At 49.7% G+C, this 57,671-nt stretch carries 43 protein-coding genes (2 of these 43 cut by a window edge); 30 read left to right on the plus strand and 13 right to left on the minus strand.

Annotated elements, in window-relative coordinates:
• A protein-coding gene (locus Q1A54_RS19345) for a 3-oxoacyl-ACP synthase III family protein (RefSeq protein ID WP_299991477.1) crosses the window boundary here: on the plus strand, window positions 1–254 show its 3' end. It extends 820 nt beyond the left edge of the window; the window shows 254 of its 1,074 coding nt (coding positions 821–1,074); its start codon lies beyond the left edge, outside the window; it ends in the stop codon at window positions 252–254.
• Window positions 255–477: 223 nt separating this feature from the next.
• Complete coding sequence (locus Q1A54_RS19350; RefSeq protein ID WP_299991480.1) at window positions 478–729, plus strand: hypothetical protein; 252 nt, start codon at window positions 478–480, stop codon at window positions 727–729.
• Window positions 730–854: 125 nt separating this feature from the next.
• Here the strand turns inward: Q1A54_RS19350 and Q1A54_RS19355 are convergent, their stop codons facing one another.
• The 8 genes from Q1A54_RS19355 to Q1A54_RS19390 all read right to left on the minus strand — a co-directional run bounded on the left by Q1A54_RS19355 (window position 855) and on the right by Q1A54_RS19390 (window position 12,253).
• Complete coding sequence (locus Q1A54_RS19355; protein ID WP_299991482.1) at window positions 855–2,237, minus strand: DUF3526 domain-containing protein; 1,383 nt, start codon at window positions 2,235–2,237, stop codon at window positions 855–857.
• Window positions 2,238–2,240: 3 nt separating this feature from the next.
• Complete coding sequence (locus tag Q1A54_RS19360; RefSeq protein WP_299991485.1) at window positions 2,241–3,665, minus strand: DUF3526 domain-containing protein; 1,425 nt, start codon at window positions 3,663–3,665, stop codon at window positions 2,241–2,243.
• A complete protein-coding gene (locus Q1A54_RS19365; protein ID WP_366915847.1) occupies window positions 3,662–4,378 on the minus strand; it encodes an ABC transporter ATP-binding protein in 717 nt (238 codons plus the stop codon). Before Q1A54_RS19365 ends, Q1A54_RS19360 begins: the two co-directional genes overlap by 4 nt.
• 103 nt (window positions 4,379–4,481) lie before the next feature.
• Window positions 4,482–6,914, minus strand: a complete 2,433-nt coding sequence (locus Q1A54_RS19370; RefSeq protein ID WP_299991487.1) for a TonB-dependent receptor — start codon at window positions 6,912–6,914, stop codon at window positions 4,482–4,484.
• A gap of 76 nt (window positions 6,915–6,990) precedes the next feature.
• Window positions 6,991–7,911 carry a succinylglutamate desuccinylase/aspartoacylase family protein gene (locus Q1A54_RS19375; RefSeq protein WP_299991490.1) on the minus strand — a complete coding sequence of 307 codons (921 nt, stop codon included), beginning with the start codon at window positions 7,909–7,911 and terminating at the stop codon, window positions 6,991–6,993.
• A 559-nt stretch (window positions 7,912–8,470) separates the two neighbouring features.
• The gene (locus Q1A54_RS19380) at window positions 8,471–8,749 is read right to left on the minus strand and encodes a hypothetical protein (protein ID WP_299991492.1); all 279 of its coding nucleotides are present in this window, start codon (window positions 8,747–8,749) and stop codon (window positions 8,471–8,473) included.
• Window positions 8,750–8,935: 186 nt separating this feature from the next.
• Entirely contained in the window at window positions 8,936–9,664 is a 729-nt protein-coding gene (locus tag Q1A54_RS19385) for a Mut7-C RNAse domain-containing protein (RefSeq protein WP_299991494.1), read from the minus strand.
• A 120-nt stretch (window positions 9,665–9,784) separates the two neighbouring features.
• Complete coding sequence (locus tag Q1A54_RS19390) at window positions 9,785–12,253, minus strand: outer membrane beta-barrel family protein (protein ID WP_299991497.1); 2,469 nt, start codon at window positions 12,251–12,253, stop codon at window positions 9,785–9,787.
• Window positions 12,254–12,597: 344 nt separating this feature from the next.
• On the opposite strand from Q1A54_RS19390, the gene Q1A54_RS19395 reads away from it, so the two are divergent.
• The 3 genes from Q1A54_RS19395 to Q1A54_RS19405 all read left to right on the plus strand — a co-directional run bounded on the left by Q1A54_RS19395 (window position 12,598) and on the right by Q1A54_RS19405 (window position 19,040).
• On the plus strand, window positions 12,598–13,908 hold the full coding sequence (locus Q1A54_RS19395; protein WP_299991500.1) for an NCS2 family permease: 1,311 nt from the start codon (window positions 12,598–12,600) through the stop codon (window positions 13,906–13,908).
• A gap of 240 nt (window positions 13,909–14,148) precedes the next feature.
• Complete coding sequence (locus Q1A54_RS19400; protein WP_299991502.1) at window positions 14,149–17,427, plus strand: S41 family peptidase; 3,279 nt, start codon at window positions 14,149–14,151, stop codon at window positions 17,425–17,427.
• Window positions 17,428–17,978: 551 nt separating this feature from the next.
• The gene (locus tag Q1A54_RS19405; protein ID WP_299991505.1) at window positions 17,979–19,040 is read left to right on the plus strand and encodes an ArsO family NAD(P)H-dependent flavin-containing monooxygenase; all 1,062 of its coding nucleotides are present in this window, start codon (window positions 17,979–17,981) and stop codon (window positions 19,038–19,040) included.
• A gap of 76 nt (window positions 19,041–19,116) precedes the next feature.
• Here the strand turns inward: Q1A54_RS19405 and Q1A54_RS19410 are convergent, their stop codons facing one another.
• Window positions 19,117–19,881, minus strand: coding sequence for an oxygenase MpaB family protein (locus Q1A54_RS19410; protein WP_299991507.1), 765 nt, complete (start codon window positions 19,879–19,881; stop codon window positions 19,117–19,119).
• Between the two features lie 252 nt (window positions 19,882–20,133).
• On the opposite strand from Q1A54_RS19410, the gene Q1A54_RS19415 reads away from it, so the two are divergent.
• The 11 genes from Q1A54_RS19415 to Q1A54_RS19465 all read left to right on the plus strand — a co-directional run bounded on the left by Q1A54_RS19415 (window position 20,134) and on the right by Q1A54_RS19465 (window position 30,616).
• Entirely contained in the window at window positions 20,134–20,994 is an 861-nt protein-coding gene (locus Q1A54_RS19415) for a bestrophin family ion channel (RefSeq protein ID WP_299991510.1), read from the plus strand.
• Between the two features lie 391 nt (window positions 20,995–21,385).
• Window positions 21,386–21,889, plus strand: coding sequence for a CsgE family curli-type amyloid fiber assembly protein (locus tag Q1A54_RS19420; RefSeq protein WP_299991512.1), 504 nt, complete (start codon window positions 21,386–21,388; stop codon window positions 21,887–21,889).
• Window positions 21,890–21,922: 33 nt separating this feature from the next.
• The gene (locus tag Q1A54_RS19425) at window positions 21,923–22,357 is read left to right on the plus strand and encodes a curli production assembly/transport component CsgF (RefSeq protein ID WP_299991514.1); all 435 of its coding nucleotides are present in this window, start codon (window positions 21,923–21,925) and stop codon (window positions 22,355–22,357) included.
• Window positions 22,358–22,534: 177 nt separating this feature from the next.
• The gene (locus tag Q1A54_RS19430) at window positions 22,535–23,833 is read left to right on the plus strand and encodes a CsgG/HfaB family protein (protein ID WP_299991517.1); all 1,299 of its coding nucleotides are present in this window, start codon (window positions 22,535–22,537) and stop codon (window positions 23,831–23,833) included.
• A gap of 370 nt (window positions 23,834–24,203) precedes the next feature.
• Window positions 24,204–25,034 (plus strand): hypothetical protein, encoded by an 831-nt coding sequence (locus Q1A54_RS19435; protein WP_299991519.1) that lies wholly within the window; start codon window positions 24,204–24,206, stop codon window positions 25,032–25,034.
• A 129-nt stretch (window positions 25,035–25,163) separates the two neighbouring features.
• Entirely contained in the window at window positions 25,164–26,519 is a 1,356-nt protein-coding gene (locus tag Q1A54_RS19440) for a hypothetical protein (protein ID WP_299991522.1), read from the plus strand.
• Window positions 26,520–26,643: 124 nt separating this feature from the next.
• A complete protein-coding gene (locus Q1A54_RS19445; RefSeq protein WP_299991524.1) occupies window positions 26,644–27,705 on the plus strand; it encodes a hypothetical protein in 1,062 nt (353 codons plus the stop codon).
• A 75-nt stretch (window positions 27,706–27,780) separates the two neighbouring features.
• On the plus strand, window positions 27,781–28,302 hold the full coding sequence (locus Q1A54_RS19450; protein ID WP_299991527.1) for a hypothetical protein: 522 nt from the start codon (window positions 27,781–27,783) through the stop codon (window positions 28,300–28,302).
• A gap of 17 nt (window positions 28,303–28,319) precedes the next feature.
• The gene (gene csgH / locus Q1A54_RS19455) at window positions 28,320–28,700 is read left to right on the plus strand and encodes a curli-like amyloid fiber formation chaperone CsgH (RefSeq protein ID WP_299991529.1); all 381 of its coding nucleotides are present in this window, start codon (window positions 28,320–28,322) and stop codon (window positions 28,698–28,700) included.
• A gap of 231 nt (window positions 28,701–28,931) precedes the next feature.
• Window positions 28,932–30,386 carry a carboxypeptidase-like regulatory domain-containing protein gene (locus tag Q1A54_RS19460; protein ID WP_299991531.1) on the plus strand — a complete coding sequence of 485 codons (1,455 nt, stop codon included), beginning with the start codon at window positions 28,932–28,934 and terminating at the stop codon, window positions 30,384–30,386.
• Entirely contained in the window at window positions 30,377–30,616 is a 240-nt protein-coding gene (locus Q1A54_RS19465) for a DUF3820 family protein (RefSeq protein WP_299991533.1), read from the plus strand. The genes Q1A54_RS19460 and Q1A54_RS19465 overlap by 10 nt, the downstream gene beginning before the upstream one ends.
• Window positions 30,617–30,623: 7 nt before the next feature.
• On the opposite strand, the gene Q1A54_RS19470 is transcribed toward Q1A54_RS19465, so the two are convergent.
• On the minus strand, window positions 30,624–31,085 hold the full coding sequence (locus tag Q1A54_RS19470) for a DUF4268 domain-containing protein (RefSeq protein WP_299991535.1): 462 nt from the start codon (window positions 31,083–31,085) through the stop codon (window positions 30,624–30,626).
• A 172-nt stretch (window positions 31,086–31,257) separates the two neighbouring features.
• Entirely contained in the window at window positions 31,258–32,142 is an 885-nt protein-coding gene (locus tag Q1A54_RS19475; protein WP_299991537.1) for a hypothetical protein, read from the minus strand.
• 154 nt (window positions 32,143–32,296) lie between these two features.
• Here Q1A54_RS19475 and Q1A54_RS19480 point away from each other — a divergent pair, with 154 nt between their 5' ends.
• From Q1A54_RS19480 to Q1A54_RS19490, 3 genes are all read left to right on the plus strand, one after another.
• Window positions 32,297–32,746 (plus strand): GNAT family N-acetyltransferase, encoded by a 450-nt coding sequence (locus Q1A54_RS19480; protein ID WP_299991539.1) that lies wholly within the window; start codon window positions 32,297–32,299, stop codon window positions 32,744–32,746.
• Window positions 32,747–32,751: 5 nt separating this feature from the next.
• On the plus strand, window positions 32,752–33,393 hold the full coding sequence (locus Q1A54_RS19485; RefSeq protein ID WP_299991541.1) for an intradiol ring-cleavage dioxygenase: 642 nt from the start codon (window positions 32,752–32,754) through the stop codon (window positions 33,391–33,393).
• A gap of 134 nt (window positions 33,394–33,527) precedes the next feature.
• Window positions 33,528–34,982, plus strand: a complete 1,455-nt coding sequence (locus tag Q1A54_RS19490) for a M48 family metalloprotease (RefSeq protein ID WP_299991542.1) — start codon at window positions 33,528–33,530, stop codon at window positions 34,980–34,982.
• A gap of 99 nt (window positions 34,983–35,081) precedes the next feature.
• Here Q1A54_RS19490 and Q1A54_RS19495 read toward each other — a convergent pair whose 3' ends face one another.
• Window positions 35,082–37,901 (minus strand): alpha-amylase family glycosyl hydrolase, encoded by a 2,820-nt coding sequence (locus tag Q1A54_RS19495; protein ID WP_299991544.1) that lies wholly within the window; start codon window positions 37,899–37,901, stop codon window positions 35,082–35,084.
• Between the two features lie 216 nt (window positions 37,902–38,117).
• On the opposite strand from Q1A54_RS19495, the gene Q1A54_RS19500 reads away from it, so the two are divergent.
• The 11 genes from Q1A54_RS19500 to Q1A54_RS19550 all read left to right on the plus strand — a co-directional run bounded on the left by Q1A54_RS19500 (window position 38,118) and on the right by Q1A54_RS19550 (window position 56,942).
• Window positions 38,118–38,681: a sigma-70 family RNA polymerase sigma factor gene (locus Q1A54_RS19500; protein WP_299991546.1), complete on the plus strand. Its 564-nt coding sequence runs from the start codon at window positions 38,118–38,120 to the stop codon at window positions 38,679–38,681.
• 142 nt (window positions 38,682–38,823) lie between these two features.
• Window positions 38,824–39,858, plus strand: a complete 1,035-nt coding sequence (locus tag Q1A54_RS19505; protein WP_299991549.1) for a FecR family protein — start codon at window positions 38,824–38,826, stop codon at window positions 39,856–39,858.
• 15 nt (window positions 39,859–39,873) lie between these two features.
• The gene (locus Q1A54_RS19510) at window positions 39,874–43,179 is read left to right on the plus strand and encodes a TonB-dependent receptor (protein ID WP_299991551.1); all 3,306 of its coding nucleotides are present in this window, start codon (window positions 39,874–39,876) and stop codon (window positions 43,177–43,179) included.
• Between the two features lie 11 nt (window positions 43,180–43,190).
• Window positions 43,191–44,816: a RagB/SusD family nutrient uptake outer membrane protein gene (locus tag Q1A54_RS19515; protein ID WP_299991554.1), complete on the plus strand. Its 1,626-nt coding sequence runs from the start codon at window positions 43,191–43,193 to the stop codon at window positions 44,814–44,816.
• A 75-nt stretch (window positions 44,817–44,891) separates the two neighbouring features.
• Window positions 44,892–45,932, plus strand: coding sequence for a SusE domain-containing protein (locus tag Q1A54_RS19520; RefSeq protein WP_299991557.1), 1,041 nt, complete (start codon window positions 44,892–44,894; stop codon window positions 45,930–45,932).
• A 147-nt stretch (window positions 45,933–46,079) separates the two neighbouring features.
• Window positions 46,080–48,548, plus strand: a complete 2,469-nt coding sequence (locus Q1A54_RS19525) for a TIM-barrel domain-containing protein (protein WP_299991559.1) — start codon at window positions 46,080–46,082, stop codon at window positions 48,546–48,548.
• A 64-nt stretch (window positions 48,549–48,612) separates the two neighbouring features.
• Complete coding sequence (locus tag Q1A54_RS19530; protein ID WP_299991561.1) at window positions 48,613–50,187, plus strand: alpha-amylase family glycosyl hydrolase; 1,575 nt, start codon at window positions 48,613–48,615, stop codon at window positions 50,185–50,187.
• A gap of 21 nt (window positions 50,188–50,208) precedes the next feature.
• On the plus strand, window positions 50,209–51,384 hold the full coding sequence (locus Q1A54_RS19535) for an aldose epimerase family protein (protein ID WP_299991563.1): 1,176 nt from the start codon (window positions 50,209–50,211) through the stop codon (window positions 51,382–51,384).
• 555 nt (window positions 51,385–51,939) lie between these two features.
• Window positions 51,940–54,672: a glycogen debranching protein gene (locus tag Q1A54_RS19540; RefSeq protein ID WP_299991565.1), complete on the plus strand. Its 2,733-nt coding sequence runs from the start codon at window positions 51,940–51,942 to the stop codon at window positions 54,670–54,672.
• A gap of 96 nt (window positions 54,673–54,768) precedes the next feature.
• The gene (locus Q1A54_RS19545) at window positions 54,769–55,674 is read left to right on the plus strand and encodes a LysR family transcriptional regulator (RefSeq protein WP_196120257.1); all 906 of its coding nucleotides are present in this window, start codon (window positions 54,769–54,771) and stop codon (window positions 55,672–55,674) included.
• A 62-nt stretch (window positions 55,675–55,736) separates the two neighbouring features.
• Complete coding sequence (locus Q1A54_RS19550) at window positions 55,737–56,942, plus strand: threonine synthase (RefSeq protein ID WP_299991567.1); 1,206 nt, start codon at window positions 55,737–55,739, stop codon at window positions 56,940–56,942.
• Window positions 56,943–56,950: 8 nt separating this feature from the next.
• Here Q1A54_RS19550 and Q1A54_RS19555 read toward each other — a convergent pair whose 3' ends face one another.
• Window positions 56,951–57,671, minus strand: partial view of a DUF1206 domain-containing protein gene (locus Q1A54_RS19555; protein ID WP_299991569.1) — the 3' portion only. 86 nt of this gene lie beyond the right edge of the window; only the last 721 of its 807 coding nucleotides appear in the window; its start codon lies off the right edge, out of view; the stop codon is at window positions 56,951–56,953.

Here is a 57,671-nt window from a genome sequence, read left to right on the forward strand (position 1 = left end):
AGGCCAACGAGAAAATGGACGAAGGCATGATCCAGGCGCTCTACAAACTGTACGGCCGCCGTGACATTCCGGAAGACATTATGCCGATGAGCATCCACTACCTCGGCAACAGTTCTGTAGCCACAGTGCCCACGCTTTACGACATCGTAAGCAGGGGTCAGGACGAGAAGCATCAGCTAAACAAAGGTGACATTATCCTGTTTGCTTCAGTAGGGGCTGGCATGAACATCAATGCAATTTGCTACAGGGTATAGCTACTATATAAGAACTTAAATCTGAGCCCTGCTATCCTTAGCGGGGCTTTTTGTTTCGGGGTGTTAGGTGTTCATTCTCAGTTAAAACACGCCCGATCAACTTGTTTTTTTGTAAATTGCATTGCCTTAGTTTAAGTCAAAATAAGGTATACCTGATCCGACTACGAATTGCTACTGCAGCTCTAGCAGTGCGGTACGTAACTTATTTATAATACCGAGTGAGATGAAGAATTTACTGCCTTTATTGAAGCCCAGATTAAGTAATTACTTTTTCATAAAGAACTTAAAACCCACGCTGCGATTTGTGGCCCTGGTGGCCACGCCACTTTGCCTGGTCAACAGTTTTATCGCCACCCAGGAAAGCATCAACTTCTATGCAGATTGGGCCTCTCGTTTCACGTACGGTTTCCTGATCACTTATCCGCAGGCAGTGGTGTATGTGAGCCTGATCAAGTGGTTTGACAGAAAAAGGTAGAGCCTGCTAAACGCATTTGAAATCCGCTAATTCAATTAAACTACCAAACCCATAAAAACAAATCCCCGCTGCAAAACAGTGGGGATTTCATGTTTAACTAATAGTGCATAATGAAAAAGCTTTGATTATTTGACGCTCACCTTTATCCTTCTAAACAACAGCATACCTACCGCAAAAACCAGCAGCACACTCAGCGCGAGCTTATACAGCCCTGCATGCACCGTCGCAAAATCAGGTGAACTGGTAAAGCTGTGCCGTGGCTCGTTCGCATAATCGGCATTTGTGAAATTGACCTGGTTGAACAGAAAAGGGTAGTAAAACTCCCGGAGCGAATCGTGGTACTGGGTGGCGCTTTGTAAGAAGCTCACGTAGGATGGTAAATCAGACCCAGCCATGGCATTAAAGATGGTCTGCACGTTAACCGGTACCGACCACACATTCAATTGTTCCACCAGCTGATGGCGCGCCTGTAATCCTTCCTGGTAGTCAAGTGCCAAGTCCGCCACAGCCACATCGCCCAGATGGTGAAAGGCATAGTACCAGCGCCAGGCGAAGCGTCCCTGAATTTCCGTTGTGTCGGTCCACTGCGGGTATAGGGCAAAGAACTTGTCCATGGTTTCGCGCTTAGGTTTGTCCCAGCCGCCGTGCACGACTTCCCGCTGTTTGATGGTGAGCTCCAAAGCCTGCGGCATTGGCTGCTTCACGGCGATGTACACGTTTAGCAGCGCAGGTATAATAATGGTCAGCAGCAGCCAAACTCCCAGCAGTGTTACGGCATTGAAAGCGGAATTCTTCTGCAGGGCTGCCACCACGAAAGCCACACCAAACCAGAAAAGGCAGTAAAGCACGACAACGCCTAACCAAAACGCAACCCGCATATCCGGCGAAACCTGCCCCCAGACCATGGCCACCACGGAAAGCAACAAGGCCATCCCCAAAACCAGCATCATCCGGAAAGTCAGCTTGGCACCGACAATCAAAGGCAGACCGATGGGTTGCGAGAGCAGCAAAGGCAGCGTGCCCTGCTCTTTTTCCACTGACAGGATATTGAAGCACAGGCCTATGATAAGCAGCGGAAACAGGTATACCAGCACAAAGGCCAAGTCGAAATTACCTGACAAGACTTTGAGGGGGTTGATATTCTCGGTGTCGTAGAGCTGTGACTGCAAGTTGAGCAGGCGGAGTTTGATGTAATACGGGTTCACATCGCGCTGCCCCAGCGACAGACTGGCCCAAGAGTCCGGGTGGTTGACGGCGAAGGTGGCGTGGTAATAGCCAATATCGCCAGCATCAGTCCCGTTGGGGTACTTAGCTTTCAACTCTTCAATGTTCTGCTCCGTCAGCACATCCAAAGCAGCAATGTTTTCCTGCTGCCGGTTTATTTCCGTGGTGCCGTAGTAAATGCCATACAAGCCTGCAAAAAGGGTCAGTATAGTGAGTATAAGTAACCCTTTATCGGCCCTAAAATTGAGCCATTCGAATTTTATCAGTATCCAGAATTTCTTCATCGCTTAAGCAATTTTAGTTTTGTCTATCAGCTGCATACCCACCAGTCTGACCAATGCCAGCCACATGAACAGCGCGATAAAAGACACGATGTGATTTGTTAATGCCCACCCGGCTTGGGGCGTTTCATACACAAATGGCTGAAACTCCTTCCAGGTATCTGAGCTCAGACGTGTTTCTTTGTCGCCGTACTTTAGTCGGGTTGTCTGTATGTTGTTGAGTCCCTGCGCCAGGTTGTAACGGTATTGCTCCGCCTCGTTTTGGAAGTGCACATAGTGATCGAAGTCCGCGCCTGCCATCCCCATAGACAGATGGCGCACCGCCAGGTAGGGGTTCAGAAAACTGGCATATTCTGAAATTCGGTTTTGCTTTCGGAAGATGTTGGTCAGCTCGTCGAAGTGCTCCTGGTATACCTGCGTGCTGTGCTCCTCTCCTGCCGCCATGCGTATACCATCGAAATTAACAGGCAGTTCTTCAATGGAGGAGACCTTGTACTTCTTAAACAACTCCTGCTTAAGGGCCTCCGTACGCTCGTCCTGTCCGCTGCCGTGCCCGTCTATACCTTTGGCTACCTCTTCATGCACATCAGCATCCATTTGTGCTTTGGTTGGGGTCGTGTAGAGTGTTGCGCCCAGGTTGGCAGATGCCTTCGGTATAATCACGCAACATAAAATCCAGATGCCCAATAGCGTAACCAGTGCTGTGCTTGACCGTTGGTGCAAGGCAGATATTACCACCGACAGCACAATAAAGATAAAGAAGTAGACCAGGTAAAAGCCTATGAACAACAGCAACCTCACCAGTACATCGCTACTCAAGTCAAACCCGCCTTTACCGAACAGAAGCGCACTGGCGAGTAGCATGGCTGGTGCCACCACGAGCGCTACCACTTTGCTGTAACCAGCTACCTTGGCCCAGGCCACCTGCCGAAGCGATACGCCCTGGCTAAGCAGTATCTTCAGCGTGCCCGTTTCCTTCTCTTGGGCAAAAGCTCCAAAACACAAAAAGATGATAAGCAACGGAATAAGCATTTGCAGCACGAAGGCTACCGTCATCTCACCGAAGCGAATTAACGAAGAAGATTGCTGCGCCTGACTGAAGTTGGCGCTGTTCTGCTTGTGTGCCTCCATAAACACGGAGGCGCCGGTATAGGAGTCCATGCCAAAATCCAGGAAGCTGATGCTGGACTTGGGACGGAAGGCGTAGGAGCCGTAATGCGCCATACGGTGCGGGTGACGGTCTTCCGAGTTGGCAAACTGGTCGTTCACCGTTTGTTGCGCTGCATCCCGCTCAGCTTGCAGCGTGTTATAACTGTGCAGCCCTACGACGGTAGCAGCCAACAACAGCAGCAGCACAATGATGCTAAGCGCCATAAAGCGGCGGTCTCGCAAGGTGCTGATGAATTCTTTCTTTGCTATGCTTTTTATCATCTTGCCACGTGCATGTAGTTCAGGTATAGATTTTCTAGTTCGTTGGCGTTGAGGTTGGCAGCAGGCTGCACATCCACGAGTTCACCTTCCCGCATAATGCCGATGCGCGTGCCCACTTCCTTAGACCGGAAAATATCATGCGTCGCCATAAAAATGGCGGTGCCCTGTTGGCTGAGATTCATCAACAGCTCCGAAAACTCGTTGCTGGCTTTGGGGTCGAGGCCGGAAGTCGGTTCGTCGAGCAGGAGCACCTTGGCATGCTTGGCCACCGCAATGGCTATACCTACCTTCTGGCGCATCCCTTTGGAGTAACCGCCTACCCGGCGACTGACAGCATCGGCCGGCAAACCTGCCTGCACCAGGTAGTGCATTAATTCTTCTTTCGAATAGTCGAATCCGGCCAGACTACTGAACAGCGCCAAGTTCTCCATACCTGTCAGGTTAGGGTACAGCATCACGTTCTCGGGTATATAAGCCAGGTATTCTTTTACCTGCGTCACGTTGCTGGCCACCTCGTATCCGTTGATATAAGCGGCACCAGAAGAGGGCTGTATAAAGCCCAGGAACAGGTTGATGGTCGTAGATTTGCCCGCGCCGTTCTGCCCCAACAGACAGAAAATTTCGCCGGCACTTATCTGGAGGTCCAGGCCTTTGAGCGCCACTTTATCCTGGTACTCTTTTCTGAGTTGTTTCGCTTCTAATATGTATTCCATATTCTTAGATGATGATGGTTGATGTCTTTTGATATGTTGCTTCAATAATCTTTCTTAACTCTCGGGATGCATAATGCTTCTGACGACAATGTTCTCCCATCCATTAAAAGGTATAGCCGATTGTAGCCATGTAATTTCTGGGCGCTCCTGGGCTGGCACGGAAGTAATCATAGCCGCCGACAAAGTAGCGCTCGTTGAGCAGGTTATTCAGATTGAGTGCGAACTTGAACTTGTTCACATTGTAGAAAAGGGCAGCATTGGCTACAGCATAAGATGGCCAATAGTCCCATATCAGTTCGCCGGTGTTTACCTGGTTTACCTGCACTTCCATGCGCCGGCTATCGATGTAGTTACCGCCCACCGCTATACCAATTCCTCTTAAGGCGGAGTTGGCAAAAGTATACTTGGCCCACAACCCTGCCGAGTGCCTTGGTGCATTGGGAGCCATCATGCCGTTCTCTGCACTCAGGTCAGCGCCCTGCACTTCGGTGTGGTTATAGGCATAGTTGGCATTCAGGTTAAAGTTTGGTGTGATGTTACCCGTTAGTTCTAGCTCTGCCCCTTGTGACAGTGTTTTGCCGTTTTGCCTGTAAATCGGATTACCTTCTTCTGTCAACTGAAAGGTATTCACCAATGTATTGCGCTTCTCAACCTGATACAGTGAGAGCGTGGCAAACAGCGCTTTTTGGAAGAACTCTCCTTTCAGGCCTGTCTCCACCTGGTAACTAGTTTCGTTTCGGAAGGGCTCGCTTCGTCCGTAGCGCTCCGGATACTTGATGTACTGCGGACCAATAGGTCGGAAGCCCTGGCTATAACTGGCAAAGAAGTTCAGGTTATTGCGTAGCGAATAGGTAAGGCCGACTCGTGGCAGCAGCACATTTTGCTCTATGTTCTCTTCCCCGTCGCCATAGTCGCGTCTGTCGCGGAACATCTCGTAGCGTAGTCCTACCAACAGCCCCAAGCGGTCTGTCAGCTCCACCTGGTCCTGCACGTAAAGCCCCGTGGTATGAAACACGTTATTGAGGTAGTCGATAAAGAACTGCGGCAGCGGACGACGAATGTAATTGCTGGTGTTCTTCACTTCGTACACCGGGTTCTTCAGGTCGAAAGTCAAGGGTATGGCCGCGCCATTCACCAGCTGTTGCCGCGCTTCGAACATGGTGCTGTTCTTGTCGGTATCAAATTTCACATAATCGGCTCCCAGCACTATTTTATGGTTGATGCTACCTGTGTTACGGGTCAGTGAGAAGTAAGCTGAGAGGTTATCAGTATACTCTTTGGCCAGGCGCTCGAAGTAGCGGATGTTCATTACCGTGTTCTGCGGCGCATCAGCAAAGGTATTCAGGGTACGGTGCTCCCGAATGTCTTCGGAGTAAGCAAACTTCATGTAAGCCATGTTGAAGGACAGCCCATCATTTATTTTGTGGTTGAGCGAGGCGTTCAGCGACAGATCCGTTACCTTGAAGTGGTCGTTGGGCTGGTTGACGGCAAAGGAGAAAGGCAACGCAAACAGGTCCCCGCCTTGTATAGGCAGGCCGCGGTCCAGGTAGCCGTTGAAGTTGCTGTAAACCACCTCCGCATTCAGGGTCGTATTGGCAGTCGGACGGAAGGTCACTGTAGGCGCAATCATCAAGGATTTGCGGTCGTTCACGTCCCGAAACGTTTTGGTATCTTCAAAGCCGATGTTCATACGGTAGAGCAACGTTTTGTCTTCGTTCAGCGGACCCGTAAAGTCCAGCGCGGTACGCATGGTCTGGAAACTGCCGACAGAGAAACTCACAGCTTTGCGCTCTTCTTCCAGTGGCTTCTTCGTCACCATGTTCACGGTTCCTCCCGGGTTGATATCACCAAACAGTGCGGCACCCGGGCCTTTCAATACCTCTACCCGTTCCAGGTTGGCTACAAGCGGTACCCGAAAAAATCCGTTGCCATAGCTATACCCGGAACGCAGGCCATTCACGAGTCGGAAGCCGCTTTCGTAGCCGTTGCGGAAGCCACGTACGGTCAGGTCATCGTAACCTGAGTACTGGTTTACACCCGCCACATTCTGCACCACATCGTTGAGTGTGAAAGCCTGCTGGTCGTCCATCAACTCTTTTGTAACCGAAGAAATGGACTGCGGCACGTTGATGACCAGGCTGGATGTTTTGGTCCCGATAAAGCTGTACTCACTTTTGTAAGTGGTTTCTTTACGACCCAGTACCTCCACCTCCTGCAGGGCATTGGAGATAGTTTTGAGTTGAAAGTCAATGTGAGCATATGGGGCTTCCTTCTGTAATACCACCTGCCGAACTACCTCTTTGTAGCCCAGGCCTCTCGCGATAACAGTAAATTCTCCCAAGCTCAAATCGTTGAGAACGAAACTTCCATTGGGCTGTGTAATAGCCACCTGGTTACTTTCCTTTAGCAGAATGGTGATGCCTTCAATCCCCTTTCCGTTTCCATCTGTTACATTTCCGTTGATGGAGCCTGTGTTTTGGGCCACTGCTGCGAACTGGAAGAGGAACAGGAACAATATACTTACATGTCTTTTCATAAAAGTCTTTGATGCTAGTGAGGTGCCATGCCAACTGAAACTCAGCTGTTGGCTGCTACATTTTTTTGCCTAAGAGTTAGTTGATATGCCCAATGTTGAACAGGCCGTCGCCTTTTTTAACCGGAGGGTTGAATGTTTTGTAGAGAATAACTCCATCCGTTGGGCAGGTTACATCAGTAAGGTGATTGCCGAATAAGTCGGTGATATAACCTAGCTTCATGCCTTTCTTCACATAGTCGCCGCTGGTGAGGTCGCTGTAGAAAAAGCCTTCGTGCTGGCTGCTGACCGTGGTGCGTTGCGCCACCATAACTGGGTTCTGTACCGTGTTAGGTTTCCCTTCCAGTATCTGCAGGTGGCGCATCAGGCTGAGCAAAGCCTCCTGTATCTGCAGAACCGGCTTTTCCTCTACTATACCCATGCGGCCGCACTCAATATCCACGGCAGGAATGTTGCGTTTGGTTGCTTCGCGGGAGCAGTAAATAGCTTCTTCCGTCAGACTCTGTTCATTGCCAAACTGCACGATAAAGTCGAAGCCCAGCGCCTTTGCCATTTGCCTGGCCTTTTCTGACACTTCCGGCATATCGAAGTAGTTGTAGTAGCCCGCGTATGGGCGCAAGTCATTATTGGCATCGCCGGCATGCACATCAATGAAATAGTCGCTCTTGGCAATCACTTCATTGGAAATAATATGCGCGATGTGTTCCGTCAGGGTGCCGTCCAGTATGCCCGGAAAAACACGGTTCAGGTTCTTGCCGTCCACGGGGTTCACCATCAGCGACCGATGCAGAAAAGCAGGTACATTGGCCATGTGCACCAATATCACGGTGCCGCTCATGTTAGCCGGGTCGAGGTGCTTTGATAACTGCTGGGCAGCCATGATGGGTGCGTACTCCAGCCCATGCACTCCTGCGGTTATACCTAGCACCGGACCTTTTTTGGCGCCATGAAAAACAGTGACAGGTATAACGGTACTGTCTTTCCCGCTAATGACAGGCAATAAGACAGAATGCTTTGTGCCAGCCTTTATCGCTTGCCCGGCGAAAGTAAATGGCTTGACTTTGGCTTGCACAGAAACTGCTGTGCACAATAGGAATACTATAAAAAGGTATAAAACTGAATTCTTCATTTGATCTAAATGAAATGTTATTTGGAAAGAATGACTGATCAGGAAGGGTGAGTAAAGGAAGGGGACCCGCTACTAAAGGGCACAGTCAAACAGCTGGTATGCTTATACCTGCCAGGCAGTGTAGATGCTAACAAACATCGCTGCCCAACTCTCACGAAAGCAGGTATAAACAGATACCCCAATCTAACTACAATGACTTTGCAGTGCGAAGGTCTGTTCAGCTAAAACCAGGAAGTAGTGGATTATACCAGCTGCTTATTCCAAGTGAATGCTGGCATTTGATCGACGCACCTATACCTTAAACTAAAGGCAAGGCGAGAACGGTAGCTGTTGCACAGGGTTTGAAAACTGCTATTCCCAGGTATAGGAGCACAGCTTTATGCCTGCAGCAAAGCATACTTCAAATGAACCTCAAGTGGATGATAAGCGCCTAGGCGATGGGTGGCCCCCGCAGGTACGTGTTGTTCGGATAAGTAAACTTCCAGGCGAAGCTGTAAGGCTGCAAATAGCAAACTTCTGCCCTGTATTTGATCAACTCAAATGAAAACTCTGGAGAAGAGAAATCTGAGTTGTATACCTCATCGACGTGGCAGTGCTGATGCTTCGTATCTACTTTTTGATCTGCATCAGGAAGCGCATGCTCGGTGTGATCGTGAAAGTGCATAGCCAATACCATCTCGTCTGGCACCATCACGCGCGTGAACAGCATCAGAAAAACAAAAGCGATATAGGTACGGAAGCTATACAAATTCTCGTAGTCTATGAGTTGTAGGTTTGTCTACGTCAGGAAAGCAAAGGTAAAATTTTGCCAATACCTTTCCATATTAATTTTAAATTCTTCCGCGTCCAGCTCATATCCTGGAAAGAAGGCATACACGAAATTTAAACCTGCAGGCTAGCCATCCATACGCTCTATCTTATGGACCAACTCCATCATCCGGTCATAGTGCGAACCTTTCCAGTATACCTGTTTGCACTGCTGGCACTGGTAGAATTCGTCAAAGTACTGCTTCGTTTTAGATGGCAGCTGCTCCAGTACTTCCTGTTTATCCACTGCCACAATGTTTCCGTTACAAACCATGCAGCGAGAAAAAGGCCGGAGCTGGTCATGCAGTTTATACCTGCTGACTACCTCTTTTAGCTGCTCCTCTGTGTGCTGCGAGCGCAGCCAGTAGCCTGCAGGTATAGCCTTGTGCTTGAGCAGGTTCACATCCCGCGTGAGCAGAATGCGCTGCTCCTCACTGGAAAGCCGCACCAGTTCCGGGTCCTGCAAGTGCTGACCGTATACCGTGTCGAAGCCCAGCATGCGCAGGGAACGGGCCAGCGAGCCGAGGTGCACGTCCAGCACGAAACGTCGTTCTCCTATACCTGACAGAAGCTCCTCCCCTCCCTCAAACGGGTATACCTCCACCTGATCATTCTTCTGAAGCCGCTGACTCCATGCTGCTTTTTCTCCATTCACCAGCACCTCCCGCACCTCTACATGGGGCACACCGATGGCCTCGAACATATCTTTCACCGTCTGGTGTTCTGCATATGTATAGCGGATGCTCGTGTTGCGTTGACGTGGGCGCAAAAAGTCGTTCAAAGAGCCGTGAAACTTGAAAAAGGCAGTCTGGGACATGGCGCAACAGGTATAACCCAGGTATAACCCAGGTATACGCACCCTAAAGCAAAACCGCCCGGACAAGGCCCGGGCGGTTTAACAATTAACAAAAACCAGTCTTTACTCTTTCACAATTACTTAATTTGCTCTGCGCGTCTCTTCTTCGGCACTGCCGGTGCGGCGGCGAGACGGACCAGACTGCGCCTGACCAAAGCGGTAGTTAAAGCTCAGGGTGGCTACCTGCGTGTCGCGGCGCTGGTAGAAGTTCTCTTCATAGCGGGCCAGGGCGGTATACCCGTTGGCTTTGTTGGTAAAGAATATGTCTGACACATTAAGTTTCACGCTGGCCTTTCTGTCCCAGAACTGCTTCTGCACACCTGCCGACATAAACCAGATCGGGTCTACTTCCAGGAAGCCATACACTTCGCGGCTGCGGTAAACGCCCACCAGCTCGGCTGACCAGTTGTTAGGCAGTTTGATGGTGTTGTTTGAGTTGAAGTTGAAAGTAGGGCGACCATTGCTCAGGTCTGTTCCAGCCAAAAAACCTTTGTAGTGACCATAGTAGAATGTGCCGTTATTCACACTATTGAACCAGTTCCCGATCGAGAAAGGCGCAGTCAAGGTCAGGCCGTAGTAGTCGAGCGTAGCCAGGTTGCGGAAGGTTTGCACCACCAGCTTCTCTGCATTCGGGTCTGGCGAGAGCACATTTACCATCACATCGGTGGTGTGGCTGTAGCTCAGTTTAGTGATGAAACGCTGATCAAAGGTATGGGTCAGCTCGAAGGAGTAGGAAAGCTCCGGCTTCAGGGCAGGATTTCCCGCTGCGTAAGTGCTTGGGTCCAGGAAGTTTTTGAAGGGGTTGAGCTGGTTGTAAGAAGGCCGGTTGATGCGGCGACTCACAGACATCCCCAGGTCATGCTTCTTGCTCAGGCTATAGTTAACCGCCGCACTCGGAAATAGCTGGGTATAGTTGCGCTTAAAGCCATCATCACCTACAACTTGTCTGCCCTTGGCAATCGTATTTTCGAGACGAAGCCCTAGCTGCAAACCAGCCTTCGTCCATTTCTTATTCGCATTGACATAGGCCGCATTGATGTTCTCGTCATACAGGAAGTGGTTGCTCTTGTCGGTATCCGGCACATTGCCGCCATTGCTGCGATCAAAAAAGGCCAGGTTGTTGTCGGCTGTAACCAAACTGCTTTTTACACCAGCCTCAAAATTGCCACCGATCGCCGCCAGTGGCTGACGGTAATCTGCGCGTGCTGATTTGATGGTTAGCTCACCGTCCAGGGTACCGTACAGCAGGTAGGGGCTGCGGATCTGCTCATTGCTCAGGTTGTAATAGTTGGTAATGAAGTTCTGCACATCCGTGTTGCGGTATGCGATATAATCCACATCGGCCGTGATCTCACGACCTACACTGTCGATCGTGTGCTTCAGGTTGAAATTATAGGCCTGGTTGCGGCGTCCATGCTCGACATCAGCAGTGGTGATGAAAGACGATTCGGGCACGCCAGCTGCATTGATCACACTGGAGCGGTTGTTTGTTCCGCGGTCTAAGTCCGACACAAATCCACTGGCTATCACGCCCAGCACTGTTTTAGGAGACAAAAAGTAATCAGCCCCTACTCTGCCGGTGTGATTGTTCAGCGTAAAGTCAAACCTGTTCTGCTGATCATAAGCACCGATGAAGCTGCCGTTCTCGTCCAGGAAGCGACGGTAAATATCCAGGTCATTGAAATCTTTGCGCAACACATAGTTATAGCTGCCGAAGAGGTTGAACTTCTTGGTGCGATGGTTCAGCTGCACTCCCTGATTTGATTTGGCGAAGCGGCCCTGTCCGTACGAAGCGTTGAATGTTCCGTTGGTGCCCAGGCTCTTGTCACGCTTCAGGCGGATGTCGATAATGCCCGAATTGCCGGCCGCATCGTACTTCGCCGATGGGTTAGTGATGAGCTCGATCTTCTCCACGCTGCTGGCTGACATGCCACGTAGCATGTTAGCCAACTCAGCACCCGACATCGGTACCTGCTTTCCGTCAACCATCACGATCACGCCCTGGCGCCCACGCATGCTAATGTTGTCATTCTGATCGATCACCACGCCCGGTGCTTTTTCCAGTACTTCCAGCGCTGTGTTACCAGCCGAAACAATGCTGTTCTCCACATTCAACACCGTTTTGTCGAGGTGCTGCTCGATCAGCGGCTTCTGCGCTTCGATCACGACTTCCTTCAGCGCCGTAGCAGACTGGCTCATCATAATCGGATTCAGTTTCAGAGCCTCTGCTTCGGAGCTTACATTCGCTTCCACGGGCTTCGACTTACCGAAGCCTACCATACTCGCCACGACCTTATACCTGCCTACGGCTATACCTTCGAACAGGAAAGCACCGCTTTCGTCAGAGAGTGTCCCTTTCACGAGAGAGGAGTCTGCTGCATGGAGCAGGAGCACGTTGGCGTAGCCCATCGGCTTGTCAGCTGTTTCCAGCACTTTGCCTGATATGGTGGCCTGCTGTGCCGAGGCAGCTGTGAAAATGAAGCATAACAATGGCATCAGCAACAGCAACTTGCCATTAAGTTTGGACTGGAGAGATAGAGGATTTTTCATGTGGACAGGATTAAATATTTTTCATAGTTTAATTGTGTTTATTCTAATTGCATGCCAACATCCTAAAAGGCTTTATTCCAGCCCGTTACGCTATATATTTCGAACAAATGCTCTATCCAAGTGTCTGATAATGAACACTTGTGTTTTAAAATGGACAATCAGAGCAGGTAGGTTTAAAGCAATAGAGAAGTGCAGCAGGCGAAGGGTTGCTTACAGGCAGATAAAAAATCACGGGAGGGCGAGACGGAGTTGATCACTGAAATAACATCGATAAGTTTTTGGGGCATCTCCGTATAAATTGCCTAATATTATACTCCCATCCATCTTCAACCCTAATCACAGGCATGGAGTCATACTTTGAACTGAAGAAAAATAACACAAACGTTAGGACTGAGGTACTCGCCGGCCTGACCTCTTTTCTGGCCACTGCTTACATTGTCGTTGTAAATCCATCGATCCTGAGCCAGGCGGGAATGCCTTTTTCGGGGGCACTGACGGCGACGGTTTTGGTGTCTTTCTTCAGCAGCGTGATGATGGGTATCTATGCCCGAAATCCGATTATTGTGGCGCCAGGCATGGGGCTGAATGCTTTCTTCACTTTTTCTGCGGTGATGGGTATGGGCATCACGTGGCAGGTGGCTTTGGGAGCTGTTTTCTGGTCGGGTATTATCTTCCTGCTGCTCTCTGTATTCAATGTGCGTACCCTGATTGTCAAGGCCATTCCCCGCCCTTTGCGCTATGCCATCGCCTCAGGTATAGGGCTGTTCATTACACTGATCGGATTTGCCAATGCCGGCTTCATTGTTTCCAATCCGGCTACAACGGTTGGTTTGGGACCGCTCTCACCGTCAGTTCTTACTTTTCTGGGTGGCCTGTTTCTTATGGCGATCCTGATCACGCGCAACGTAACGGGAGCCATCCTGATTGGCATTGTGCTCACTACTTTGGCAGCTTATCCGCTGGGCCGCTGGTGGGCCATGGAGGCTGATCCGGTTATCAGCTGGCAGGGACTCTTTTCTACGCCTGACTTCAGTTTGGTCCTGCAATTGGATCTGATCAATTCGCTGCAGTTTGCTGTTTTTCCGGTGATCTTCGCTTTCGTCTTCACCGATTTGTTCGACAGTCTTTCCACCTTTGTAGGTCTAGCCGAAGCCGCCAACCTAACAGATGAGCACGGGGAGCCACGCAACGTAGCCCGTTCTCTCACAGCCGATGCCATGTCTACTACCATTGCAGGTTTGCTTGGCTCCAGCCCCGGCACAGCTTATGTGGAGTCGGCTGTAGGAATCGAGGCCGGCGGCCGCTCCGGACTGACTGCGGTGGTGGGTGGTTTGTTGTTTTTACCTTTCCTTTTTCTGGCTCCGCTCCTCTCCATGATCCCGGCCATCGCGACTGCTCCTGCTTTGGTTTTGGTTGGTGCCTTTATGGTAAGGCCGGTTGTCAAAATCAACTGGCTGAAAATGGATGAAGCCATACCTGCCTTTCTGGCCATGGTGCTGATCCCCTTTACCTACTCTATTTCCCAGGGCATCATCTGGGGCTTCCTGAGCTGGGCTGTACTCAAAGTTGCCACCGGAAACGCCAGAACCATATCGCCTACGCTGTGGGTGATTGTCGCATTTAGTGTGCTGGCGCTCGTGATGCAGTCGCATTAGAGGAATTTATTTTACTAGCGTAACCGGGTCTTTTAGGTATGGCAAACTTTATTGTTTCATTGTTTGCTCTGGCTGGTAGCACCTCGTTATTTGTCTTGACACAAATCGAGGGCTGAGGTGAGATGATAATCCGGTTCCGATATCCCGCTTCCCCCAACTAAAGGTATAACATCGCTCCCCTCAAAAACTTATCATCTTTCCGACATCTTCCTTAACTTAGGGGCTTTCAATCCGAACCCTATGATCAAAAAGTATGCTTTAGCAGCATTGCTGGCCGCCGGATCGGCGCTTTCAGTTGCTGCGCAGGACGCACCTTCCTGGATGCGCTACCCAGCTATTTCCCCTGATGGCAAAACCATCGTTTTCACGTACAAAGGTGACCTGTATACTGTACCGGCAGCGGGTGGCACAGCCGTTCCACTCACCCTGCACGAGGCGCATGACTTCATGCCGGTGTGGAGCCACGATGGCAAGTCCATCGCCTTCGCCAGCGACCGCTACGGCAACTTCGACATCTTTGTGATGCCGGCCACTGGTGGTACAGCCCAGCGCATTACCTACCACTCAGCAAACGAATTTCCCTACGAGTTCAGCCACGACAACAAAACGGTATACTTCGGCTCCAGCCGCCTCGACGCAGCCAGCAACCGTCAGTACCCAACCGCTTATCATTCGGAGCTGTACCAGGTTGCTGTTGCGGGTGGTCGCGTGCAGCAGGTGCTCACCACGCCTGCCGAGGACGTGAAGCTGAGCCGCGATGGCAGTACCATGCTCTACCACGACAGAAAAGGCGGCGAGAATACCTGGCGCAAACACCACGTATCCTCTGTAGCACGTGACATCTGGTCCTACGACACCAAATCCGGCAAGCACACCAAGCTGACTACCTACGAAGGCGAGGACCGCAACCCGGTTTTTGCGGATAATGACAAAAACATTTACTTCCTGAGCGAGGCTAACGGTACCTTCAACGTGTACAGTATGGCTGCCAAGGGCCCTGCCAAACCAGAGCAGGTGACCAAGTTTGAGAAGCATCCGGTTCGCTTCCTGACCGCTGCCAATGACGGTACACTCTCCTTCAGCCAGAACGGCGAACTCTATACCCGCAAACCGAACGGTCAGGCACAGAAAGTGAGCGTTCGTATCGCGACAGATGCCAAGAGTAATAATGAGAGCATCCTTTCGGTGGGCAATGGCATACGTGATCTGGCCGTTTCACCTAACGGCAAAGAGGTTGCCTTCATTTACCGTGGAGAAGTGTTTGTGAGTGCCGTGGAGGGTTCTGTGACCAAGCGCATCACCAACACGCCGGAGCAGGAGCGCAGCGTGAGCTTCTCCCCTGATGGTAAGTCCCTGCTTTACGCCAGCGAGCGCGGCAAGAGCTGGAAGATCTACAAGACGGACATCGTACGCGAGGAGGAGCCTTACTTCTATGCCTCTACCCTGCTGAAGGAAACGCCACTGATCGAAAACGACAAGGAGAACTACTCCCCACTTTATTCCCCTGACGGAAAAGAAGTGGCTTTCCTGGAAGACCGCATGACCCTGAAAGTGCTCAACCTGGCCAGCAAGCAGGTACGCACGCTGCTGACCACGCAGGAGCTCTTCTCCATGCGCGATAACGACCAGTATTATACCTGGAGCCCGGATGGCAAATGGCTGCTGTTCGAGTACTCTGAGCCCGGCTTCGCCAATGGTGAGGTAGGCATTATTTCGGCAGACGGCAAAGGCAAGAAGATCAACCTGACCGAAAGCGGCTACAATGACTTTGCTCCGAAATGGATGCAGGGCGGCAAGATGATGATCTGGAACAGCACCCGTGACGGCATGCGCAGCCAGGCCAACAGCGGTGGCGCACAGGCCGACGTATACGCCATGTTCTTCACACAGGACGCCTTCGACAAGTTCAGACTCAGCAAAGAGGATTATGCCCTTCTGAAGGAACAAGAAGAAAAAGCGGCCAAAGAAAAGGAGAAGGAAAAAGAGCAGGAGAAAAATAAAAAGAAAGCTAAAAAAGACGAGTCTGCCAAAAAAGAAGAGCTGCAGATCGATTGGGAAGGCCTGAACCACCGCAAAGCGAAACTGACGCTGCACTCTTCCAACCTGTCGGACGCATTGGTGTCAAAAGACGGCGAAACACTCTACTACCTGGCTAAGTTCGAGAAAGGCTATAACCTGTGGTCGACGAGCCTGCGCAGTAAGGAAACCAAAATGCTCGTGACCCTCAATGCCAACCGCGCCAGCATGGTATGGGACAAGGAGCAGAAGAATATTTTCCTGGAGTCGGATGGTAAGATCGTGAAGCTGGACCCAAGTAACAGCACGAAGCAGGAAACCGTGAAGATCGACGGCGAGATGAACCTGGATGCCGCCGCGGAGCGTGCCTTTATGTTCGAGCACGTGTGGCGCCGCACGAAGCAGACCTTCTACACTGCCGGTTACCACGGTGCCAAATGGGAGGAACTGAAAGCCGACTACGAAGCTTACCTGCCGCACATCAGCAACGACCATGAATTCACTGAAATGCTAAGCGAACTGCTGGGCGAGCTGAACGTATCGCACTCCGGCGCCAGCTACAGCAAAAACGATCCGAACGGCGACGCCACTGCTTCATTGGGCATCTTCTACGACCAGACCTATACCGGCAACGGCATCAAACTGGACGAAGTGATCGTAGGTGGTCCGCTGAACAAGGCGGGTATGAACCTGCAGGCAGGTATGATCATCGAGAAGATCGATGGCGAAACCATTACACCGGACAAGGACCTGGCGCAGTTCCTGAACCGCAAAGCAGGCAAGAACACCCTGCTCACTGTGACGGATGCCAATGGCAAGAACAGAAGAGATATCACCGTGAAGCCTATCTCGCAAGGCGAAGAAAATACCCTGCTCTACAAGCGCTGGGTGCGCCGCAACGCCGAGGAGGTAGATCGCCTGAGCAACGGGCAACTGGGTTACGTGCACATACCGGGTATGAACGACCCAAGCTACCGCACCGTGTACGAAGAGGTAATGGGCAAATACGCCAACCGCAAAGGCATGGTCGTGGACACCCGCAACAACGGCGGTGGTGACCTGGTAGCAGACCTGGCTATGTTCCTGAGCGGCAAGAAGTTCCTTGACTACACCACCGATACCCGCTCCATGGGTATTGAGCCTTCGTTCCGCTGGACCAAGCCGAGTATTGCGCTGGCCAACGAAGCCAACTACAGCGACGGCCACTGCTTCGCTTTCAGCTATGCCGACCTGAAGCTGGGCAAGCTGGTAGGTATGCCAGTACCGGGCACCTGTACCTTCGCCGGCTGGGAAATGCTGCAGAACGGATCGGTGCGCTGGGGCGTGCCACCACTGGGCGTGAAGGATGTGCAGGGCCAGTACCTGGAGAACCTGCAGACTGAGCCAGACGTGAAAGTGGCGAACGAATACGAACTGGTAAGCAAAGGAAAAGACCAGCAACTGGAGGCAGCAGTTCGCGAACTGCTGAAAGATATAGAAACGCAGGGAAGCGCTCAGAAATAAGCGACCCTTAGGTATAGAAAACGCCCCGGCTCTGGTCGGGGCGTTTTTTTTTTTGCTTGGCTATACCTGTCAAAACCCAATCTGTCATTTCGAACGCTAGTGAGAAATCTGGAGCATTTTAAACCAATAATTCAGATTTCTCTGATCGAGGGGGCCTAATCACTACTGATCGCAACATGCTAAAAAGGGTTTGCAAATCTTTAAAGTTAGATTCTGCCAATTAAAACTGCCCCGTTGAGGAAAAACGAGAACGCGAGTTCGAAGATTGCGACCGTAGGTAAAAAGGGGGTGTTCTATAGGCCGGAGGCCATTCAGAGCAGAAACCAAATAGCAAAACAGCAGCCTTTTACACCCCTATGTCCCCTCAAGGGGAAAGTTTCGCTTCCTGTTTTCAGCCTGAATAGTCAAAAAACAATTCTTTCACAGGTTTCGAACAGTAGGGGCCCCTACTCCCAGCTACACTCGCCCCCTTCGATTCGCGTCTCGGGCGTGTTCGAAATGAAAGAAAAAGTTTAAATCCCGTATCTTCCCACATCAACAGCTTACCTGACATGCAAAAGATCTACGACACCATCGTGATTGGCGGTGGACAAAGTGCGCTGGCCTGTGCCTACTACCTGAACCGGGCAAATCTCAATTATCTGTTACTGGATGACCAGCAGGCTCCGGGGGCTTCCTGGCGACACTACTGGGATTCTCTCACCCTCTTCTCCCCGGCTGCCTTCAGCAGCCTGCCTGGCTGGTTGATGCCGGAGAGCAAGGACGAGTACCCTTCCCGCGACGAGGTGATCGACTACCTGACGCAGTACGAAAACAGGTATAAAGTACCGGTAGAAAGGCCTGTACATGTACAGGATGTCTGTTTTGAGGATGGCATCTACGAGATTGAAACGAAGGAGAAGACTTACTTTGCCCGCACCGTCATTAGTGCCACCGGCTCCTTCCGGAAGCCTTTTATACCTGACTTCCCAGACGCTGATAAATTCAAAGGAAAGCAGTTGCACTCGGCTGCCTACAAAAAACCGGAGCCATTCTCCGGAAAGCGGGTGCTGATCGTAGGCGGCGGTAACTCCGGGGCGCAGATTCTGGCTGAGGTATCTGAAGTGGCGGATACAAGCTGGGTAACACTGGAAGAAGTAACCTTTCTGCCGGACGATGTGGACGGGCGTGTGCTCTTTGACCAGGCGTCGGCGCGTTATTATGCCATGCAGCATGGTCGGGAGTTGAACAGTTCTCAGTTTCATGTCGGCAACATTGTGATGGTGCCGCCGGTGAAAAAAGCCCGTGATCGGGGAGCATTGCACACGATGCGTCCTTTCGAGCGTTTCTACGAGCAGGGAGTTATCTGGCCAAACTGTAAACAAGAGAAGATCGATGCCGTGATCTGGTGCACGGGCTACCGCTTTGCGCTGGACCACCTCGCCTGCCTGCAGTTGCAGCGCGACGAAAAAGGAAGAGTAGCGGTCGAGGGCGCCAGGTCAACACAGCAGCCGGGGCTTTGGCTGGTAGGCTATGGTAACTGGACCGGCTTCGCCTCCGCCACCCTCATCGGAGTGGGCAGAAGCGCCCGGCAAACTGTCGCCGAAATCCAAAAACACCTGGAGCAGGTATAGACCACTTCAGGTATAGCTGACTAAAAAAGACGCTTATTTAACATAAAAAGGCAACCAGATAATCAACAACAAGCCTCTAGGCTGGGTGCACATCCAATTCCTTTATTTCGCTCTTATAAGCCGGTGGCAGGATCAGGGACTTGATCAACCAGTCGGCACGCAACCGGCGGCTGAGTTTGTAGACAGACAGCACTGGTTTCAGAACGGACCACTTACCCAACGCAAGCTGCTCGCGCACGATCGTCGGCACGATCAGTTTCTGCCCCTCCAGCAACAGCTTATACCGGATCGGCCCCAGGTGCTTGCGGTACTGTTTGTACAGATCGGTGGTAAAGTAGCTTGCTACCAGATTTTCCTCTAAGTGGCGCTGCCGCATGTGGAGCCAGTCCTGGTACGTCTCCGGCAGCCCTTGAAGCCCCATGCGTGTACCTACCCGCCAGAACACTTCAAACACACTTTCTTTCTCGGCATCAGAAAGCTTCCGCTCCAGTAACTCAAAAGAGCGGATGGAATAGTCGATCAGCATAAACAGCACATCCCGATACGCCCAGTCAGGTATAGCCATGCCGCGTTTTGACTCTACCCCGGCATGTATCTTCGCCATCGTATCGATCGCTTTGTGGGCCCCATCAAGACTGGAAAACACGATCTGGCGGGCATAGCCTACCGTCGAGAACAAGCGCCCCAACGGGTCAGCGGGAAGCCGGCCGGTGAAGTAGAGCCAGTCCACCGCTTTGTTGAGTGCAAATTCGGCTGAGGCGCCCGCGAAAATGAAGAGGATGGTATCGCCCTTTCCCCAGATCTCGCGCACCACACTGCCCTGCTTTACAAAGTATTCCATATAGTTAGAACAAAGGTATAGGCTAAAATGTGCTGAAAGGCACTCATTTTTAGTCCCCTGCAGTTTGGAGAGTCCCACATTGGTATATACAACTGATAATCAAACACATAAATAAAATCCCATATTTATTTTTGGAGCAGAGGCTTGCGCATTAAAAAAAATTGTACTTATCTTTAGGCTCAACTTTTAGCCGAGCTGAACCCCGCTTAGCCTGCCCGCTCACTTAGGGACGGGCTAAGCGGATTCTTTTTTATGATCAACTACAACCCCAAAGACTGGTTCGTTTTCATATTCCGTTTCTCGAAGGCCGACACCTTCAGGAAACTCCTGCCACTTATGCTGGGTGTGGGCGTCTATGCCGGTCTGGTTGCCTACCTGGAGTTGAACTTCCTTAACCTTTCTGAGACGCAGTACCTCCGGAACGTAGGCATGATGCATAGCGTGCTGGGTTTTGTGATCTCGCTTTTGCTGGTGTTCCGCACCAACACCGCCTACGACCGCTGGTGGGAAGGCCGCAAGATATGGGGCGGTATCACCAACAGTTCCCGTAACCTGGCCATCAAACTGCAGGCCATCGCAACCGACAAAGACGACCGTCGTTTTTTCAGGTTGATGATTCCGAACTACGCCTTTGCTCTTAAAGGCCTGCTGCGCGAAAACGAAGACTTCCGTGAGTTGGATCCCGTACTCGACCTGAAGAAAGAGAAACACTTACCCAACCAGGTAGCTGCCGGCATGTATGTGCGTCTCAATACGATGTATAAACAGGGGAAAATTGACACGGCTCAGATGCTTGTGCTCAACGAGGACATCAAGGCCCTGACAGACCATTGCGGCGCCTGTGAGCGCATCAAGAACACCCCTATACCTTATACCTACAGCGTCTTTATCAAGAAGTTTATTTTCTTTTACGTCATGACGCTTCCCTTTGGCTGGGTGTTCAGCCTGAGCTATTACGTGATACCGGTTGTCATCCTGATTCTATATGCCCTGGCCAGTCTGGAGCTGATTGCCGAGGAGATCGAGAACCCATTCGGCACTGACCCGAACGATTTGCCTGTTGACCAGATATGCCATAACATCCGCAAGCATGTGAGCGAAGTCATGGAATAAAATGCATTATTTAATCATATCATCAATTGGTTGATAGTAAAGAATGTTATAACCCTCCCCCAGTACTTTACACAAAATAACTATAGTACTCCACGATCATTTTAAAATCTAATACCCTCTCAGGTATAATAACTGGTTAGGTTCTCAAATGTGCAGAGGCTTTTTTGTGCAATTCTATCTGTCCCATACCTTTCACACAACCTCTTGAACATTCTCACATCCTATTCTTTAAGCTCACGCCCTACAACCATTATAATTATCTGTTATTATTTAGAAACTTAATTATTTTTGTAAAGTATATTCCCTATATTTGACTTAAGGAATCCTAAATTTTGGCTACTTAATGCAATTGATTGTGAGGACTATTTACCTTTTCATAGTGTGCTGCACCATGTATATATGGAGTCCCTCTGTGCAGGTATATGCCCAAAAAGGCAAAATCCCTCCAAAGACTACTATACCAAAAACTGCCGTACAGGATACGCTTCGTAATGGCGGCATTGAAAACAAGTCCGAACGCATAGAAGAGAAAAAACCAATCGAGCAGAAAATCAGGCATTCTTCTCAACTTGAGGTAGACGGCTTGATCGTTGACGAAACTATTACCAAAGTAGGGCGCGACTTTTATGAGATATTCCATAACAAGTGGGAGCCCCCAATGTTTGTAAAAAACTTTACCATTTTAATAAAAGAATTCCCCACCAGAGGCAATGGTGCCTTGGTGCAGATTCAGGTAAACGAAGAGATAATTTTCGAACAGCAGTTACAGCCGCGTTACGATATCATAGAAGAGCTGGCAGGATATGGAGTAGCGATAGCGGCTGAATACCTGGAAAACAACCGGCTTCAGCAGCAGCTGGATGCAGATGGCAAAAGATCAATAGAAAGATTTTAAAACACCCTTAACAGTCACTTTAACCTTCTCATTATGCGCAAACTACTTCTACTGCTTTGCTTCACTTCGGCTATGTTTGTAGTCGGCACCCTCGACTCGCAGGCACAGGATATGGTATACCAGCCTCGTAACCCTGCTTTTGGCGGCGATACTTTTAATTATCAATGGCTACAGTCCTCTGCCCAAGCACAAGATAAGCTGAAGGATCCTTCAGCGGCTGCTTCCTCATCTAGTTTACTTAACCGTGATCCACTTAAGGATTTTCAGGAAAGCTTAAATCGCCAGATTCTTAGCCAACTGTCCAGACAACTAGTTGTTTCTCAATTTGGCGAGGGCGCTTTGGCACCTGGTGAGTACACGGTAGGCAACTATCAGATTGAAGTGACAGAAGGAAGAAGCGGAATTAACATCGTTATAACGGATATCTCGAATGGTAACCAAACCACTGTAACAGTACCATACTATTAGTAGAAGGACTAACATACATTCATCACTCACGCTCTTTATTACTTCTTCACGCATAATACCCTTTATATGCTTAAGATTAGCTTTCAACAGGCTTGTTTCATGCTTTGTTTCATTTTTTCCATCGCATTAAACTCCTGCTCCCCTTACTTCAATCAGCCAACTGGTACCTCAAGAGCTATGCTGGGGGTTTCTGCCCCAGGCAACCAGGATTTGGTCAACTTACCGGCGCCACAGCAAAAAGTGGTTGCAGCAGTTTATAAATTCAGAGACCAAACCGGACAGTACAAACCTTCGGTGAATGGAGCCAACTGGTCTACCGCCGTTACGCAGGGAACAACGACTATCCTGCTCAAATCTTTAGAAGAATCCGGTTGGTTTACTCCTATAGAGCGAGAGAACTTAGGCAACCTTCTGAACGAACGTAAGATCGTGCGTTCCACCAGAGCGGAAGCTGAAGCTATAACAGGCAGACCTGAGCCCATACTACCAGGCTTGTTGTTTGCGGGTATCATATTAGAAGGTGGTATTATATCTTATGACGCCAACGTGATAACAGGTGGTGCAGGCCTGCGATACTTTGCGGCAGGTGGCTCCAGCCAGTACCGCGAGGACAAAGTAACGGTATACCTCCGCGCTATTTCGACAAGTACGGGCGAGATTTTAAAAACTGTGTATACCTCTAAAACCATCCTGTCGCAATCCATTGACTTTGGTATGTTCCGTTATGTGAAGTTTAAGCGGCTGCTCGAAGCCGAGACAGGCTTTACTTATAATGAACCTTCTGAGATAGCCGTAAAAGAAGCTATAGACAAGGCGGTGCAAAGCATGATCATAGAAGGTATAACTGCTGGTCTATGGACCCTTAAAGACAAAAAGGATTTAGAATCCCCGGTTATACAAAATTACTTCAAGGAAAAAGAAGACTTGCCAAACAATGACATTCATGGCCAGCTAATGACCGACAGGCGTGGACGCATAGGTATAAGTGCAGCAGCTGGTGCTATGCGTTACAATGGAGATTACTCCAATCCTGCTGTCAGAGCGATGGCAGATTTCGGCTTTAGATACAGCACTCGTAATAGCTTGGCTTTTGACCTAAAGGTCGGAAGAGGTACGTTGGCCACAGCCCGCAATTTTAATACAGGAATAAACTATGCTGAAGTAAATGCCAACTATTTCTTTTTCCCTAAGCTACAATACACACCCTATGTTCAAGTAGGTGGGGGCTTGGCCCAAGCAAACAACAGCATAGGCGATTTCGGATCAGACCTCAACTCAGATAATCTTTTCCCTTATCTGAAAGGGAGCGTTGGACTCGAGTACCTGGCTACTCCCCGACTAGGTATAGATGTGAATGCCTCCAGCTCCTATTTCTTGAGCGACAACTTTGACGGTGTGCAGCAAGGGCGCTTCAACGATTATTTCTGGACAGCTAAACTAGGTATAAATTGGTATTTTAATTTGTACAAAAAATAGGATCCGAAACATAGCAAAAATACCATAAAAGGGCTCCTTCTGATCGAAGGAGCCCTTTTATTTTGCACTAAACCTACACCAATCCAATATTATAAAATTGTTAAAAACATATTATATAAAATAATATTACATTTATTTCAAAAATATGTAACTTTGATAACATTAATTAGTAAAAGCCTAATATAAAAATCACATAAAGTAGCTTTGTTGATTCACAAACTGCACTATATCAATCAAAAAATAGAAAAAACAAAAAAAAATATTGATTAGATTTTGTTTTAACAATTTAGATAATAACTTTGCCAATAATAAATAGTAAATAAAAATTAAATCAAATAAAAATCATCTAAAACCCAAAACCCAAACTAAAATGAAAAAGAATGTAATTTTCGCAGCAGCGTTCATGTTAATCGCTGGCGGTGCAATGGCACAAACTAACACAGGTACAGTTAATCAGACTGGCAATGGTAATGGTGCTACAATTGAGCAGGTAGGTAATTTAAACAGTGCTACAACAAATCAAAATGCTAATGGTAACACTGCTTTGCAGCAACAGACTGGTGCAAGTAATGTGGGCAGAATAAATCAAAGTGCTGCGTACGACACCCCTCCAAATACTAACGACCACACTCAAATTCAATCAGGTAACAGCAACACTGCACTGGCTGATGTTTTCAATAGTGACCAATTAGGTGTTCAGACGCAAACTGGCAATAATAACCATTCACAAATTCTTCAGTCAGGTTTAGGTAACAACAGCAGAAACGAAGCATTTACTACTCAAACAGGTAATAGCAATATAGCTTTTATCGAGCAAAAAGGAGGTTCTAGAAATATGGCTGACATCGAGCAAGTAGGTAGCGGCAACGAAGCTTATGTAAGACAAGATGGTTATCGCAACACAGCTAATATTGAGCAAAGAGGCGATGGCAACAACCTGGGTACTGGTCGCTGGGCTGCAGCTGATTTAGGTGTAAGACAAAAAGGTAGCGACAACTCTGCTGATATTTATCAGTTAGGAAATGATAACAACTCTTTTGTTCGCCAGGATGGAAGCTTTAACACAGCTGATGTTGACCAATTAGGTAACAACAATGGAGGTTTTGTAACTCAAACAGGTGCTTCTCACTCTGCTATTATTATGCAGAATGGTAACGGCAACGGTGCTACAGTTACTCAGTCTAATACAGTTGTTCAATAATAATAAAGTCTATTTCAAACCTTTAAAATGACTTTATATTGAATTTATAAAACAGCCCCACCCGATAACTTTATGCTATCAGGTGGGGCTGTTTTTATAAACTAAAACATCACCCTAAACCATAATATCATGAAAAAATTTACGTTCGTAGCTTCGGCTTTTATGCTAATCGCTGGTGCTTCATTTGCACAAGGCAATAATGCTAAAGTAACTCAGAATGATTTAAGACAAGCTGCTACAGTAACTCAAACTGGTGCTTCTAATGAAGCAGATGTGACTCAGGCTGACAGAGACAATATATCTGTCGTGACTCAAACAGGAACAAGCCACGGAGCTATTGTTAATCAGAATGGCAGAGAAAACCAGTCTTCTGTTGTTCAAACTGGACTGAGCAACGATGCAAATGTGAAGCAGAAAGGTAGAGAAAACGAATCTACTGTAACGCAAGCAAATGCCTGGAATGACGCTGTTGTTGATCAGGACGGTCGCGAAAACGAGTCTGTTATCACCCAGACAAATGGATCTTACAACAACTTCGCTAAAGCGACACAAAAAGGTAACTACAACGAAGCTACCCAAACACAGCAAGGCGGCTCTATGGGCCCATCTGTAAGCAACGAAGCTGAAATAAATCAGAAGGGTAATTATAACGAAGCCACACAAAGCCAAAGCAATGCGAGCGGTTTTAATTCTGCTTACATTGAGCAATCTAAAGGTAACTGGTTGTTGGGCAATACTGCAAGTCAAACACAGGACGTTGGCTCAGGCTTCAACGAAGCTGAAATTTATCAAGACGGTTATTCTAATTCTGCCACTCAGCTTCAAACGAACGTTAGTGGTTTTAACACAGCTTATATTGAGCAGTCTGGAAGCGCTAACATAGCAATACAGACCCAATCAGGCGTGAGTGCTGGCAACTCAGCTTCGATTGATCAGGAAGGAACTGGTTTCCTTGGTTTGGGTGCTAACGTAGCTACTCAAACACAGTCTTTAATTTCAGGCAATAACACTGCTGATATTTATCAAAGAGGTACTACTAACGTAGCAACTCAAGTGCAGTCTTTAGTATCAGGTTTCAACTCTGCTGAAATTGAGCAACGCGGTACTACCAATATCGCTACTCAACTACAATCTGGCCTGAGCGGCTTAAATGAAGCCTCAATCTATCAAGAAGGCGACAGAAACTCAGCTACACAAACGCAGACTGAATTGAGCGGTTTAAATACTGCCAGTATCCGCCAAGAAGGCAACCGCAATGAAGGTGTTCAAACTCAGAGCCTTGGCGCCGATATGGAAGCCTCCTTATTACAAGACGGTAACTTTAACCAATCGACTCAGACACAGACTGGCATCGGTCACTCTAGCTCTGTAACGCAGATTGGCAACTCAAACACGTCAACTACTTCTCAATCTGGCGGTTATAGCACAGCTACTGTTAATCAAAACGGTAACTCTAACGTAGCCACTGTAACACAGAGCAACTAATTATGCTTGAGTTAACAAAATAACTTTAAAAGGTTTCTGCAGCGGTTATACTGTTGCAGAAACCTTTTTTTAATTACCTCCTTACACAATGCGCCATCTTTCTACACCCTGATTACACCCTATCATGAAGAAATTCACGTTTACTGCTTCACTATTTATGCTTGTTGCTGGTATGTCATTTGGTCAAGGAAAGAGCCCTGAAAAAAGGCCTGATCACAGCTATGACAATAATGGGAAAAAGCCGGTGGAAATTCCTGCCAATGGCAAACCTAAAGAAGACAGAACACCAAAACCTGAAGAGGCAACAATAGGTGGTGGTAATATCAGTACCGTAGACCAGAAGGGAAATCTGAACAAGGCTACTGTGAACCAGACAGGCACGGCCAATATAGCTTATGTAGAACAAAGTGGCAACGTAAACACAGCTACACAGGTACAGGTAGATTTAAGCAACTTTAACTCTGCCTATATTTCACAAACAGGTACTTTAAATAAAGCTAATCAGACGCAAGAATTTAGTGTTCACCACAGTAATGCCACAATTCAGCAGCAAGGCTACCTAAGCAAAGCTGAGCAACTACAAATGATGGTAAGTGTAAGTGCTGAAAACGATGCTACTATCATTCAGATGGGCACACTGAACAAAGCAGCGCAAACACAAACTGGTATCGAGGCTATTAATACGGCATCGATCACACAGCATAGTGATGGTTTAGCTGGTGTAGGAGCCAATAAAGCTACTCAGACACAAGCACTGGTATTTGAAGGCAAAAACGCAGGCCTAATCGAACAGACTGGAGCTTATAACGAGGCTATACAGCAGCAAGAGTTTATTTCGGGTGTTAACGCAGCTGAAATACAGCAGATAGGCATACTGAATGTAGCAAGCCAGAGGCAAAGTGATATAGCAGGAACAAATCAAGCCCTTATTCTTCAGGACGGATGGCGCAACTCAGGTATCCAAACACAAATGCGTGTGGACGGCATAAACCTGGCTAGCATCTCTCAGGAAGGTATAACTAACCAAGGCACACAGTCACAATTTGACGGAGCCGACCTTAGATCGACATTAAATCAGCGTGGCATAGGCAACGAGTCTATACAAACTCAGACTGGCAATAGACACATCAGCACTGTTACTCAAACAGGAAATTACAACAGAGCACTTGTGATACAAAGTAATTAATATAAATTTTACACAGCATAAACTTTGAATTTACATATTTCGTAAGTAAATTAAGCTGTCTCAAATAAACTGACTATGAAAAACTTATTCATGACTTTCGCATTCGCTACCATGGCCTTTGCACCTGCATTTGCACAGGTGGGCGAACCTGAGGAAAGACTTATTGGCAGCAAGATTGGAGGTGACGCTCGTAATCATATAATCCAAAACCTGACGCCTCAGGAATTAGCGAAGCTACAGGCCCAGCAGACAGTCGGTAACGTAAACAGCATTGTGCAAGACGGCAGCAGCAATATCGCCATTATCCAGCAGGTAGGCGTAGGCAACGTGACTGACCTGACCCAAAGCGGAAACGGCAACGTTTACGAAGCTCAAGTGGAAGGAAACGATAACCTTAACTTGATTAAACAAAATGGAAATCAAAACGCGATCTATCAAGATCTGAGAACTGATGGTCATGTGTACAAAATAACCCAGCAAGGAGCAAATAACGCATTGAGTCAATCAGAAATTGGAACTATACAGTCTGTGCCTGTTGAAATCACACAGCGCGGCCAAGGTATGCAAATTTCGATTACGAATGGTCGCGTTGACTAATCTTCTATCCTAGAGTTATGACAGCTATTTTTCTTCCTTTATTGGCATTACTCACTTTAAGTCAGACTGCTCAAAATCCTATGACTACTAGTCAAAGTTACCAGGCCAAGCTTGTTACAGAAGAGCTGGGTAATATGCTCTCTATCGATTCGCGCTTTACAAACAATACGAATGCAGACGTTAGCTTCACCTATCGGATGAAGAGCGAACGCTCAGGTGCAGCAGGCAAATCTGTAAACAGTCAGTCGGGCACTGTAAAAGCTTCGGCTGGCCAGACCATTACTTTGTCAAAATCGTCTTTCTCTGTAACGCCACAAGACACTTATACCATTGTTTTAGAAATCATAGACAAAGAAAAAGTAATAGCGCAAGATCAGATCGTATACCAAGGCAAATAACCTTTTCCTATCCAGCAGCTTCCAATAAAATAAAAAAAGCAGCATTTAGTATAATTTATTCCTACATTTAGCTAAATTGATATTATATTGTATCACGAAATGAGTAATAGTGTTGCCACTGTACACTCACTTCTAATACTGTTGCTTTTATTCATCTATCTTTACTAGCTCATGCTTAAAACAGCTACTACCCTTCGGCTTGTTTGCTTATTTTTTGTGTTCCTTGGATTCATGTCTTGCAACGAAGACACCGTAGAGCCTGAAGGTGAAGGCTCTATTACAGGCGTTGTTTTAGATGGATCCACATCCAACCCCTTGGTTGCTGTCAGCATCTCGACTAATCCGGCTACTTCGGCTATCGTAACAGATGCTGAGGGTAGATTTTTAATTGAGGGAATTGGTAGCGGAGATTATAGCATCACTGCCAAAAAATCAGGTTACAAAACAGAGGCTGTAAACGTAGCTGTACGCCACGATAAGCAAACGAATGTGACCATTATCCTAGAAAGTACGAAAGAAGGTAATGCAACTCCAGATCCTGCAGGCAGCCCTGACCCAGCTACTGAGGCAACTAACGTACCCAATGCTGTAACGTTAAAGTGGCAAGGCAGCGATCCTGACCGCAATGACACCTTGCGCTATGACGTGTTCCTGTTCGAGTCTTTGAGCGGTCAAAAAAAAAAGGTAGCAGAAGCCATTCAGGATACCAGCATACAGGTAACAGAGCTAAAATATAATACAACCTACTTCTGGCAAGTTGTCACCAAAGACTCGAAGGGCAACAGCAGTAACAGTGAGGTATGGAGCTTCACAACTGCGCCTCTTCCTAACTTACGCTACCTCTTTGCACGTGCTGTCGACAATAACTATGATGTGTATGCCTCGGACGGCACCACCGGTAACACCTTCCGTCTGACAACCAGCTTTGCCCGTGAGTGGTGGCCTCGCCTGAACCCACAGCGCGACCTAATCGCATACTCTTCTAACGTAGGTACCGATCCGCACATTTTTGTAATGACTCGTGAAGGAAACTCCAAACGCCAGGTTACCACTCTGCCTGTAGTTGGCTATCACAACCAGGGCATCGGCTTTACCTGGTCTCCTGACGGCGGTAAATTGCTCTACGCCAACTACGACAAACTCTACACCATCAACAGAGACGGCTCTGGCCTTACATTGATTGCTACAGCTCCAGCCAATCGCCATTTTCGTATGGTTGACTGGACGGCTCAGGGCAACCGCATCGTTGCTCAAACCATCGGTTCGAACATCAACGATTCTGAACTATACCTGATGAACGCAAACGGTTCAAACATGCAACTCCTGGTAGGCAACCTGCCTGGCCGCGTGGAGAGCCCGTCTTTCTCTATTGATGGTACACGTGTAATGTATACAGTAGACGCCTCTGGTTTTGAATCGGCTGATGGCCGCCAACTGGATTCTCGCATCTACATCCGGAACATCGACGGTTCTGGGACTGTGTTCGAAGTTTCTGCAAACAAACCAGCCGGGACCAACGACTTATACCCACGCTTCTCTCCAGATGGTGCCCGCGTTATTTTTGTGAACACAAACAACGACGGTCTAAGCCAGCAGGATGTATATACAGTAGATCTTAGTTCTGATGTAAGAGACAGAAATAGAACCAAGCTCTTCGAAAACGCTACCATGCCGGAATGGAAGTAACGCAACCTGACTCCTCCATGCTCACAGAGCTGGTCCGTATGAAAATGCCCTTTGGCAAGTACAAGGACACTGTGCTGTGCTACCTGCCGGTTTCCTACCTGGAGTGGTTTGCCCGCGAGGGTTTCCCGCCGGGCAAGTTGGGCATGTTACTGGCTACCCTTTACGAGATCAAAATCAACGGACTGGAGTATTTGCTGGAGCCACTAAAAAGGCAGGTGCGCAACAGGTAAGCTATACCTACCGCAGCTCGTCAAAGCTGTACTTGGCGTCGTTCCAGAAGGCATCCAGGGCGATGATGCGGGGTTTGAAAAAAGAGATCAGTGCCGGCCAGTCGTTCTGATTGAAAACACTTACGCCTTTCAGCTCTATGTAAATGCGGCTGATTTCTTTTCCGTATTCGTCTGTTGTGTGCAGGTCCCAAGTCCACTCCTCTCCTACCGTGTCGTGCAGCAACTCTTTCAATGCTTCAAATTGCTCGAAGAACATTTGCTGGATCTCAGGGTCAGGCTGCGTCATCTCAATTGCAACAGAGGCCTGTTTCTTATCAGCTTGCATGCGGAAGTACACATGCTTCAAGCCTGTCTTGTAGTTGATCCAGTTAGTCGGCATGCCCTCTGCCGAAAGCACCGGCGCCATATACTGCCCGAAAGCCGTCCAGAATGCCTGTCTAAGTTTTGAAGCTTGTTCGCGTGTGTACATAAACACAAAATTGGCGATTGCCCGGCTGATTAGCAAGGTGTACTGATGAGCAGTAGTACCGATGCTACTGCACCTGCATTGTATAACCATACAATAGCCAGGACAGAGATAAACGGAATAGCCGGCGCAGGGTATAGATCGGCTTCAGATACCTGCCTTACCAACCATAAACTTAATTTGAGCAGGTATAGCTATATTCAAAGTTATACTCTACATAGTCGCCTTGTGAATACTTATGCCGTGCTGTAAGAGGATACCCTGTGTCAGAATAGGTGTACTGTATATCGTATGAAAAAGCTATCTGGCCATTTTCACTCCACCTGGTTACGCTCGTCACATTATGTAGCTGAGGCATATTCAACACAAAGCCATCAGTGGCATAATCCAGCATAAGGGCAATCTGCACCGGAGATGCTGAGAAAGGCGCCTTCCTTGTATCATACCTGATATCATCTTCATAAGGCAGAAATTGGAATTCAGGATCAATAGGATACGTCTTTACACGTGTCATTACACCATTGGCATACGTAGATTTGTATGATAAATTATGGAATAAGTCAGAGCCTTGCCAAGGTCTCATCGAGTGAAATGCTGATGAATCTGGCTCATTAGTAGCCCCATAGGTATATTCTACTTTCGCAAGTTCAACGGTAGGGCAATTCACAATCGCATCGAAATGTCTCCTCACAAGTAATTGACCCCGTTCATTATACTCATAAGTATAGATTGTTTCATGGCCAGGAGAATAGGTACTGGTTAGTCTTACTTCCGCAATTCTTCCTTCGTCATTATAATGGTAAGTCGTAATACCCTCATAATCTGCTGTGCTGCTCTCCAGACTGGTACGCACAACCTGCTTAATCCTGTTTTGGTTATCGTAAGAAAAAACGTGTTTCATCCGGCTTTCTGGCTGGCTGTTTTGTTTTGAAGTATAATAGCTAATCACCTGCTGTACCAAACAATCGGTGGCTAACGGTTCTTCTTCAACAATTGGGTCTTTATCGCATGCACTTAACAAAAGGCAAAATAGCAGCAGAATGTACAAGTTTGATCTCATAGTCAGAAGGTTAAAGATGAGGTATAGATTATTATATAAATTTACAGATCACATAACTTAAACGTAAAATTCACATTATATATTAGATTAACATAAATAATTTATTTTAAATAACTTATAATGCCCATCCATCAAAACATGAACCTTAAGCTGTATGCGTTCTCAGATTGACACTGCTGTTACCCAATCGGATTATCTGGAGCTAACTGATCTGTGGGAGGCTTCCGTGCGGGCAACGCATCATTTTCTTCAGGAAGAGGATATCAGATATTTCAGGCCACTGATCTTGAACCAGTATCTGCAGGCTGTAGAACTGGCCTGTGCGCGCGACGTTCAAAACCGCATCATCGGGTTTATAGGTATAGCAGCTGGTAAAATCGAGATGCTGTTTCTCCATCCGGATTATAGAGGCAAAGGCATTGGTAAAATGCTGGTGCAGTATGCTGTGGAAGAGTGCAATGCAAAGCAGGTAGATGTAAATGAACAGAATATACAGGCCGTCACATTTTACCAGCACATGGGTTTTCATATCATTGGTCGCACAGAGCAGGATAGTATGGGTAAACCTTATCCAATCTTACACATGGAGCGTAACAAGGTATAGATGCTATGGAAAAGCTGATCCTAATATTGCTAACACTTGTATTGAGCACCAGCTGCCAGGCGCAAGACGAACGTGGCCGACAACAGGGTGCCCGCCATGTCGGAGGTCCCTGTGAAGGGTGTGAGGCACTGCACGAGTATGGTGACAAGCAGCTTACTCCAACTGATACACTTCCGGGCTTTCATCCTCAGGCACAAGACAAGCTCAAAGTAACTGGTACCGTCTACCTGCGGGATGGCAAAACACCGGCGCAGGATGTCATCCTGTACATTTACCATACTGATGAAACGGGGATATACCCTACCAAAGGCGACGAGAAAGGCTGGGCCAGGCGGCACGGTTACCTGCGCGGCTGGATCCGGACAGGGGCTGATGGCAGGTATACGTTCTATACGACCAAACCCGGCACCTACCCTTCCCGATCAGAGCCGGCCCATATCCATATCACCGTAAAAGAGCCAGACAAAAACGAATACTACCTGGATGATTTTCTGTTTGAAGACGACCCTTTGCTTACGCAGCAAGTTCGGGCATCACGCAAAAAACGGGGCGGAAACGGCATCATAACCCTTAGTCGGGAAGGCGAATTGCTGGTAGCTGAAAGAGATATCATTTTGGGTCAAAACATACCGGACTATACAGACTAACAAATAACCCCTAAAAATGCTTAACAGGCCCGTGCTGCAACTTAAAAATTGTATTATCGTTGCTTGTTACATATTCAGTCTCTGCGATATACCTGAATTTAGGTGATATTGGGAGGCTTAAAAAAGATACAACAATGAGAAAGAACATAATAACCGGATTATTGGCATCCGTGTTCCTGATAAGCAGCTCCTGCCAGACCAACCCGGTAACGGGTAAGAAAGACGTGATGTTCATGTCAGAGAGTCAGGAGATTGCCCTTGGGAAGGAAGCCGACCCACAAATTGTAGCAGAGTTTGGACTATACGAAGACCCGGCTCTGCAGCGCTTCATCAGCGAGAAAGGCCAGCAAATGGCCAAAATATCCCACCGCAGCAACCTCAACTACGAATTCAAAATAGTAGACTCGCCCGTAATCAACGCCTTTGCCGTGCCGGGTGGCTACGTGTATTTCACAAGAGGCATCATGGCACACTTCAACAACGAGGCGCAGTTTGCAGGGGTGCTTGGTCACGAGATCGGCCACATTACCGCTCGCCACTCCGCCCAGCAACAAAGCAAGTCTATTCTCGCACAGGGCGGCCTGCTGCTCGGCATGATCCTATCGCCTACGGTAGCGCAATACGGCCAGGAGGTTTCGCAGGGACTCGGGCTCTTGATGCTCAAGTACGGTCGCGATGCGGAGCGTGAATCAGACCGACTGGGTGTGGAATACTCGACTAAGATCGGCTACGACGCTTCTGAAATGGCCGACTTCTTCACCACACTGCAGCGCAAGCAGGAAGAAAGCGGACAAGCGCTGCCATCCTTCCTCTCCTCCCACCCTGACCCGGGCGACCGTTACAACACGGTGCACCAACTGGCAGCAGAGGAAAAGAAGAAGCGGAACCTGACCAATGCCCAGGTTAACCGCAACAATTACCTCAAAATGATTGACGGGCTTATCTATGGAGAAGACCCCAAACAGGGCTTTGTGGAGAACAACGTATTCTATCATCCTGTGCTGAAGTTCCAGTACAATATGCCTGCCGACTGGGGCTACCAGAATTCACCGCAGCAGGTACAGATGGGCCCTAAGGACGGAAGCGCCGTGATGGTACTTACCCTTGCCCCTGGCAACAACCCAACGGAGGCTGCCCAACAAACACTGCAGAACTATAATTTGCAGCCTGTGGAAAGCAAGGAAGTAACTGTGAACGGACTACCAGCCCTCGCGGTAGTAGCAGATCCTGCTCCGCAGCAACAGCAACAACAGCAACAGCAGCCTTTGCGCACGCTCACCTACTTTATACAGTACGGGGGCAATATTTACAGCCTGATGGGAATCACGACAGCTCAGAATTTCAATACGTATTTTCAGCAATTCAGCAGCAGCATGCAAAGCTTCCGTGAATTGTCAGACCCTGATAAGTTGAACCGACAGCCGGAGCGCATCAGCATTGTAACGGTGTCGAAAGCCACTACACTGGCCCAGGCCTTGCGCAGCAACAACATGCCCGACGCCCGCCACAATGAGTTGGCTGTGCTAAACGGCATGCAATTAAATGACCAGGTATCAGCCGGCACGATGATCAAAGTGGTAAGAAAATAAGCCTAAAACGCAGGTATAAAAAAACGCGCTGCTTCACATCATGAAGCAGCGCGTTTTATTTTGGTCAAAGCTATAGCTGTCAGGTATACACAGCCTGGGTTAGTTCTGTACTTTCAGCAGTTTATGCACCGACTTTTTACCGCCTTGCTCTACCTGCATGTAGTATACACCGGCAGGCACACGCTGTAGCCTCAGCTGCTCCTGGTGGCTATGATGATGCTTCAGGAACCGAACCTGCTGCAATTGGCGACCGGTCATATCCACTAGCTGCACTTGTACGGGTCCGCGGTAGTCGCCTTCCAGGTGCAGCACAGTGGCTTCCTGCATGGGGTTCGGGTATACGCTTAGGCCTCTTTCAGCAAGCTCTTCCTCAGCTGAGAGCACCAGTCCCTGCCACGGCACCAGGCCTGGCTGCGGTGTTTCCAGCTTTTTGGTGGTGTAAATGTGAAACTCGCCTGGCTGCAGTTCCATCACCTGACCCGGATCTGTGATGTTATTTTCTCTGCCTGTAAAGTAGTCATACCACACCCCAGCGATCGGGAAATTAGCATTGACCGGCTGTACCTTCACATCAAAGTTACCGACTATGAATACACGCATGTCCTCGTGAAAAAGGGAGATGCGCTTTACGTGACCATTCAGCTGCAGGTCAAAATCGTCGGTGCTGAAAGCCGGTTCATTCAGTTTCAGCTTGATCAGTTCGGCGTATACCTGGTAGAGCTTCTGGCGCTCAAGCTGCTGCTGATATTCCCAGCGGATCGGCTTTTGACCGGTACGTCCATTCTGATCAATTGGCACCTCATAGCCCAGCTCTCCAAACTGCCAGATCATCTTCGGCCCAGGAATAGGTAGAAAGAAAGCAGCCGCCAGTTTGGCTCTGTCAAGAGCGGTGCTCAGGGTACGGGTGTTATAATTGCCATTTCGGTTGCCATTGGTGAGCACGTCATACATGATCCGCTCCTCATCATGACTTTCCATATACCCGATCAGGTATGGGTTTTCCCAGGAGCGGTTTTTATAGGAGATGCCCTGTGGATTGGCTTGTACCCCTTTGGCCATATTGCGGTAATCGTGGTTGTGATTGCCCCAGAACATCATGCCGTAATTGGAAAGCTCCTTCTCTTCCTGGTTATCGGCAAAGTGCTCCAGTATGACGAAAGCCGTTTCATCGTAGCTCCTGATCTCGTCGTAAATGCGCTTCCAGGTGGCGACGCGGCTGGCATCATAGGCACTCCAGGCATTTACATTCTCGCCGGTATTGGTCTGCGTAAAACCCTTTGAAAGGTCAAAACGGTAACCGTCGATGTTGTACTCTTCTATCCAGTGACGGTTCACACGCTCCACTAGGGCTTTGGTGGCATCGCTCTCATGGTTGAAGTCGAAGAACACACTGAAAGAATGCGTGGCCCGCTGGTTAAAGAACGGGTTGTTGGCAGCCGGCTGGTTACCATCCCAGTACATTTTCACATACGGGTATTCGTAGTCCGCCTGATTGAGCACGATGTCCAGAATCACGGCAATACCTATTTCATGTGCTTTGTCTATAAAAGCTTTCAGGTCGTTTTTGGTACCATAGGCTTTGTCAGGCGCAAAAAAGAAAATCGGATTATAGCCCCAGGAATCGTTACCGGAAAACTCCATGACTGGCATAAGCTCAATAGCGTTTATGCCGAGTCTTTTGAGGTAGGTCAGGGTGTCGGTCAGGGTTTGGTAGTTGCGGGCTGCAATGAAGTCGCGCACGTGCAGTTCGTAGATCACCAGGTTCTCCGGGTCAGGCCGCTGGAAGTCTGTTACTTTCCAGGTATAGCTTTGCTGGTTTGTCTGCAGAATCGATACGATTCCTTCCGCTCCCTCCGGATAGGCTTTCAGGTTAGGGTAAGTGCTGGCAGGTATGTACTGGTCCATGGCCGGGTCCAGGATCTTTTCAGTGTAAGGGTCGGCCACGGCCAGGGTGCCATCCACCAGGTACTGGTAAGCCACCTCTGCTCCTGCCGGCAAACTATTCAGCTCGATCCAGTAGCGGTTGCCATCAGGCGTGCGCTTCATCAGGTATTCCGGCGAGCTCTCCCAATTGTTAAACTCTCCGATGGCATACACGAAACTCTTAAACGGCGCATAGAGCACCAGCACGGCGCTTGTCGCGCTGGTATAATTCACCCCATCCCGCATACCTGCCGGCAGCGCTGCGACCGTTGGTTGTGGCTTCACACGGAAGGTAAAGCTTTCTGTGGCTGTGGCGTCACCCAGCTTTGCTTCTACGGTTACAGTGCGCTGCACACCGGCCTGATTGCCCGCATTGATACTGGTTTGCACTTCGTCGGCATCGCTGGCGCTATACACGACCGTATTGTCAAGCTTTACCGTTACACTGGCTTTCGACGATATGACAGCGCGTACAGGTATAGCACTGTTGGCATCGACGAAAAAGTTTCGCTGCTCAGGTTCGCGCAAGGCTATCTGCAGGCTTCCGTCGTAGATCTGGATGATAAAATCTTCGGTCTGAGCGGTGCCGTTGCCGTTTTTAAGCAGTAGTCCCAGCTTATCGATGGTTTGCCCGGCCGGCACTCCGAAATAAGTACGCGGTGTGAGTTTGATCTGCCAGCGGTCGTTTCCGAGTGAGGTCATCTTGCCCAGATTGAAAGGCTGGTTGAAATTCGTTTGCCCGGCTGGCTGGTACTGAAAAGCATCCGTCGAGCCTACAGTGCCCGCACCTGACCACAGGTATACATCGTCCGTCTTGTTCAGCAGCCCGGTGGCACGGCCATCTTTGGACTGCTTCACGTCGAATATGAGAGTGATCTCCTGGTCGCCATTAGGAAACTCAGGTATCGTTTGTACGGCCTGCGCCTGCACCCGCCAGGCTATACCGGACAGGAAAACAAAAAGCACCACAAAGCGGTAGAGGTATTGGTTTGCCATAAAGGGGATATTATAGATAAAAGGAATTCAGAAGTTTAGCAGCAGGCACGAGACACAAGAGACAATTCTCACATTTCCCTGAAAATATGCCTTAGTCCTGGCTTTAGTGTTATAACACTAGATAAGTTTGTATATTTTTCAGAGCTTAAAGGTATGATTTTAGATTAAATTCTAATATAATTGTTGTACTCCGTTTCAAAAACGGTGCAATCGCGCATGGACGAGCAGGAAGTTTGGAGTAGGTTTAAAGCAGGAAGCGAAGACGACTTTTCGCTGCTGTACCGTCATTTTGCTCCCATCATGCTGCGCTACGGCAACCGGATCACGCCTGACAAGGAGCTTATACGCGATTGTCTGCAACAGGTGTTTTTTTCGCTCTGGAAAAGCCGTGAATCTATCGGTAGCCCTGCCAATGTGCAGCATTATCTCCTCAAATCCATCCGCAACGAGATCATCAAAAAAAACAACCGCGCCAGACTGCACGACCCCCTACCCGAAAACTACCACTTCGAGCTTGAGGACTCCCACGAGCAGACCCTGATCCAACTGCAGACGGCTGAACTGACACGCGAGCGGATCTCAGAGCTGCTTTCACAGCTCCCAGCCAGGCAGCGGGAAGTCATCTTTCTGAAGTACTACGCCAACCTCAAGTACGAGGAGATTGCCGCTATCATGGACATTGGGCAGGACTCCGTGTACAAGACTACCTATAAAGCCATAGCCCGCCTGCAGCAACTGCTGCAGAACAGCACCTTCCTGCTCCTCACACTTCTCTTTTAAGACAAGCTATCTCACTTACTCACAAACATTTATAATTTATTTTTATTTTTTTTCGCTCACGGAAGGGATAATATCACGAGTAGCAGGCTATTGTATGTAGAGCGCACCTAAACGCTGAAACCGCATCAAATAAACGCCTGACATGAACTACGCAACAGCTACTGCAACTGAACTGGCAGCTGACCATGACTTTATACAATGGGTAAAATACCCTACGCAAAAAAGCACCTTGCACTGGACACAGGTAGCGGAGCAGTATCCTGAAAAGGCGCAGGAACTGGCTGAGGCGCGTCGTTTGGTACTGTTGCTCTCGCAGGAGCAGGTCGCTGACCACAGCTGTGATGAAGATGCAGCGCTGGTGTGGGAGCAGTTGCAGAAAGCCATGCAGCAGGACCGGGATAACGGAAATGACAGCGGGCGCGTCTTCTCCCTCTGGGGCCACAGCCGCACAACCTGGCTGTCTGCAGCGGCTGTTATCGTCATTTTGCTGGCCGTTACCGCCCTGTTTTTCACCCTCCAAAAATCTGAACCGGTGACTTACGCCACCACTTATGGCGAGAAGCGAATTATCCAACTTTCTGACAAATCCGTAATAGTACTTAACGCAAACTCCAGTATAACTATTCCTGAAAAATGGGAAGATGATGAACCCCGAACCGTACAGATGCGCGGCGAGGCTTTTTTCTCGGTAACACAGCAGGCTAACAGACAGCAGTTTATCGTAACAACCAGCAAAGGCACTGAAATAAATGTACTGGGAACGGAATTTAACGTATACGACCGCGATCAGGAAGACCGCGTTGTACTGGCCAGCGGCAAAGTGAATCTGAGCACCACACTACATGGCGAAACAAAACAGCTGGAGATGCAACCCGGCGATCTTATAACAGTATCTGCAGCGCATGGCTTTAGCCATCGGCGTGTAGATCCGGAACTGTATACTGCCTGGCAGCATAACAAGGTATACTTCGACAATTATACCCTGCGTGAAGTAGGCACACTCATGGAGCAACAGTATGGCTACAGAGTGGAGTTTAGCAGCCAGGCCCTCTCAGAGCAGCGTGTCACTGCTTTCCTGGAAGTAAAAGGCCCGGAAGACATTGTCAACACGCTGGCAGAGACCTTTGACCTGAAGGTGACCCAAAAAGAGAAAACTATATACATAAGCTCACTATAAATTAACCTCATATCTATGTCAAATAAATCTACCAAGAGACTACGATCCTTGGGTCTGGCAGTAGCGCTGTGCTGCTTCCAGATACCGGGGACCGCTCAGGGTTATCCGGGCCCAGGTCCGAACCTTGCAGTGAACCATAACGCCGGACAGGCCCTGACGGGCAAGTCGCTCAAGGATTTGCTCAGCGAGCTGAAAGATTCGCACGGTATACAATTCTCTTACCAGGCTAGTCTGGCCGATGACCTGCAACTGATCGTGCCGGAGCAAAAGAACGGCGTACAGAATGTGGACGAGTTCCTGGGCACTACCCTGGCCAGCAATAACCTGGCTTATAAAAAAGTAAAAGGCGTGTACATTATCTCGAAAGCACGTCCTGCCGCAGCCACCGCAACAACCGTCGTAGCCAAGCCCCGCACTGAAATGCGACAGGATGTAACTGTGAGTGGCCGCGTAGTGGACGAGAACGGCGATACACTGCCAGGTGTAACCGTTGTGCTCAAAGGCACCACCCGCGGCACTTCTACCAACGCAAACGGAGAGTTCACTCTGCCTGTGCCGGCATCAGGTGGCTCGCTTGTGTTTTCTTTTATCGGCTATACCACACAGGAAGTAGCCATTAACAATCAGTCTACGGTGAATGTGACCATGCGCACCGACGCGCAGGCGCTGCAGGAAGTAGTCGTGGTTGGTTATGGTACCCAGCGTAAAACCGATATTTCAGGTGCTGTAACACAGGTAACTTCTGAGGACTTTGTGCAGGGCCAGATCACGACGCCTGAGCAATTGATCCAGGGTAAAGTAGCTGGTGTGCAGATCACACCAAACGGCGGTGCGCCAGGCTCCGGTAGCCGCATCCGTATTCGTGGTGGTGGCTCCCTCAACGCCAGCAACGATCCGCTAATCGTGATCGACGGTGTGCCGCTCGAAAATTCAGATGTATCAGGGGCAGCCAATCCGCTCAGCTTCCTCAATCCGAATGATATTGAGACCTTCAACATCCTGAAAGATGCATCGGCTACGGCCATCTACGGTTCACGCGCTTCGAACGGTGTGATCATCATCACCACGAAGAAAGGTACAGCCGGCCAGAAGCTAGGTGTTACGTTTACAACCCAGCACTCCCTTTCCAAAGTGGGCCAAACGGTGGACGTATTATCAGCTGATGAATTCCGCCGGGTAGTGAACGAGCAGGGCACACCTTCTCAGATCGCACTGCTTGGCAATGCCAACACAGACTGGCAGGACCAGATTTATCAGACAGCGTATACCACAGACAATAACCTGAGCGTAAGTGGCGCAGTAGGCGTACTGCCTTACCGTGTTTCTTTGGGTTATCTGAACCAGGATGGTGTATTACGTACAGGTAACTTTGAGCGTGGCTCTATCGGCGTGAACTTAAGTCCGCGCTTTTTGGATGACCACCTGACGGTGAACCTGAACTACAAGGGCGCCATGACCCAGAGTAAATTTGCTGACGAGGGTGCCATCGGAGCAGCCGTAGCTATGGACCCGACGCAGCCTATCATGTCTGGTAGCGACCAGTTTGGCGGCTACTTCCAGTGGCTGGATGCCAACGGACGCTATAACCCACTGGCTACCCGCAACCCCATAAGTATGCTGGAGCAGCGCGACGACCGCGGCGAAGTAAAACGTCACATCGGTAACGTGCAGCTGGACTACAAACTCCACTTCCTCCCTGACCTGAGAGCCAACCTGAACCTGGGCTTTGACCGCTCTAACAGCAACGGCTCTACTTTCTATCCAGCAGATTTTGCTCCAGAAGCTCCAAACAACGGTAGAAGAACACAGTATGAGCAGGAGAAGAAAAACAGCCTGGTTGACTTCTACCTGAACTACGTGAAAGACCTGACTGGCATCAATAGCCGCGTCGACGCGACAGCAGGTTACTCTTTCCAGAAGTTTGAAAACGAAAGCCCACAGTTTATCCCAACTGATGCAGAGGGCACTCCGCTCAGCGACCTGGAGCCAGGACTACCGACAAATGAAATCTACCGCCTTAAGTCTTATTTTGGTCGACTCAATTACGTGTTATTGGATCGCTACATCCTGACAGCTACTGTGCGTCTTGACGGTACCTCCCGTTTTGGTGATGACGTGCGTTGGGGTACTTTCCCTGCTCTGGCACTGGCCTGGAGGATCAATGAAGAAGCTTTCATGAGAAATTCACCAGTTGTTTCTGAGTTGAAACTGCGTGTAGGTGTAGGTGTTACAGGTCAGCAGGATATTGTAGGCGTGTCCAACCGCTACTTCCCTTACCTGGCCCGCTATACCGTTAGCGATAACACTGCACAGTACCAGTTTGGCAACCAGTTTTACAACTTGCTCCGTCCTGAGGGCTATGACGCTGACATTAAGTGGGAAGAGACGACCACTTACAACGCAGGTATAGACTTCGGCTTTGCCAACAACAAGGTGAACGGTAGCCTCGACTACTTCTTTAAAGATACGCGCGACCTGCTCGCCCTGATATCCATCCCGGCCGGTACCAACCTAGTGAATGAGTTGGTTACAAACGCGGCCACTATGGAAACGAGAGGTTTGGAAGCAGCGCTGAACTATAATGTCATTAGCACTGAAAAATTAAACTGGACTATTGGCGTAAACGGTACCTACCAGAAACGCGAAATCACGAAACTGAACAAGATCGAAGACCCTAACTTTGAAGGTTACCCTGTAGGTGGTATTGCCGGTGGTGTGGGTAACAACATCCAGATCAGAACGGTAGGTTACGCACCGGATGTGTTCTATGTATACAAGCAGATATACGACGAGCAGGGCAACCCAATCGAAGGTCTGTATGCCGACTTGAACGAAGACGGCGTGATCAGCGAAGCGGACCGCTACCGTTACAAGAAGCCGGAGCCTGATTTCTTCCTGGGCTTCAACACCAACCTGACGTACGGTAACTTTGACTTCGGCATGGTGATGCGTGGCAGCGTGGGTAACTACATGTATAACAACGTGTATTCAAACAACGGCGCCTACCGTTCCTTCATGTTCCCGGGCTACCTGACCAACGTGTCGCCAAACGTACTGGAGACCAACTTCATGAACTACCAGCTGTTCTCTGACTACTATATGGAGAACGCCTCGTTCCTGCGCATGGAGAACATTAACTTTGGTTATAACGTGGGCCGCATCTTCAACGAGAAAGCGAATCTGCGTGTAAATGCCAACATCCAGAACCTGTTCGTGATCACCAAATACAACGGTCTTGATCCTGAGATTGCCAGCGGTATAGACAATAACTTTTACCCTAGGCCGCGTGTTTATACCTTAGGTCTGACTGTTAATCTTTAATTCATCCAACCATGAAAACTCTGAATTTCAGAAACATAAGAAACATAGCACTGGCAGGCGTCCTTTCCCTGTCAGCTGCTTCCTGCGACCACAGCCTGGACATAGAGCCGAAGTATGATGTAGTGTCGGCCAACGTGTACCGTGACTTCGCTAACTACAAGAGCATCCTGGCCAAAATGTATGCCGGCTACGCGGTAACAGGTCAGCAGGGCCCTGCAGGTCGTCCGGACATCAGCGGTATTGACGAGGGCTTCTCGAACTACCTGCGCCAGTACTGGCAGGCACAGGAACTGTCGACTGACGAGGCGATCATCGCCTGGAACGACGGCAACCTGCGCGACCTGCACGACATGGACTGGACACCAGCAAACGAATTCCTGCGTGCACTTTACAACCGCATCTTCTACCAGGTATCGCTTACAAACGAGTTCATCCGCGAAACACAGGATGCCCAGCTGAGCGAGCGTGGCATTACAGGCGCTAACCTGGAAGAAGCGAGACGCTACCGTGCTGAGGCCCGCTTCCTGCGCGCCCTGAGCTACTGGCATGCGCTTGACCTGTATGGCAACGTGCCTTTCGTAACAGAGCAGGACCGCGTAGGTTCTTTCTTCCCGGAGCAGACCACGCGTGCCGATCTGTTCAGCTATGTGGAGAGCGAACTGCTGGCCATAGAAAGTGAACTGGGCGAACCCGGATTTGAATACGGCAGAGCCGACAAGGCCGCTGCCTGGACGCTGCTTGCCAAGCTATACCTGAATGCAGAGGTATATACCGGCCAGGGCCGCTACGCCGATGCCGTAACCTACTCTCGCCGCGTGATTGATTCGGGACGTTTCCAATTGGAGGCAGAGTATAACCACCTGTTCCTGGCCGACAACAATACCTCAAGTGAGATCATTTTTCCGATTACGTTTGACGGTCTGCGCACTACAACCTGGGGCGGTATGACCTACCTGGTACACGCACCAGTGGGCGGCAACATGAACGCAGCTGCATTTGGTATCAACGGCGGCTGGGGCGGTCTGCGCACCACCAAAAACATCGTGGAGCTTTTCCCGAGCACCAATGCCACACCGGATGAGCGTGCCATGTTCCATACCGACGGACAGAACCTGGAAATCGCCGACATCTTTACCTTCACAGACGGCTACCCGATCACGAAATTCAAGAACGTGAACAGAGCTGGCCAGGCAGGTTCTGACCCAAGCGGCAACCATCCGGATACCGACTTCCCGATGTTCCGTTTGGCGGATGTATACCTGATGTATGCTGAGGCTGTACTGCGTGGCGGTGGCGGATCTGCTGCGGATGCGCTGGACTACGTGAACCAATTGCGCCGTCGTGCTTATACAGATGCAGCTGGCAATGTGAGAGGCAACGGTGGTGCGATCAGCCAGGGACAGTTAACGCTGGACTTCATCATCAACGAGCGTGCCCGTGAATTGAAGTGGGAAGGTCACCGCAGAACAGATCTGATCCGCTTCAACAGATTCACTTCGGCTACTTATGTGTGGCCATGGAAAGGTGCCGTTCCGGAAGGCAGAGGCGTGGAGGAATTCCGCAGACTGTACCCGATCCCAAGCACGGACCTGACCGCCAACCCGAACCTGACACAGAACCCGGGCTATACACGATAATCTGAACAGACCGGAAGCTGATCTCTACTGCTGTCAGCTTCCGGATAGATACATCACATTTTGAAATCATCAAATATGAAAAGCACGATAAATAAATTATTTACCCTGTGCCTTATGTCGCTGGTGCTGTTCTCTTGCGAGAAAGACGAAGAGCGGCTGGTACTTCGCCCTGGTGCCGTCCCTACCCTTGCTGCCACTGAAAGCAGCGTGGAGCTGACAGCAGAAACAAAGGGGGAAGATGCGATTACCATGAACTGGACAGCCGCTGATTACGGCTACCAGGCAGCTGTTACCTATACCCTGCAGTTTATTGCAGAAGGTGGTGACTTTGAGACAGCCAGAGAAATAGAAGCAACACCAGGTACGACAAGCAGAACCTTGACCGTAGCGGAGCTGAACACCCTGGCCACGCAGCTGGGTCTGGCGCCAAACAACGAAGGCACTATACAGGCACGTGTCCGATCTTCTGTGGCAGAGAGTGTAACACCAGCTTATTCGAACGTAATTTCTTTCAACGTGACCCCGTTCCTCGACATCATCGAGTACGTGTCGCTTTGGGTTCCGGGCAGCCACCAGGGCTGGAACCCAGGCGAGGCACCAAAGGTATCGTCTGTGAATGATAACGGTGTGTATGAAGGGTTTGTGAATTTCCCGGAGACGGAGACAAACTTCAAGTTTACGCCGGAGCCTAACTGGGACAATGACTTTGGAGGAACCAGCAGCGGCAACAAAGGCACGTTGACAGAAAAAGGAGACAATTTAGTTGTAAACGGCACAGGCTATTATTTGCTTAAAGCAAACACTAACCAGATGACATGGGAAGCTATCAGAACAACTTGGGGTGTGATTGGTGACGCGACAGGCAGCTGGGATAATGACCAGAACATGACCTACGATGCTACCGAGCAGGTATGGAAAGCCACGCTTAACCTCTCAGTGGGTGAAATCAAGTTCAGAGCCAACGACGCCTGGGACATCAACTTTGGCGACGACAATGCCGACGCCAGTCTGGAGTATGGCGGAGCCAACATCCAAGTGGAAGAGGCCGGACAGTATGAAGTAGTTTTGAATCTGGCTAATCCGGGTAACTATACCTATTCCCTGACCAAGCTTTAAGATGCGAAGCTCGCGCACAGACTTAACCATAGCATACTGCTGCGAACTGCACCTTTAAACTAAGCAAACCCGGCAGGCTACTCCGCTTGGCCGGGTTTGTTATATACAGACCTTTTGTTTTCAACCTTTCAGCAAAAATCTCCCTCTATGAAGATTTTCTACAATGCGCTGGCTGCCCTCCTGCTCACCTCGGCGCTATACCTGCCATCTCAGGCGCAAAACAGCCCGATCAGGGAAGTCGGCTCCGTAAATAATGTCAGCATCTCCGGTCAGAAAGTAAACCTGACCACCGACCGAAACAACCACGTGGAAGTGACGGTCTATACCCCGACCGTGGTGCGTGTGCGCATGGACAAGCAGCCACTTGGCAAAGACTTTTCCTATGCCGTGGTCACGCAGCCGCAGCAAACCAAAGTGAACATCACGCAAAACGATAAAGAAGTGTCGATCGTGACTGACTCTCTGCAGGCACGCATCACCAAAAACCCATTCTCGGTAGCTTTCCTGACCCGCGACGGCAAGGTGATCAGCCAGGACGAAGAAGGACTGACTACTTCGTGGATTGGAGAAGAAGTGACCACCTACAAAAAGATGCAGAAGGGCGAGCGCTTCATCGGACTCGGTGAAAAGACCGGCGGCCTTGACCGACGCGGCAGCGGCTATACCAACTGGAACACCGACGCCTATGCCTATACTACTAACCAGGACCCGCTCTACACCACTTTCCCTTTTTACATCGGTATACACAACGGTCTCAATTACGGCATTTTCTTCGACAACAGTTACCAAAGTGATTTCAACTTTGGAGCCAGCAACGACCGCTTTTCTTCTTTCGGAGCACAAGGTGGCGAGATGGATTACTACTTCTTCTACCACACCAAACTGGCCGATATCATCGGGAGCTATACCGGGTTGACAGGCCGCATGGAGCTGCCTCCACTGTGGAGCTTGGGCTACCAGCAGAACCGCTACTCTTACTACCCGGAAACGGAGGTTTTCCGCATCGCCCAGACCCTGCGCGAGAAGCGTATACCTGCCGACGGCATCACACTGGACATCCACTACATGGATGCCTATAAACTTTTCACCTGGGATAAGTCACGCTTTCCTGATCCTGCTGCTATGAACAAAAAGCTCAAGGATATGGGCTTTAGAACGACTGTAATCGTGGACCCGGGCATTAAGATCGAAGAAGGCTACGGTGCTTATGAACGTGGCGTGAAAGACGATGTATTCCTGAAGTACCCGGACGGAAAATACTATGCCGGCGAGGTATGGCCAGGCTGGACGCACTTCCCGGATTTCACGGGCGAGAAAGGCCGTGAGTGGTGGAAAAAGGAGATCAAGTTCTTTGCCGACACCAATGTGGATGGTTTCTGGAACGACATGAACGAGATCGCCACCTGGGGTCAGAAAATGCCTAACAATGTGCTCTTCAATTTTGAGGGCAACATCACCACACACAAGGAAGGTCGCAACGTATACGGCCTGCAAATGGCCCGCGCCAGCTACGAAGGTGCCCGCCAGCACATGCCCAACAAGCGTCCGTTTATTCTGTCACGTGCCGGCTACTCGGGTTCGCAGCGCTACTCCGCCATCTGGACGGGCGATAACCGCGCTGAAGACAGCCACATGCTGCTCGGCATTCGCCTACTCAACAGCCTTGGTGTAACTGGGGTTTCTTTCTCGGCCATGGACATTGGTGGCTTTACCGGCAATGCGCCGGTTGGTCTGTTTGCCCGCTGGATTCAGTTAGGTGCCTTCACCCCTTACTTCCGTAACCACACTGGTGTGAACACCCGCTCAGCCGAGCCCTGGGCTTTTGGCGAAGAAGTGACCGAGATTGCCCGTAACTTCATTAGCCTGCGCTACCGCCTGATGCCGTACATCTACTCCAACATGTACGAATCTACGCAGTCCGGACAGCCGCTGATGCGCACGTTGGCCATTGACTATACCCACGACCCAAATGTATACAATGGTGAGTTCGACTCACAGTTCCAGTTCGGCAAGGCCTTCCTGATCATGCCGTTTGAGAGCACAAAGAACTATGGCAAGGTATACTTCCCGCGTGGCAAGTGGTACGACCTCTGGACCGGCGAAGTGAAGCAGGGCAACCGCGAAGAGATGATCGGGGTGCAGTACAACAAACTACCGATCTATGTGAAGGAAAGCAGCATCATCCCGATGCAGTCGCTGGTGCAGCACATGGGCGAAACCCCGACCGACACCCTGACCATACATGTGTATCGCGGCGATGTGGCCAACAGCTTTGTGTACTACGAAGATGACGGCGAAAGCTACGACTACCAGAAAGGGGCCTTCTACAAGCGCACCATCACCTATGACCCGCGTCGCAAGACCATCACTTTCGGCGATGTGGAAGGCAACTTCAAAACGAAGTTCAACCACGTGAAGGTAATGCTGCATGGCTTCGATGCGAAGACTAGATTCCAGTTCAATGGCAAGCGTGCTAAAGTGCAGGAAGACTTTGCTTCGTTCATCGACCCGGTTTCCCGCTTCGATCCGCAGGGTACTGCTAATCCGAGAATTGGGTATGGCGTACGCAGCATGGTCGTGCGGAATGATAACGGGAGATTTACAGTCGGCTTTTAATTGATCTGGCCTCCTCAGCATCTCGGTTCTGTGGAGGCCTTTTTCTACCTCAAAACAAACAACCATGAAAAAACTAAACCTGCATCATCTGCTGCTTATACCTGCGCTATACCTGGCGACGGGTTGCAGCTCTACAAACCAACCGGACAGTCAGCCTGTTGCTACCGCCAATGAATGGCCTCATGGTGTGAGCTACGAAATATTTGTGCAGTCCTTCTGCGACTCGGACAACGACGGGATCGGCGATATTAAGGGCATGTCTACCAAACTTGATTACCTGGCTGAGCTAGGTATAGAAGGCATTTGGCTGATGCCGATGAGTCCATCGCCTACCTACCACAAATACGACGTGACCGACTATACCGGCATCCACCCGGATTACGGCACCATGGAAGATTTCAAAACCTTTCTGGAGGAGGCGCACAAGCGCAACATTAAGGTCGTAATTGACTTTGTGGTGAACCACTCGAGCAATCAGCATCCCTGGTTTGTAGAGTCTGCCAAGGACGAAAATAGCCCCTATCGCGATTATTATGTATGGGCACATAAAGACGATCCGCAGACCAAAAGTGAGGGCAAAACCACTGGCGATGACTCGCACAACGTGCACCAGTGGCATGAGGTAAAAGGCAGCGATTACAAATACTTTGGTTACTTCTGGGGTGGCATGCCTGACCTGAACTTCGACAACCCGAAAGTACGTCAGGAAGTGTATAAGATTGGTCGCTACTGGCTGGAGGAAGTGGGCGTGGATGGCTTCCGACTCGATGCGGCCCGCCACATTTTCCCGGATGACAGACCGGCTGATAATCACCAGTTCTGGGAGGAGTTCAGAGCCGAGATGCAGAAAGTGAAACCGGATGTATACCTGGTAGGTGAGGTATGGGCCGAGGCTGATGTTGTGGCTCCTTATACCAAAGGCCTACCTGCTCTCTTTAACTTTGAGATGAGCTGGAAAATACTTGACGCTCTGAAAACAGGAAACGGCGACTCGCTGGCGATCCACCATGACCGCATCATCAACACCTATCAGCAGGTGAATCCTAATTTTGTAGACGCTACCATCCTGAGCAATCACGATCAGAACCGCATTATGAGTGAGGTGAACGGCGACATGAACAAGGCCAAGGTAGCGGCTGCGTTGCTATTTACATTGCCGGGTGCTCCCTATGTGTACTACGGCGAGGAGATCGGGATGCAGGGCAAGAAACCGGACGAGCAGATACGGGAGCCTTTCCTGTGGGACACGAAAGCAAACGACGATTGCCGCGCTTCCTGGGTGACGCCCGAGTACAGTACTGAACAGAACGTTAGGCCAATGGCGCAGCAGGCACAGGATCCGAACTCTCTCCTGAACCACTACAAAGCCTACATCCAATTGCGCAACAGCAGTAACGCCCTGACACGTGGCGAACTCGAACCCGTAGATATGCAAAACAGGGCAGTGAGTGCTTTTCTGCGAACAATGGCCGACGAGTCAGTGCTCGTGCTGCACAACTTATCTGGTAATACCACGAGCGTTACCCTACCTGCCAACCTGCGGGAGCATGGCAAACTGGTACATCAACACAATGCTGCGAAATTAAATGGCAGCACAGTACACCTGCCTGCTTATAGCTCTATCATTCTCAGCAAATAAAAGACGAACAGCAAAAAGAATATGCAAAAATATAACGGCCGCCGTACCTTACTGATGCTAACTCTTCTCGGAAGTCTGAGCACCGCCTGTCTGATGGGCTGCTCAGGCAACGACAGTCAGACAGAGCAAGCCAACAGTACAGAACAGACAAGTATGATGGAAATAAAATCAGAACCTTTCGGCACCGCCCCCAACGGGCAGGAAGTGCAGCTTTATACCCTGACCAACGACAGCGGCATGACCGTGAAGATCACCAATTATGGCGCGATCGTGACGTCTATTCAAACACCTGATCGCGAAGGCAACCTGGGTGAAGTAGCGCTTGGATTTAACAACGTGGATGGCTATGTGCCCAACGATCCGCATTTCGGTGGCATTGTGGGCCGCTACGCCAACCGCATCGCCAAAGGCAAATTCACTTTAGATGGCGAAGAGTACACCCTGGCTGTGAACAACGCCCCCAACCACCTGCACGGCGGCATTACCGGATTCGACAGAGTTGTATGGCAGGCAGAGCCATTGCAGCGGCAAAATGCCATCCGCCTGACCTATGTGAGCAAAGACGGAGAAGAAGGCTATCCGGGCAATCTAACGGTAGTGGTCACTTATACTCTGACAGGCTTCAACGCCCTCAAGATCGATTACGAAGCCACCACCGACAAAGCCACGCCAGTCAACCTGACGAACCACAGCTATTTCAATCTGAGCGCCGGCAAGGAAAAGGACATCCTTAACCACATTGTCACGATCAATGCTGATCAGTTTACGGCCACAGACGAGACGCTTATACCTACCGGAGAGCTGGCTTCTGTGAAAGGAACGTCTTACGATTTTACCACACCGCAGCGAGTGGGTGACCGCATCGAGAATCTGCAAGGCTATGGATATGACCTGAACTACGTTGTAAGGAATGGAGGTGACAAACTGGTACACGCTGCCACTGTAGAAGACCCAAGCACTGGCCGCGTCATGGAAGTACACACGACACAGCCAGGCATTCAGTTCTACACGGCCTATCATCTTGACGGCACCCTGACCGGTCACAACAACACGACCTATAACCGCTACGCCGGCCTCTGTCTCGAAGCGCAGCACTACCCCGATTCCCCGAATCAGGAGAGCTTCCCTTCGACCATTATCAGGCCCGGCGAGAAGTACAGTGAAACGACGGTGTATAAGTTTGGGGTGAAGGAGTAGGAAGGGTAATTATGGTGATAAAGGATGGCGAGGATTCATTTGCATAATGCAACTGCTCCCTTTTGAGTATAGGGCCGTTAAGTTCTAGCAAATTCTCCCCTTGAGGACAAGTGAGACGCGAGTCGAAACTTGCGAGCGAAGCTCTCAGAGGGGTGTTTTCAACTGCAGGCTAATCTAGAATTAGTCATTTAAAGCATTTTACCAACGCAATCAACACCCCTATAATCCCCTCAAGGGGATAGTTTTCGACAGAATTCAACAGCCCCATCCAGAACAGGGGGACTTGAGTAACTGCCAGTTCACAAGTATAGACTCTGTAACCCAGACCATATGAACCACTGGCAGATATAGCAAGACTAACTCGCACGCCAACAATGAAACAAATAGTGGTGCCAGGTGCACCCTTTGACGCTCCACTGTTTGAGCGTTCAGCGAGTTTGGAGCGTCTTGATTTTTTTGCTTACTTTTTTCATCAAGGAAAAAAGTAAGGCCCGCCCGGCCAGGGCATACCCTGCCCGCCGCACAGGCGAAACTAAAACGCATTAACGTTAACCAATGACTAAATACACTTACATAAAAGCAGCAAGCATAGCAGCCCTCCTAACCGCAAGCGCCTGCAAAACGCCGCAACCAGACACTGGTACAACCACCGAAACAGTCAGCACAGAACAAGCAATCTGGCAATCCCAAGCCTATAGCATTTACCCTGACCGCGTCGTTCAAGGTGACCACGTAGCACAGGCACTATCCCCTACCGAGATCACCTCCAGCTACCAGAGCCCGGCCAATGAATTTCAGTCCCCAGAGATTCTGTTCAAATTCAGCATCAACAGCAAAGACAATGAAATGCCGCCTGGCATGGACCACCAGTTCGTTTGCCTCGCCGAGGAAGGTGGCAGCTGCGAAACACCAATTATCAAGTTCGGACAACAGCTGAAGGCTACTGAGCCGGCACCGGCCAAGGCATTTCTGCCACCGAACACACCCCTCACCGTGCGGGTGGATATGCGCGAAGTGCTGGATGCCTTTGCGAAGCAGGGATTCTACACCGCCTACAATGGCAGCAAGGTATACAAAGACGATTTTAAAGGCGTTTACATTGCCGGCAATTCCTCACCCCTCTCTTGGGATTTTGATAATCTGGCGAGTCGCGAAGGGATGGAACTGGAGGACCCGGACGGCGATGGCATCTATGAAGTGACGCTCAATATGAATGCGCACCGTGAAGAGAAACTCACAGCCTCCCATTGGAAACTGAGCCTGCCAATCGACAAATATCCGCAGTACAAATCCGACTACGTGCTGACCGATGCACTCTACAACATGACGCTGGAGGAAGTGGTGAAGAATATCGAGGAGGACGGCACTTTCCGTACCGGTAAAGAATGGGCTGGCGTCTGGACCCGCGACATCAGCTACAGTCTGATACTGGGTTTGGCTGCCATTGAGCCGGAGATAGCCCGCAAAAGCCTGATGCGAAAAGTGAAGAACAAGCGCATCATTCAGGATACCGGCACAGGTGGAGCCTATCCCGTTTCGACAGACCGCATTGTGTGGGCCACTGCCGCCTGGGAGATCTACACCGTAACCGGCGACCAGAACTGGCTGCGCGAATCCTACGAGATCATCCGTAACTCGATGGAAGATGATCTGCTCAATGCCTTCGACCAGAAGACAAACCTGATGCGGGGCGAGTCCTCTTTCCTCGATTGGCGAGATCAGACTTACCCGAAATGGATGCAACCTGCAGATATTTATACCTCGCAAAACCTGGGCACGAACGCTGTGCATTATCAGGCTAATGTGCTGCTAAGCCAGATGGCGATGTTGCTAAACGACAAACAGGCGTCCGATAGGTATAGATACGTAGCTGACAGCATTAAGCAAGGTATAAACCAGCAGCTGTGGCAGGAAGACAAAGGCTATTACGGACAGTACCTGTATGGTCGCAACTATCTGTCGCTGTCACCAAGAGCCGAGGCATTGGGTGAGGCTCTCACAGTATTGTTTGGTATAGCAGATGCTGACAGAGCAAAAAGAGTTGTGGCCAGCACCCCGGTTTATGACTTCGGCGTACCAAGCATTTTCCCGCAGATCCCGAACATTCCGCCTTACCACAACAACGGCACCTGGCCTTTTGTGCAGGCTTACTGGACACTGGCCGCCGCCAAAGCCGGTAACGAAACCGCCACTGTGGAGAGCCTCAACGCCATCTACCGTCCTGCCGCGCTATTCCTCACCAACAAGGAAAACTTCGTGGCCAGCAACGGCGACTACGCCGGTACGCAGGTGAACTCCGACCGCCAATTGTGGAGCGTGGCCGGCTACCTGGGCATGACCTACAAACTGCTTTTCGGCATGGATTTTCAGGCAGATCAGCTGGTGTTCAAACCCTTCGTACCGGAGAGTTATAAAGGCAATCGCAGCCTGACCAATTTCAGGTACAGAAATGCCGTACTTGATATCCAGATGGAGGGCTTCGGCAACAGCATCCGCAGCATCACAATGGACGGACAGCCACTGGAAAGCGCTACTATACCTGCGTCGCTCACAGGCCGCCATACCGTGAAGATCGTGCTGGGTAATGCCTTATCAGAAAAAGGAACACAGAACAAAGTAGGCCACCACGTAACACCTGTCGCGCCCACTGCTACGTTTGCCAACGGCAGGTATAGCTGGCAGGCTGTGGAAGGCGCGGTGAACTACACCGTGCTCAAAAACGGTAAGCCGCTGCAGCAAACCACTGAGACGGGTATAGCGGTACAGCCAGAGGGCTATGCCGAGTATCAGGTGATCGCGACGGATGCGGCTGGTTTTGGCTCTTTTACGAGTGAACCGGTAGCCGTATATCCTGCCGCGCTGGAGCAGGTATACGAAGCTGAGGCTTCAGCCACGCCAGCCAAGCAACCCTACAAAGGCTTCACAGGCAAAGGCTTTGTGGAAGTGAGTAAAAAGGTGAACACAACCATCACCTTCAAAGTAAATGCGCCACAGGTAGGCTTGTATGCTATTGACTTTCGCTACGCCAACGGCAACGGACCGATCAACACCGACAACAAAGCCGCTATCCGTACGCTGCGCAAAGGCAAAGAAATGGCCGGCACCATCGTACTGCCGCAGCGAGGCATTGGCGAGTGGAGCGACTGGGGCTATACAAACAAGGTATGGGTACAGCTCGAGAAAGGATCCAACCAACTCACCCTTACTTTTGAGCCGCAAAACGAGAACATGAACGGCGAGATCAACCAGGCCATGGTCGACCACATGCGTATGATCCGGGTGCAGTAACAGGCCCGTCAAACTAAGGAGAGAGCTCCTGCCAAAATCCGGGCAGGAGCTCTTTTTTTGTTACGATTTCGTTATACTTACACAAACAGGTATAACATGCTCTCTCACCGACACGAGATTTTTATGGAAGTGGCCCGGCTGCTAAGTTTCACCAAAGCTAGCCAGACCCTTTTTATCAGTCAGTCTGCTATCAGCAAGCACATCAAAGCGCTGGAAGAGTTCTACAAGACCGGCCTCTTCGAACGGCTGGGCAACAGCGTTGTGCTTACCCCCGCCGGCAAGCTGCTTTATGAAAAACTACTGTCTGCCAAACAACTGCAACACGAGCTTTACCAGAATTTCAAGCAACTTAGTGAGAACTTTTCTCCGCAGGTTAACATGGTACTGGGGGCGAGTACCACTATCTCGCTCTACATCCTGCCGCCGGTGCTCTCAGCCTACCTGCAGCAAAATCCCAATGTGCAGCTCGACCTGAAAAACCGGAACAGCGAGAATATCCTCAAAGCCCTGCTCGACCACGAAATAGACCTGGGCATTGTGGAGGGCATCAATAAGGTGAGTAACGTGACTTATACGCCTTTCCTGACCGATGAAGTGATCGCCGTCTGTTCTTCCCGTAATCCGCTCAAAAAGCAGCAACTGGAGATCCGGGACCTGTATGAGATTCCGCTGGCGCTGCGGGAACGGGGTTCGGGCACACTGGCCGTGCTGGAACTGGCACTGGAGCGGAAGCAGGTGAAGTTAAATGAGCTGCCCATTAAAATACGACTTGGTGGCACAGAAGCATTAAAGAACTTCGTGCGGGTAGATACCTGTCTTTCTTTCCTCCCCCGGCAGGCGGTAATAAAAGAATTGCAGTCTGGTGAGTTGGTACAGGTACCAATCAATGGACTTACCATAAAGCGGAGCTTCAATTTCATACAGCGCAAAGGCACCGAGAACAATTTCCCTTACAAAAATTTCATTCAGTTTACGAAGCGATATTATTCCAAAATGGAATAGCCTATTCCTTAAAGCTATTTTGTTTGGTCATATCAGGAATGTTAATTGCCGTAAATACTGATATGGAAACGACGCTTCAATCCTTAGTAAGCCACCTCAGCACATTATCCTGCTCAGGCTGTGGCAAACAATATTCTCCCTTCGAAAAACAGACAGTTTCGGCTTGCTGCCAGCTGCCTTTGCTAGCTGGGTATAATCTTGCCGAGTCATTTAGCAAAGAGGTACTGCAAAAGCGGGAAGGCACCATGTGGCGCTACCTCGAAATGCTGCCCGTGCTGCACGAAGAAAACATCGTGAGTCTTGGCGAAGGCTATACCCCTATTCTGAAGCTAAGCAACCTTGCTAAAAAGTACGAGCTCCGCTCCCTGCAGCTGAAAGACGAAGGCCAGAACCCGACCGGCTCTTTTAAAGCTCGTGGACTCAGTATGGCGATCACCAAAGCAAAAGAGCATGGTGTGGAAGGCTGCATTATACCTACAGCTGGCAATGCCGGCGTTGCCATGGCGGCCTATTGCGCTAAGGCAGGTATGCGTGCCACGGTGGTCATGCCGCGCCATACGCCAAAGGCTTTCCGGGACGAATGTTACTGGTACGGCGCTGAGGTGGTGCTGGTGGATGGCCTGATCAACGACTGCGCCGCCAGAGTAAAGGAGCTTAACAGCAAAGGTGAATTATTGGACGTGTCGACACTGAAAGAGCCTTACCGCATCGAAGGAAAAAAAACGATGGGTTATGAGATTGTCGAACAGGGCAACTGGGAACTGCCTGACGTGATCCTATACCCTGCCGGCGGTGGCACCGGACTGATCGGAATCTGGAAAGCCTTCAAGGAAATGAAGAAAATCGGCTGGTTGCCGGAGGATATTAAACTGCCGCGTATGGTGGCAGTACAGGCCGAGAACTGTCGTCCGCTGGTAGAGACTTTTTACGGCAGACAAGCCAATGCGCAAAACTATATGGGCAAACCAACTATCGCCAACGGACTTGCTGTGCCTCGTCCACTGGGTGAGCAACTGATGCTGCAGACACTGCAGGAATCCGGCGGTACGGCCATCAGCATCAGCGAGCAGGAAATGATAACAGGACTGAAAGAACTGGGCGCCGACGAAGGACTGTTTGTAGCACCCGAAGGTGCAGCCGTCTGGATGGCCACCCGCAAGCTGGTCGACACAGGTTGCATCTCACCCGATGAAAAGATTCTCCTGCTCAACACCGGTTCCGGGCAGAAGTACATGGAAAACCTTTCTGGTGTGTTTGCGGAGGACTAAACCTGCCTTCAGTCTCTCCTAAACTTGTAAAATACACTGAAGATAAACATAAAAAAGCCATAGCAGATCGTACCCAGCGCCACCAGGAAAAAGGCTGTGTCACCCACTGTGCCTCCACCTATAAAATCGAAAGCTGAATCGGTATCTCCGACCGCGTTTTCGTCTTGCTTGATAGCGCCGCGCAGCAGAAAGTAGCCAAGCACGAGCAGGATGATGCCACGTGCAAAATATCCTGCCCATGCCAGCGCGTGGATGATGCGCTTTTTATACTGCTCTAGTTCACCCAGATCCAGGCGCTTGTTATAGGCTCCCTGTATGACGTATTGGAACTGCATCAGGCCAGTCAGCATAGTGACCACCCCAGCCGCGCCAACCAGCCATGGACCTGCATCCCAGGCCAGTATTTTGGCGATCATCAGTTGCTGCTCCTCTTCACTGTTTCCGCCGCCTCCGGTCAGCACTTCGTAGGCTGAGAAGGCAATAAGCCCATAGCCTACACCGCTCAGAGCAACCCCTACCCTTTTGCCTATACCTTTCAGGTCTTTCCCAAACTCGTAGGGGTCCGTTATAGCTTCGAATACCCGCCAGGCGATATAACCGACCATACCAATCAGCACTACCCAGACCAGTACTTCTCCTAAGGTATATTCAAGCAGATAATCCAGTGCACGCTCTTCATCAGCATCATCCTCTGACCTGCCAAACAGCGAGAGTATCGCCATGCCCCCC

Origin of the sequence: uncultured Pontibacter sp., from assembly GCF_947502515.1 — a bacterium.
Taxonomy (GTDB): Bacteria; Bacteroidota; Bacteroidia; order Cytophagales; family Hymenobacteraceae; genus Pontibacter.

Coding starts and splice junctions, on each gene's coding strand:
- Q1A54_RS19530 (WP_299991561.1), top strand. CDS start 48,613: ATGAAAAAACTAAACCTGCATCATCTGCTGCTTATACCTGCGCTATAC.
- Q1A54_RS19415 (WP_299991510.1), top strand. CDS start 20,134: ATGATCAACTACAACCCCAAAGACTGGTTCGTTTTCATATTCCGTTTC.
- Q1A54_RS19510 (WP_299991551.1), top strand. CDS start 39,874: ATGTCAAATAAATCTACCAAGAGACTACGATCCTTGGGTCTGGCAGTA.
- Q1A54_RS19425 (WP_299991514.1), top strand. CDS start 21,923: ATGCGCAAACTACTTCTACTGCTTTGCTTCACTTCGGCTATGTTTGTA.
- Q1A54_RS19440 (WP_299991522.1), top strand. CDS start 25,164: ATGAAAAAATTTACGTTCGTAGCTTCGGCTTTTATGCTAATCGCTGGT.
- Q1A54_RS19450 (WP_299991527.1), top strand. CDS start 27,781: ATGAAAAACTTATTCATGACTTTCGCATTCGCTACCATGGCCTTTGCA.
- Q1A54_RS19550 (WP_299991567.1), top strand. CDS start 55,737: ATGGAAACGACGCTTCAATCCTTAGTAAGCCACCTCAGCACATTATCC.
- csgH (WP_299991529.1), top strand. CDS start 28,320: ATGACAGCTATTTTTCTTCCTTTATTGGCATTACTCACTTTAAGTCAG.
- Q1A54_RS19420 (WP_299991512.1), top strand. CDS start 21,386: ATGTATATATGGAGTCCCTCTGTGCAGGTATATGCCCAAAAAGGCAAA.
- Q1A54_RS19505 (WP_299991549.1), top strand. CDS start 38,824: ATGAACTACGCAACAGCTACTGCAACTGAACTGGCAGCTGACCATGAC.
- Q1A54_RS19490 (WP_299991542.1), top strand. CDS start 33,528: ATGAGAAAGAACATAATAACCGGATTATTGGCATCCGTGTTCCTGATA.
- Q1A54_RS19405 (WP_299991505.1), top strand. CDS start 17,979: ATGCAAAAGATCTACGACACCATCGTGATTGGCGGTGGACAAAGTGCG.
- Q1A54_RS19475 (WP_299991537.1), bottom strand. CDS start 32,142: ATGAGATCAAACTTGTACATTCTGCTGCTATTTTGCCTTTTGTTAAGT.
- Q1A54_RS19470 (WP_299991535.1), bottom strand. CDS start 31,085: ATGTACACACGCGAACAAGCTTCAAAACTTAGACAGGCATTCTGGACG.
- Q1A54_RS19395 (WP_299991500.1), top strand. CDS start 12,598: ATGGAGTCATACTTTGAACTGAAGAAAAATAACACAAACGTTAGGACT.
- Q1A54_RS19545 (WP_196120257.1), top strand. CDS start 54,769: ATGCTCTCTCACCGACACGAGATTTTTATGGAAGTGGCCCGGCTGCTA.
- Q1A54_RS19350 (WP_299991480.1), top strand. CDS start 478: ATGAAGAATTTACTGCCTTTATTGAAGCCCAGATTAAGTAATTACTTT.
- Q1A54_RS19430 (WP_299991517.1), top strand. CDS start 22,535: ATGCTGGGGGTTTCTGCCCCAGGCAACCAGGATTTGGTCAACTTACCG.
- Q1A54_RS19355 (WP_299991482.1), bottom strand. CDS start 2,237: ATGAAGAAATTCTGGATACTGATAAAATTCGAATGGCTCAATTTTAGG.
- Q1A54_RS19525 (WP_299991559.1), top strand. CDS start 46,080: ATGAAGATTTTCTACAATGCGCTGGCTGCCCTCCTGCTCACCTCGGCG.
- Q1A54_RS19460 (WP_299991531.1), top strand. CDS start 28,932: ATGTCTTGCAACGAAGACACCGTAGAGCCTGAAGGTGAAGGCTCTATT.
- Q1A54_RS19445 (WP_299991524.1), top strand. CDS start 26,644: ATGAAGAAATTCACGTTTACTGCTTCACTATTTATGCTTGTTGCTGGT.
- Q1A54_RS19380 (WP_299991492.1), bottom strand. CDS start 8,749: ATGCTGTTCACGCGCGTGATGGTGCCAGACGAGATGGTATTGGCTATG.
- Q1A54_RS19520 (WP_299991557.1), top strand. CDS start 44,892: ATGAAAAGCACGATAAATAAATTATTTACCCTGTGCCTTATGTCGCTG.
- Q1A54_RS19515 (WP_299991554.1), top strand. CDS start 43,191: ATGAAAACTCTGAATTTCAGAAACATAAGAAACATAGCACTGGCAGGC.
- Q1A54_RS19400 (WP_299991502.1), top strand. CDS start 14,149: ATGATCAAAAAGTATGCTTTAGCAGCATTGCTGGCCGCCGGATCGGCG.
- Q1A54_RS19500 (WP_299991546.1), top strand. CDS start 38,118: ATGGACGAGCAGGAAGTTTGGAGTAGGTTTAAAGCAGGAAGCGAAGAC.
- Q1A54_RS19370 (WP_299991487.1), bottom strand. CDS start 6,914: ATGAAAAGACATGTAAGTATATTGTTCCTGTTCCTCTTCCAGTTCGCA.
- Q1A54_RS19495 (WP_299991544.1), bottom strand. CDS start 37,901: ATGGCAAACCAATACCTCTACCGCTTTGTGGTGCTTTTTGTTTTCCTG.
- Q1A54_RS19535 (WP_299991563.1), top strand. CDS start 50,209: ATGCAAAAATATAACGGCCGCCGTACCTTACTGATGCTAACTCTTCTC.
- Q1A54_RS19540 (WP_299991565.1), top strand. CDS start 51,940: ATGACTAAATACACTTACATAAAAGCAGCAAGCATAGCAGCCCTCCTA.
- Q1A54_RS19435 (WP_299991519.1), top strand. CDS start 24,204: ATGAAAAAGAATGTAATTTTCGCAGCAGCGTTCATGTTAATCGCTGGC.
- Q1A54_RS19480 (WP_299991539.1), top strand. CDS start 32,297: ATGCGTTCTCAGATTGACACTGCTGTTACCCAATCGGATTATCTGGAG.
- Q1A54_RS19485 (WP_299991541.1), top strand. CDS start 32,752: ATGGAAAAGCTGATCCTAATATTGCTAACACTTGTATTGAGCACCAGC.
- Q1A54_RS19385 (WP_299991494.1), bottom strand. CDS start 9,664: ATGTCCCAGACTGCCTTTTTCAAGTTTCACGGCTCTTTGAACGACTTT.
- Q1A54_RS19465 (WP_299991533.1), top strand. CDS start 30,377: ATGGAAGTAACGCAACCTGACTCCTCCATGCTCACAGAGCTGGTCCGT.
- Q1A54_RS19390 (WP_299991497.1), bottom strand. CDS start 12,253: ATGAAAAATCCTCTATCTCTCCAGTCCAAACTTAATGGCAAGTTGCTG.
- Q1A54_RS19360 (WP_299991485.1), bottom strand. CDS start 3,665: ATGATAAAAAGCATAGCAAAGAAAGAATTCATCAGCACCTTGCGAGAC.
- Q1A54_RS19365 (WP_366915847.1), bottom strand. CDS start 4,378: ATGGAATACATATTAGAAGCGAAACAACTCAGAAAAGAGTACCAGGAT.
- Q1A54_RS19410 (WP_299991507.1), bottom strand. CDS start 19,881: ATGGAATACTTTGTAAAGCAGGGCAGTGTGGTGCGCGAGATCTGGGGA.